Genomic DNA, 57671 nt, shown 5'->3' on the forward strand with positions numbered 1-57671 from the left:
CCACGGGCGGCCCACGCTGACGGCGTGAGCCTGCCGATGGAGGGCGTCATCCTGCGGGCGTGGCGGTGGCGTCGAGGCCCAGCAGGCGTCCGGCGGTCGCGCTGAGCAGGTCCTCCGACAGGCCCGCCCGTGCGATGCGGTCGTAGAGCTCCGGGTCGCCCATCGCGTACGGGTCGTCGCTGCCGATGACCAGATGGTCGGCGCCCAACACGGCGACGGCCAGCTCCAGCGCCCGGTCGTCGTGCACGATGGTGTCGGCGTAGATCTGGTCGAGGTAGGCGTCGGGCGACCGGGTGATCCGGCCGACGCCCAGCGCCTCGGCCCCGTGCACCCAGCGTCCGATCAGGAACGGCAGGGCCCCGCCCCCGTGGACCAGGCAGACGCGCAGCTCCGGCAGGCGTTCCAGTACACCGCCGAAGATGAGCTGCGCCACGGCGACCGTCGTGTCGACCGGGTTGCCTACCAGGTTCGCCAGCCGGTGACGGGCCAACCGCTCGTCGCCGAGGCGCTCGTTGGGGTGCAGGACGAGCGGCAGGCCGAGTTCGCTCACCCTGGTGAAGAAGGGAAACAGCTCGTCGGAGTCGAACTGGAACCGGGCCAGGTTCGTCCCGAGCAGCACCGCGCGGGCGTCGAGACGCCGCGCCGCGTACGTGACCTCCTCGACCGCCGCGTCCGGATCCTGCAGTGGCACGGTGCAACTGGGCAGGAAGCGGCCCGCGGAATGGCGGGCGAGGTCGGAGACCGTCTCGTTGAACAGCCGGGCCGAGGCCCGGCCCGCCGGAGCCGGCAGGGCGTAGTCGGCCAGCGGGGTGGGCGGCAGCAGGAGCTGGCTGTCCACCCCGCCGGCCCGCAGGGCGTCCGTGCGTGACCCGGCGTCGCGCAGGTCGGGCGGGACCGGCCAGCGCGCGACGTCCGACGACTCGACCCAGACCGAGCCGTCGGGGTCGTCCACCACCCGCGGCCACGTTCCCGGCCCGGCCCGGCGGTAGGTGTCGAGCCACTCCTCCGGGACGAGGTGCCCGTGGACGTCGATGCGCATGTGCGGTTCCCAGATGATCGGGGCAGCGTCGGGAGCTGCCGGTCTGTGGGTCATGGCCTGGTCGGACGGTCCCGCTGCCAGAAGAGGACCCGTCGCCGGACGAGCACGACCAGCCCGTGGAAGAGGACGCTGACGATGCACAGTTGGAGGATGATGGCGAACGCCTGGGAGAGGTTCAGCGACTCCTGTGCGACGACGATGAGGTAGCCCAGCCCGTCGCTGCCGCCGGTGAACTCGCCGACGACCACGCCCGTGACCGTCAGGACGATCCCCGTCTCCAGGCCCGCGAAGATGTACGGGAGCGCCATGGACATCCGTACCTTGCGGAACGCCTGGACCCTTGTCGCCCGGTAGGCGCTCATCAACCGTTCGAGCTGGTGGCCGGTCGCGCCCATCCCGGCCACGGTGCCGATCAGGATGGGGAACGTGCCGCTCGCGATTCCCATGGCCACCTTCGAGCCCATGTCGAAGCCGAACCACACCAGGAAGATCGGCGCGAAGGCGACCCCCGGCGCGGCGTTGAACGCCACGACGTACGGCATCGCGTACCGTCTGACCCACCTGAACTCGCTGATGAGGGCTCCGACACCGACTCCCAGAGCCGTGGACGCGGCGAAGGCGACCACGACCTCCTGGATCGTGGTGACGAAGTGGCCGAGCACGTACCCGCCGGTCGCGATGCTGTGCAGGGCGGCGCCGAACTCGGCGGCGATCTGCACCGGGGTGGGCATGATGCTCTCCGGGAGCAGGCCCACCTCGACCAGGAGCTGCCAGACCACCAGCACTCCGGCCAGGACCGCGAGGTGGCCGAGCCCGCCCGGCAGGCCGGACAGGAGCCGGGCCGCAGGCCCGCTTCTTCCGCGGGCTCCGCCCGCCGTGCCGGACGCGGCCCCGGTCCGCGGATTCTGGATGCCGGTCATCGCTGCTCCTCCTCCCACACCGTGGTCAGCGCGTCGCGAACGCGACGAACCTCCGCCGCGAACGCCTCAGAACCGATGAGATCCCGTGACCGGGCCCGGGGGAGCCGCATCGTCAGGTCGGCCACCACCTTTCCCGGCCGAGGGGTCATGACGAGGATCCGGTCGGCCAGGAAGACGGCCTCGAAGATGTTGTGGGTGACGAACAGCACCGTCAGCGCGCGTTCGTCCTTGATCCGCAGCAGTTCGAGGTGCATCTGCTCGCGGGTGAACTCATCGAGCGCGCTGAACGGCTCGTCCATCAGCAGCACCGGGCTGTGCAGGAGGAGAGCGCGGGCGATGGCGACGCGCTGCTGCATTCCGCCGGAGAGCTCGTCGGGCAGGCGGTCGGTGAAGTCTCCGAGTCCCACCAGCCGCAGCAGTTCGCGGGCGTCCGCCTCGATCGCCCGGTCGGGCCGCCGGGGCGCCTTGGGGCCGAGTTCAGCGGGGAGGAGGACGTTCTCCAGCGCGGTCCGCCATGGCAACAGAACCGGATTCTGGAACACCATGCCGGGCGCGGTCGGCGCGTCCGCCACCGGCACCCCGCCCACCAGGACCGAGCCCTGTGTGGGGGAGGTGAGACCGGCGATGACGTCGAGCAGGGTGGTCTTGCCGCAGCCGCTCGGCCCGAGCAGGGTGACGAACTCCCCGGAGGCGATCGACGTGGTGACCTCGTCCAGCGCCAGGACCGGCGCACTGGAGTGGGCGACGTAGGTCTTGGCGACGCGATCGATCAGCACCGTCCCGCCCTGCTCCCGGCCCTGGTCCCGGCTCTGGCCCTGGTCGGTGGTCGCGTTCACGAGCGGTCGTTCCCGCGCGCGGCGGCCGTCACGGCCGCCACGTCGAAGTTCCAGATGTCGTCCAGGAGGTCGTTGGTCACGATCGAGTCGGGGGAGAGCGCCTGGTCGATGACCCCCGCCTCGGTGAGGCCGGTGATCATCGTCTGCCAGACCGCTGGATCGGTGCGCAGCCGGGCGTCGAAGAGCGGTCTGTTGATGGCGTTGGACGCCTTGAGCAGGGCGAGGGTGCCCGCACGGTCCTGCACCTGCTCGGGTACGGCTTCCGCCAGGATGTCGATGGTCGCCTCGGGGTTCTCGTGCTCCCAGATCATCGCCTTGGCGATGGCGCGGCCGTACCGGACGGCCAGGTCCCTGCGCGTCTCGAGGGTTTCCGTGCTGGCGGCGATGCCGCTGTTGTAGAACTCCTTGGTGTCGCCGATCTCGATCTCCCGGACCTGCACACCGGAGCGCACGATCGCGTCCTGGTCGACGTAACTTCCCATGTAGGCGTCGACCCGGTCGCTCTGCAGCGCCACGCCGGCGGTGGCCCGGCCCCCCACGGCGAGCGTCTTGTACTGGTCGCGCTTGATGCCTTCGCTGTTCAGCATGACGGCCAGGTTGTCCTCGTCGCCCCCGGCCTCGTTGATCCCGATGGTCTTGCCGACGAGGTCGCGCGCCGTCTGGACGGGCGAGTCCGCCGCCACCATGACGCGGAAGACGAACTTCGACTCCGGAGCGAAGATCTTGATGACGTCCTCGCCCTTGTCCGCGCGGAACGGGATCAGACGGGACTGGTTCACTCCGCCGAAGTCCAGATCGCCGAGCATGAGCGCGTTCTCGACAGCTCCGCCGGACAGGTTCGACACGATCTCGACATCGAGGTTCTCCTCCTTGTAGTACCCGAGCTCCTCGGCGAGCCAGACGTGCGCCCAGAGCGCCGACGGAGAGACCGGAGCCACTCGGATCCTGTCGCCCGACGATTCCGCCGCGCCGCCGGAGCCACAGGCGGCAACCAGCGCGAGGACTGCTCCACAGATCAACAGCCTGGCCCCGGCCACGCGCCGACGGCGGGTTCGCGAGCGGGAGCGGGGGTGGGAAAGACGCATCGGTCGGCCTCCTAAGGCATGGTCGGCACCGGACGGTGCCGCAGTGCGACCCGATGACACGGGCGCCGGCGTCGGGGGCGCAGGTCGTGGTTCCGCACGGAACGGAGCGCCCACCTGTTGAGTTCGACCGCCGCGGTTGTCACCGACGATGCCGGCCGGCTTGATGAGTAGTTGGTTAACCGTTGACCGTCACCAAAGTAGTAGGGAGTATGGTCGACGTCACAGAAGCCGTCAAGGGTCTCGATCTCGGACGTGCCCGAATCCGTCCCCGCCCCAGGTCAACTCGATGAACGCGGCACACCGCTCCCGCTCGGAGCCGGAGATCGGGCTCGGGCGCGCGTGTGCGACGCCGGGCCATGGGTGGCGAGGTCGGGGGAGCGGCCGACCCTTGACAGCGCCGCGATTGTGCTGTCTGATGACGGTCAACGGTTAACCAAGAGACTACAAGGTTGAAACCGGGATGCAACGTCCGCAGGGGTGACAGTCGGCCCCCCTCGATCCTCGCCGGAGATTCAGCAGGTTGACGAACTATCGAGACTTCGCTCTCTTCTCGGGACCCGACTGAAGCAGGCGCGCCGATACGTACTGAAGCACGCGCGAACCGATACGTAGGAGATAGCAATGAGGCGCTCTGCGGTAGTGACCGGCCTCGCCGCGTCCATGGCACTGCTCCTGACGGCGTGCGGGATGGGAACGGGCACGACCTCCACCCCCAACTCCACGTCGAACAACGCGGGTACCACCCAACTGAGCGTGGGAACCTCGCCCGCCATCCTGAACGCCTCGCTGTACCACGGAGAGCAGAGCGGGATCTTCGCCAAGCACAACCTGAAGGTGACCCCGAAGGTCGTCGCGTCCGGCGCGGAGGCGATCCCGCTGCTGCTGAACGGCCAGATCCAGTTCGCCGCGTCCGACCCGGTCGCGGTGATCACCTCGCTCTCGAAGAACATCCCCCTGACCTTCGTCGCACCCGCCGGCGGCCCACAGGCCGACACGACGCAGGACTTCTCCGCCGTGCTGGCGGACCCGTCCATAAACAGCGCCGCCGACCTCAACGGCAAGACGGTCGCGGTCAACGCCATCGGCGGCATCCTCCAGGTCGCCGCGAAGGCGTCGATCGACCTCGCGGGCGGCGACTCCGGCTCGGTCAAGTTCGTGACGATGTCGATCTCGCAGATGGCGGCCGCGGTGAAGGGCGGCCAGGTGGACGCCGCCGTGGTCTCTGAGCCGTTCCTGGCGCTGGGCGTGGGTGACGGCCTCAAGAACCTGTTGCCGGTGGTGTCGAAGGCCGCTCCCAACGTGCCGACGGTCGTCTACGTGACGAGCAAGTCGTACGCCGACAGCAACCCCGAGGTCGTCAAGAACTTCGCCGCGGCGCTGCTCGCCTCGAACGCCGACCTCGACAAGGATCCGGCCAAGATTCGTTCCGTCGCGGTGGGGTCCACGCAGAGCACCCCCGAGGTCATGGCGAAGGTCAACCTGCCCGAGTTCATGACCGAGCCGTTGTCGCTGGACGCGCTCAACGAACTGCAGGATCTGATGATCAAGTACCAGGTCGTGTCCCAGGAGGTCGACCTGTCCACGCACCTCTACACACCTGGAAGCTGACGGCCCGCGGAGCCCTGACAACGGTTCATCCCGTCAGCGGCGAGCAGTACGAAGGGAAATAGGTCAACATGTCTTCCGGATTGCCCCTGGCCGGCATTCGGGTCCTGGAGTTCGGCACTTTCATCACCGGGCCGTACGCGGCCGGGATGCTCGGCGACATGGGCGCGGATGTCATCAAGGTGGAACGGCCGCCCGGCGGGGACCCGATGCGGTCCTGGGACGGCGCCGACTACAGCCCGTACTTCCAGGCGTACAACAAGAGCAAGCGGTCGTTGACCCTCGACCTGCGCAGCGCCCAGGGCCTGGAAGCCTGCCACCGGCTGGTGGAGAACGCCGACGTTCTCCTGCACAACTTCCGGCCAGGGGTCGCGGAGCGCGTCGGCATCGGCGCGGACGACATGCGCAGGCTGAACCCCGCCCTCGTCTACTGCCAGATCTCCGGATTCGGCGCGGAGGGGCCCTATTCGGGGCGGCCCAGCTACAACCAGGTGGTCCAGTCCATCAGCGGCCTGGACAGCCTCCTCATCGACAAGGCCAATCCCAGCCCGGTCGGGCCGAACTTCGCCGACACACTGACCGCGCTCTTCGCCTGTTACGGGATACTGAGCGCCCTGGTACGACGCGAACGCACCGGTGAGGGCTCGCTGGTCGACGCCACGATGCTCGGCTCCACGCTGGCGTTCCTGTCGGCCGATGTCCAGGACCATCTCGTGAACGGCACGATTCCCGGGCCGAAGTCACGGCCGCAGTTCTCGCAGTCCTACACCGTGGCCACCCGCGACGACCGCTTCCTGACCATCCACCTGTCCTCACCCCCCAAGTTCTGGAAGGGCCTGCTCCGCGTCATCCAGCGGGAGGACCTCGCCGAGGACCCCAGATTCGCCGAGTGGTCCGACCGGGTCGGGAACTACGACCTCCTCCAGGCCGAACTGGCCGCCGCGTTCGCGTCGAGGACCCGTGAAGAGTGGCTCGAACTGCTGGAGGCCGAGGACGTGCCGGCCGCGCCGGTGCTGGACATGTCAGAAGCGTTGAACGACCCGCAGACGAAGGTCATGGGGCTGGTGGCAGAGGTGGCGGCCGGTCGGCTGGGAGTCGCCTGCCCGATCTCCCTCGATCGGGAGCGGATCGTGGGGTCGGCGGCGCCGCGGATCGGCGAGCACACCGGCGAGATCCTGGCCGGACTGGGCTACAGCTCCGCGGACATCGAGCAGATGTCCGCATCGACCCGACCGACTCCGGCCCAACCGACCCCGGACCAACCGGCTTCGGCCGAGCCGACGTCGGAAGTGACTGCGAACCGGGCGACCGAGTGAGCCGTGCGGCCAATGTGCGAAGGAGCACCGTGAGATGAGATCGGGGCACTGGCGTAGCCTCCTGTTCTGCCCGGGGGACCGGCCCGATCGCATCGCGAAGGCCATCGCGGCGAAGCCCGGGGCCGTGATCGTGGACCTGGAGGACTCGGTCCATCCGTCCCACCGCGCGGAAGCGCGGCGGCAGGCGGTGGCGGCCTTGACGGCCGCGGACGATCCGGAGGTCACCAGGATCGTCCGCGTGAACGCGGCAGGCAGCGGCGAGATCTTCGACGATCTCGCCGCGGTGGTCGGGCCCTGGCTCGACGCCGTCATGTTGCCCAAGGCCGGCGGCCCGGACGAGGTCGGCGACCTCGACGGCCCCATGCGGGAGCTGGAACGGGCCGGCGGGATCGCCCCTGGATCGATCGGCATCGTGCCGGTGATCGAGGACTGCGCGGCCCTGCGCACGGTGTACGAGACGGCGGCCTCCTCCAGCCGGGTGATCGCGATGGCCTTCGCCGGCGCCGAGGAGGGCGACTTCATGGCGGACCTCGGCGGACGGTGGACACCCGAAGGAACGGCACTCCACTACGCCAAGAGCCGCTTCCTCTGCGAGGTGCGCGCGGCGGGCGACCTCCCCGCCCTCGACGGACCGAGCATGCATCTCGACGATCCGGCCATCTGGGAGAGCGAGTGCGCGCTGTCCAGGACGCTGGGCTTCGACGGGAAGGTGGCGATCCACCCACGCCAGCTCGACACGATTCATCGGGCGTTCACACCGTCCCCCGAGGAGGTCGACGAGGCCCGTCAACTGGTGGCGGCGCTCGACGCCGCCGCGGCGGACGGCGCCGGCGTGGCCAGGCACCGCGGGAAGATGATCGATTCGGCCAACGGGCGAGCGGCCCGACGGATCCTCAGCCGTGCGGGTGTGACGAGCGGCCCCGCGCGGACGTGGCAGTCCGAGGGCACAGACATAGGGAAATCGCAGCGTAATGGCACACGAAGCGGTGACGGACCGCGTGAGCTCGGCAACTGACCTGGCGAGGGCGCCCGCGCGGCGTGATCGGCGACGGGCGGCCCGCGCACCGGCCCGGCGGCGCCCCGCCGTGCTGGCGCTCAGGGCCGCCTTCGTGCTGGCCGCCCTCGCTGCGTGGCAGCTCGTCGTCGTGACCGGGGCGATCTCCGACGATGCCGTGGCCGCGCCGACGTCGGTCGCCCGCGAGCTTCCCGCCATCCTCTCGGACCTGGCCTTCTGGTCGGCGGCCTGGGACACGGTGCGCACCTGGGGCATCGGCCTGCTCGTGTCGATGGCGCTGGCGATCCCGATCGGACTCGTGCTCGGCAGCAGCGACCTGGCCTACCGGATGAGCCGTTTCACGATCGACTTCCTGCGGACCATCCCTCCCGTGGCGCTCATCCCGCTGGCGTTGCTGCTCTACGGGGCGACGTTGCAGATGGCCCTGCTGCTCGTCGTCTTCGGGTCGACCGGGCCGCTGCTCCTCCAGAGCATGTACGGCGCACAACAGGTCGATCCGCAGCTCCGTGACGTCGTACGCGGGTATCTGCTGCGCCGCCGGGACGTGGCGCTGCGACTGGTGCTGCCCACCGCGGCACCGTTCATCGCGACCGGCGTGCGGATCTCCGCGACGATGAGCCTGCTGCTCGCCGTCGGAGCCGAGTACATCGGCAGCGCCCCTGGCCTGGGAGCGACCATCAGGGTGTACGAGCAGACGAGCAACATCCCCCAGATGTACGCCTACATCGTGGTGTGCGCGGGACTCGGCGCTCTGCTGAACCTGACCATGATGAGACTGGAAAGAAGGATCATGGCATGGGCACCCAGCCACCGCTCATGAGGACCCGGCTGACCAGGCACGCTCGAAACCTCGCCCTGGAGCTGGTGCTTCCCCTGGTCCTGCTCGTGCTGTGGTGGTTCCTCAGCGCCCGCAGCACCTCGCCGTACTTTCCGCCGCTGGCCACGATCCTGTCGCAGTTCCAGCAGACCTGGCTGTTCGCCCATTTCCTGTCGGACGCGGTCCCCACCCTCCAGCACCTGGCGGTCGGATTCTGCGTGGCGGTCGTCGTCGGGGTGGCCGCCGGCATCGTCCTGGGCTCGCTGCCGCTGCTCGCCGAGGCCGCCGCGCCCGTGCTGGAGTTCGTGCGGTCCGTGCCCATCGCCGCCCTGCTGCCCGCCGGGCTGCTCCTCCTCGGCATCGGCCCGGCGTTCCAGATCGCGGTCATCGCCTTCAGCGCGACCTGGCCCATTCTGCTGAACACGCTGGACGGGGTGCGCGGGATCGACTCGACCGTGCTGGATTTCGCCCGGAGTTACCGCGTCCCGATGCTCGTACGGTTGTTCCGGATCACAATACCGGCGGCCGGTCCGAATATTATCGCGGGAATGCGGGTCGCCGTTTCGCTCGCCGTCAGCGTGGTCATCTTCAGCGAGCTGATCGGCGCCACCGACGGCATCGGCTATCAGATTCTGCAGGCTCAATTTTCCTTCGCGGTGGCCGATGTGTGGGCCGGAATAATCCTGCTCGGCATTCTCGGATATCTGATCAACATTGTCTTCCGTGGTTTCGAACTTCTCGCGCTACGACAGCACCGCAGCATGCGGAAGCCGTCGTGATAGGTGGTCAACAGATGCCGTCAACCCCCGCTGCGCCAGGCGTCCCGCCGGAGCAGCCCCCGCTCATCTCCGTACGCGGCCTCGTCAAGCGGTACGGGACGAAGGACACCGACCGGCTGGTCCTGGACGGCGTCGACCTGGACGTGCACAAGGGGCAACTCGTCTGCATCGTCGGCCCCTCCGGCGCGGGAAAGACGACGCTGCTGCGCTGCATGTCGGGGCTGCTGGCGCCGACCGCCGGCGAGACCGTGCTGGAGGGCGTCACCGTCACCGCACCGCCACCGGCGCTGGCACTCGTCTTCCAGGACTACAGCCGTTCCCTCATGCCGTGGATGTCGGTCAGGAAGAACGTCGAACTGCCGCTGCTCGGCAAGCAGATCTCGAAGAACGAACGGCGCCGGCGCGCGGACGAGGCGCTGGCCGCGGTCGGGCTCACGGGAAGCCGCGGCCAGTACCCGTGGCAGCTCTCTGGCGGCATGCAGCAGCGGGTCGCCATCGCGCGCGCACTGGCCTACCGCCCGCACGCGCTGATCATGGACGAGCCGTTCGCGTCGGTCGACGCGCAGACCCGGGCGGACCTGGAGGACCTGACGCTCCAGGTGCGCGAGATGTACGAGATGACGGTGATCCTCGTCACCCACGACATCGACGAAGCCGTGTACCTCGGGGACGAGGTGGTGGTGCTGTCGGGGTCGCCCACGCGTGTGCGCGAACGGATCACCATCGACCTGGGCCGGTCGCGTGACCAGCTCACCACGAAGTCCACGCCCGAGTTCGTCGCCCTGCGCGGTCAGGTGCTCCAACTGATCCGGCGTGACCGTTACGCCACGCGAACCGCGGACTAGCCACGAGCCGCGACTGCGTGTCGCCGTTTCACCGATCGAAATCGCGAGATGGAAAGGATGATGCCGCATGCCCGGGATCAATAGATACGTCATCGGCCTGAACAGTGAGGGCCGATCGGCGGTGCTCGGCTCCGAGATCACGAATTCCCAGGCCAAGGAGGGCTACTACTGGCGATCCACGTTGTGGGCGACCACCGCGTTCCCCCCGGACAACCTGACCGACGACGACGTCTCGGCCGACGTGATCACGCGCGAGCCCGGTCCTGGCGGGGTCATCTTCAGGGCCCTGGAGATCGCTCCCGACGACAAGGATCCGGACCGGCACCGGCAGGTCATGGCCGAGCTGCACCAGGCCGTGGAGCAGCAGGTGACGCCGTCGGAGGCGGATCTCGCCAGGCATCCCAACATGCACCGCACCGGCACGCTGGACTTCGCCACCTGTGTCAGGGGCGAGATCTACCTCATGACGGACGTCGACGAGGTCCTGCTGACCCCCGGTGACACCGTCGTCATCCGCGGCGCCAACCATGCCTGGAGCAACCGCTCCGACGAGCCGTGCCTGGTGGTCCTGACCATGGTGGACGCCCAGCCGAAGTAGGCCCTGCCTCCGTCGGCCCTGCTTCGCCGGGTCCCGGACCAGGCCCTGCTCGGCCCCGGCCCGGGACGCCCCGGCACCTGCTCGGTTCGCTCTACTCGACGAACTCGGTGTCGTCGTAACCCCTCACCGGCAAGGTGTAGAGACGCAGCCTCGTCCCGTCGGGCGAGGTGAAGTCGACGGCCTCGCCGATGCGGGCCTTCTTTATCCCTGAATGCCGGACCCCGCACTCGTCCAGGTGCGTGGCCCATCGTTCGAGCGCGGCGCGGTCGGTCACGCCGAATGTGACGGGCTCATATCCCGCGATCACCGGGGCCATTGTGGTCGATTCCCGGAGCTGTACCGGAAAAGCGAGACCGGGCATTCGCATGATGACCGCATATCGCCGGTTGTCCGCGTCGTGGTGGTCGAACTCCGGCTGGTACCTGGCGCCGAACACCGTGCTGAACCACGCCAGGCTCTCCGCCAGATCAGTGACCAGAAACTGGATGTGGTGTATTCCCGAGACTTCTGGTCCGTTCACGTGTCCCCTAGCCCTTCCGAGTCCCAGAGAATCAAGTCGACGGCGACGGTGACGGTGACATTCGCGTCACGCGGTGGTGTGGTGCGGGCGGCCGTGAGCGGCGCCGCGGTCTCTGAGTATACTGTTAACCGATACCGGTCATCAGATAACAGTGCTCGGCTCACTGTCAAGTGCTACTGTCACGACGGCGTACATCGAAACCGGAGGTGCGGCGCATGGAAGAACTTGGTCGTTCGGCATCCGACGAACTGGCCGATCGGCTCGCCGCCTCCATCATCAACGGCGAGTTGAAGCCCGGAGAGCGGCTGGTCGAGGCCGACCTCGCGGCACAGTTCGACGTCAGTCGCGGGCCCGTTCGCTCGGCACTGTCCACCCTGAGGCGGCTCGGCCTCGTCGAGCTTCCCTCGAAGCGGGGCATGGTCGTCGTCACCCTCACCCCGTCGGCCGTGCGTGATCTCTACGAGGTACGCATCGCGCTCGAACGGGCCGCGGTCGAGCGGCTGACCCGTACCCCGCACGTCGAGTGGTCCTCGTTGCGCGAGCGCCTCAAGGAGCTGGAAGACGCCGACCGCAGCGGCAGCAGCGTCAACGCCGCCCACTCGAGCCTCGGCTTCCACCGCAACCTGTGCGCGCTGGCCGGCAACGACCGGCTCCTGCGCGCGTGGGAGGCGCACTCCGCGCTGATCAAGCTGGCGATCCGGATGCGGCAGGCCGCGGAGGAGTCGACCGCGGTCGACCCGCGGCTGCACGATCACCGGGCCCTGCTGGACACGTTGATGTCCAAGGACCCGACGCCGGCGGTCGGGATGATGGTGTCGCATCTGGAAGAGATCAGAGACGATCTCGTGCGGATCCTCGAAGCCAGCGCCGAACGGTGAGGCGGGAAACCCGGTCGTCCCGGCCGTCGGATGTGCGGGAGTTTCGGAGGTGCGGGAGATGAGGCGCGACATGCTTCGGCTGGCAGAGGCGAGGATCATCGTCGACCATGCTCTTCGGCACGCGCGCGATCACGGCTTCCCGCCGATGACGGTCGCGGTGCTGGACGGAGGGGGGCAACTGATCGCCTTCGCCCGCGAAGACGAGTCGAGCCTGCTCCGCGAGAAGATCGCCCGCGCAAAGGCCATGAGCGCACTGAACATGGGCACCGGCACGCGCACGCTGGCCCAGCGCGCCGAGCACCATCCGCACTTCATCAACGCCATCACGACGCTCGCCGAGGGCGAGATCATCCCGGTTCCGGGCGGCGTCCTGGTCCGAGACCCGGAGTCCGGCAAGGTGATCGGCGCGGTCGGCGTGAGCGGTCACCGGCCGGACGAGGACGAAGCCTGCGCGGTGCACGGGATCCGCGCCGCCGAGCTGGCCGCCGACACCGGCTGACGGACCCGCCCCGGCATCGCCGGGCGCCTCACGGCGCACGGAAAGTTCCGCGATAAATGATCTTTCGCTCGCCTTCACAGGCAACTTGGTTTGGTGATCGCGAACGCGTACGTGATCGTTGAGTGAGGAGCGAAGTGGCAGCCGAGCGAATGAACCCCGAGGTGTCGCGGCGACATGTGATGCGGGCCTCGCTGACCGCGGCCTCGGCCCTGGCGATGAGCCAGGCGGGCGCGACACCGGCCCGAGCGGGCACGGATCCCGGGGCCGGTGCGGTGGTCGCCGGCCCGGGGGGCCAGTTCGCCCGCAACGTGGAGCTGGTCGGCTACACCGACATGGACCACCGGCCCGCCTTCAAGATGGCCGTCCGCAACGTCAGGGATCGCTGGTACCTGTACACGGGCCACTTCTGGGACTCCGGCTGGAGCGTCGTGGACGTCACTGATCCTCGGCGGCCGGAGGTGGTGGCGTTCGTGCCGGGTCCGAAGGACACCTGGACGCTGCAGGTCGATCTGCACGGCGACATCATGGTGACCGCGCTGGAGCAGATCTTCCCCAACTTCGGCGGAGATCCGCAGGCCCCGTTCGAGGAAGGGATCTACCTCTGGGACATCAAGAATCCGGTGAAGCCCCGTCGAATCGGTCACTACACGACCGGCGGCACCGGCACGCACCGCAACCTCTATCCGGGCGGGCGGTACGTGCACGTGGCGGCCGGCGCGAAGGGGTTCAGGGGCAACATCTACACGATCGTGGACATCGCCGATCCGGCCCGGCCCACGGAGGTGGGGCGCTGGTGGGTGCCGGGGCAGCGCGACGGTGAGGACGGTGTGCCGGAGCCCGAGCCGCTCCACACGCATGGCTTCTGCTGCGCGAACGGCGCCGATGTGTCGTTGCACGGGCCTCCGTACGTGGTCGGCGACCTGGCGTATCTGCCCTACGGCGCGGCCGGGCTGATCGTGCTGGACATCTCCGACGTCACCGCGCCCGCGCCGGTCGGCGGCCTGAACTTCAGCCCGCCCTTCCACTCCCGCTTCGGCGTGCACGGTGTGCTGCCGATCCCGGACAGGAAGATCGCCTTCGCCAACTCCGAGGACGTCTCCTACGGCAAGGGCGCCGCACCCCACGCCTCGATCGTGGACATCTCCGACCCGGCCAATCCCTGGCTGCTGTCGCTGCTGCCGACGCCGGAGCCGCCGCCGGGCGCGCCGTACGCGGACTTCTCCAGCAGGGGCGGCTGGAGCGGCCCGCACAACATCAACCACCATCAGCACCACCCGGACGTGCAGAAACAGGGCGACCTGCTGTACGTCGCGCACTTCAACGCCGGCCTGCGCATCTATGACGTCTCGAACGTCCGGCTGCCGCGTGAGGTCGGCTACTTCGTGCCGTCCGACCCCTCCCGCAGGTACGGCCCGATGCCGGAAGACCGGCTCGTGGCCCAGACGGAGGACGTGGTCGTGGACCGGCGCGGCTACATCTACGTCTCCGACAAGAACCAGGGCGTGCACATCCTGCGGTACACCGGCCGGGTTTGACGGGATCATCGGCTGGAATGAAGATGGATTCATCTTCATTTCTTGTGGGTGCGGGGGCATGGTGGCAGAGACGGCGAGGGCGCGGCACACGGCGGCGGAGCTGAAGGCGGCCGCCCGCCGGCTCCTGGTGCGCAAAGGGTATGCCGACACCAAGGTCACCGACATCACCGCCGAGGCCGGCAAGGCGGTCGGCGTGTTCTACCGCTACTTCTCCGACAAGGACGCGCTGCTTCGTTCGCTGGCCGAGGACTTCGAGGAGGCCCTGCACGCGGAGGTGGTCGAGCACCTGGGTGACGACCACGGCCTGGAGACGGCGCAGGACGTGCGGCGGCACGTCGAGGCGTTCTGGGCGACCTACGAGCGGCACCTGCCCGAGCGGGTCGGCGTGATGCAGGCTTCGATGCTCAGCTCCGAGTTCCGGAGGATCCATCACGATCTGCGGGAGCGCCAGGTCGAGATCTGGGCCGGGCACATCCTCACCCTGGACGGCGGCACCGACGAGCAGGCCAGGGTGACCGCGCTCGCGGTCGTGTGCATGCTGGAGTACTTCTGCTACTGCCAGTTCACGGATGGCGCTCCGGTCGACCCGGGTCTCGCGATCGGAGCCTTGACCTCGTTGATCGCGTCAGGGCTCCACGGGGACGGTTAGACGGTCGCGGGGCCTCCTCCGCGAAGATGAATTCAGATTCATGTGCCCTCACGGGTTGTCAACGCACTGTGTGACACCTCAAGATGAATCTGAATTCAGATTCGCTGTGAGGGAGGTCACATGCACCTCGTGGAGTGGTGTCGCATTCCCACCTCGGGTGCCCGGGCGGTGGAGCCCTTCGAGCAGGACGGGCTGTCCTTGCTGGCGATCCCGCAACTGGCCGTCGACGTGCCGGGACAACCGGCCCAGATGAACGGCGGCGACAGTGACACCGAGCTGGTGGTGCTCCGCCGTACCGCCGAGGGGTTCGAGCCCTTCCAGAGCCTGCCGGTGCCGGGCGGCGAGGACGCGGAGTTCTTCCGGATCGGCGAGCGGGCGTTCCTGGCGACCGCGAGCATCCGCCGCGGTCGCGGGCCCTACGACTTCGGCGTGGACTCGCAGGTGTACGAGTGGGACGGCGCCCGCTTCGTACCCTTCCAGAGCGTGCCAGGGTTCGCGGCCAAGCAGTGGCGGCACTTCGCGCTGGACGATCAGCACTTCCTGGCCCTGGCACAGGGCGTCCCGCAGCCCGGCAACCAGCCGTCGCGGATCTACCGGTGGGACGGCCGCGCCTTCGAGCCATTCCAGGAGATCCACTCCGAGCAGGGCTACAACTGGCACGCCTTCCGCGTGGCGGGACACGACTTCCTCGCCCACGCCGACCACCTCGCGCCGTCGATCCTGTACCGCTGGGACGGGACCCGCTTCGCGATCCACCAGAAGCTGGCAGACCAGCACGGTCGGGCCTTCGCCGCCTTCAGCGCGGACGGCGAGCACTACCTGCTGGTCGGCTGCATCCTCAGCCCGTCGCGACTGCTGCGCTGGGACGGCGAGACCTTCGTCGAGCACGCCACGCTCGACGGGCTCGGCACCCGCGAGTTCGCGGTCCTGCACACCGAGAGCGGCCTGTACGTGCTGCGCGTCAACTTCATCCACGGCACTCCCGCCGCGCCGACGACCGCGCTGACCTCCCAGCTCTACCGCTGGCAGGACGGCGGGCTGCAGGTCGTCGAGGAGTTCCCCACCACCGGGGGCACGGACGTCGCCGTCTTCACCGACGACCGGGGGCCGCTGGTGGCGGTCTCCAACGGGCTCGCCGCCGACGTGCGGTTCGCCGCCGAGAGCGTCGTCTACCGGTTCGTCGAGGGGGAGGACCGGTGACCGAGGAGTTCGCCGGGCTGTTCACCGCCTACACCGCCGATCCGGACAGCATCGGCAGGAAGCTGAGCCGCGCCGTCGCCGAGCGCTCACGCCGCGACCCGCTGATCGCCGCCACGGCCACCGACATCGCGCTCTACCCGGGAGACGGCAGGCCGCCCACCGTCGAGGGGTTCCGGATCTCGACCAGGGGATTCAAGGAGCTGACGGCGATCTCCCACCTGGGCCCCGCGGTGGCCTCGCTGGTCAGGCTCCGCGCCCTGGGCGACGAGTCCTGGCGGGAGTCCGCCGAGCGCCTGCTCGTCGAGACCAAGGTCGCCCGCGCCGCCAACAGCCCCGAGCTGTGGCGCGAACGGATCGCGGTCGAGGCCCACCGGGGCAGGGAGCACGAGATCGCCGACCTGGTCGACCGCGCGTGCGCGGCGACCGCCCGCTACCTCACCGCCGCGCTCGACGACGAGGAACGCCTCACCCCGGAGACGCTTCGCCGCGAGTACCTCGACGACGGCATCAACTCGATGATGGTGGCCACGTTCTTCCTGGTCAGCCTCGATATCAGCTACCGCGTCACGCGCTGGTTCACCGAGCAGGACCTGGACTGGGAGCGGGCCATGGTGGTGATCGCGGGCAGGCAGGGCCGCCCGACCGCGGGCGTCACCTGGAACACGAGCAGTGTGGCCACGATGATCCTCGCCGCCTCCGGTGGCCGCCTCCCACTGGATCGCGTGTACGTGGCCCCGCACGCGCCCACCTTCCCCTCCCCGGCCGACGGCGACCTCACCGAGGTGATCGCGCTGGAAGAGGAGCTGCGCACCCTCTGGTGCGGCACCAGGGCCACGGTCGAGCTGGGCGAGGTGATGTTCGACGGCTACCCGAGATACGTGCCCGGCGGCCTCACGCTCCCCGACGTCGGCGACCCCCGCGTCACCGAGGTCAGCGAGATGCCCGCCATCCGCTCGGCCGGCGACATGCGGGCGCTGGTCACCAGGCTCCGCATCGTGCTGGAGGACCCGAGGCAGCTCCTGTCGAGCTGCGTCACCGACTTCGCCGCCGCCTCCCTGGCGGCGGCGGGCAACGATCCCACCCAGGTCGTGGTGCCTGGGCTGACCGACCTCTGAGAGCGAACCATGACCATCGACCGGCGCTCGTTCCTCATCGGCGCATCACTGCTGTCGCTGACCACCGCATGCGGTTCGTCAGGCTCCTCCTCGAGCTCACTCAAGATCGGCGCATCGCTGCCGCTCACCGGCCCGGCCGCGGACGTCGCCGACCCCGGCTACAAGGGCTACCAGGTCTGGCAGAGCCAGATCAACGCGCGCGGCGGGCTGCTGGGCCGCAAGGTGGAGTTCGTCATCCACGACGACGGCTTCGACCAGAACACCGTGGTCTCCAACTACAACCGGCTGATCACCCAGGATCGGGTGGACCTGCTGATCGGGACGTTCTCCTCGTTCCTCAACCTGGCGGCCTCGACCGTCGCCGACCGCAACCGCATGCTCTACATCGAGCCGTCGGGCGGCGCGGCGGAGATCTTCACGCGCGGCCACACCAGGCTGTTCTTCAGCCAGCCGGGCACGACCGACAGCGCGCACCGCCCGTTCGCCGGCTACGTCGAGGGACTGGCGGACAAGCCCGCCTCCGCGGCCTACCTCTACCAGGACGACCCCAGCACCGACATGCCCATACAGAACCTCCAGAAGGTCCTGGAAGGGCTCGGCGTCAAGACCGTCTACCAGCAGAAGTATCCGCCGGACACCAAGAACTTCGACGCGATCGCCAACGCGATCCGGCAGGCAGGACCCGCCCTCCTGGCCCACGGCGCCCTGGAGGTCGACGGCGTGGCGGTGGTCCAGGCCCTGCAACGGGTCGGCTTCACCCCGCAGCACCTCTACCAGACCAGGGCGCCCTCCAGCGTCAACACCTACCCGAAGGGCATCGGCGAGACCAACACCGAGGCCATCTTCACCGTCGGTAGCTGGCACCCGGCCGCGAAGTACCCGGGCAACGCCGAGTTCGTCGCGGACTACCGCAAGCAGTTCAACCAGGAACCGAGCGAGGACGCCGCCAACTCCTACACGGCGGTGCAGGTGCTCCAGGCCGGGGTCCAGGCCGTCGGCAAGCTCGACCAGGACGCGATCGCCGCCTGGCTGCACGCCAACACGGTGAACACCATCGTCGGCCCGCTGAAGTGGGACGCGCGCGGGGTGCCCGACGGCAGCCTGCTGCTGATGCAGTGGCAGCGCGGCAAGCTGGAGGTCGTCGCCCCGGCCTCGGCCGCGACCGTCACCTCCGCGATCGCCGCCAAGCCGAGCTGGGCCGCCTGATGCAGGCGGTGCTCTTCGGCCTGCTCGTCGGCGGCGTGTACGCCCTGGCCAGCAGCGGCCTGACGCTGATCTTCGGTGTGATGCGCATCGTCAACCTGACCCACGGCGCGGTCCTCGTCGCCGGGGCCTTCCTCACCTACACCATCTGCACGGCGACGGGCCTCGACCCCTTCGTGACGATCCCGGTCGTCGGGGCGGTGCTGTTCTGCCTGGGCTGGCTCATCCACCGGCTCGTCGTCCAACGGGCCGAGCACGGCGGCGAGGGCACGGTCATCCTCTCCACGCTCGCGCTCGCCATGGTCCTGGAGGGAGTCACCATCCTCATCTGGGGCCAGGAGCCGCACACGGTCGCCACCTCCTACTCCCGCACCTCCTTCCGGCTCGGCGACCTGGTCTTCCCCACGACCCAGGTGTACGGCTCCGCGTGCGCGCTGGTCCTGCTGGCCGCGCTGTACGTGCTGCTCAACCGCACGTGGCTGGGCAGAGCCGTACGCGCGGCCACGGCCAACCCGCAGGGCGCCGAACTCGTCGGCATCCGGGTGGAGCGGGTCAACGTCGCCGCCTTCTCCCTCGGGGTCGCGCTGACCGGCGCGGCGGGCGCCATCCTCGCGGTCCTGTCGCCCTTCACCCCGGACTCCGGGGAGCAGTGGATCGGCCTGGGGCTGGCCATCGTGGTGCTCGGCGGCATGGGCAGCCTCGGTGGCGCGCTGATCGGCGCCCTGGTCCTCGGCGTGGCCGAGACCCTGACGGCCACCTACGGATCGCCCGGCTGGGCCACCGCCATGCCCTTCGCCGTCATCGTGCTGACCCTTCTGCTGCGCCCGCAGGGGATCTTCGGCATTCGAGTCCGAGAGGACGTGGTCAGCGCATGAAGATCCTGATCGCCATGGCCGGAGCGGCCCTCGTCGCGCTTCCCGCGCTGTGGGGCGACGCCTACTACCTCAACATGCTCATCCTGATCTTCCTGCTGGCGATCATGGCCGGCTCCTGGAACGTCATGGGCGGGTACACCGGCTACATCTCACTCGGGCAGAGCGCCTTCCTCGGCGTCGGCGCGTACGCGACCGCCATCGCGGCGGACGCCTGGTCGATCTCCCCGTTCCTGGCCGCTCCCCTGGGCGGCCTCGCCGCGGCGGCGCTGGCCGCCGTCCTCGGCCTGGTGACCTTCCGGGCGCGGGGCAACGCGTTCATCATGATCACATTCGCGATGCTGTACCTGCTCGGGGTCGTGGCGCTGAACTGGACGTCGGTCACGAACGGCAATGACGGCATGATCCTGCCCGCGCCCACGTGGAGCAGGGACTACGCCCTCTGGCCCTTCTACTACGCCCTGCTCGGGCTGCTGGTACTGACGCTGCTGATGTCGAAGGCGATCGCCTCCTCCCGCTTCGGCCTCGGGCTGATGGCCATCCGCGAGGACGAGGGGAAGGCCGCGGGCATCGGCGTCAACACCTCGGCGGCCAAGCTCGCCGCCTTCGTGGCCAGCAGCGTGCCGATCGGCGTGGCGGGCGGTGTCTACGGCTACTACCTGGGGTTCCTCGACTCCAGGGCCATGTTCAGCATCGTCACCAGCATCATGATCGTGCTCGCCGCCCTGCTCGGCGGATCGGGCACGCTGTGGGGTCCGGTGCTGGGGGCCTTCCTGCTGGAGCCGTTCTCCCAGCTCACCAACCAGCTCTTCACCGGCCCGACCGCGGGCGCCTGGCGGTTGATCGTCTTCGGCGGGTTGCTCCTGGCCGTCCTGCTCTTCCTGCCCAAGGGCATCATTCCCGGCGTACGGCAGGCGCTGGACAGACGGCGACCGGCCGCCGTGGGCAGACGCCTGGCCCTCGCCGACGTGCCCGCCTGGCTCGCGGTCGGCGACGGCGCGCGACTGGAAGTGCGCGACGTACGCAAACGCTTCGGCGGGCACACCGTGCTCGACGGCCTGGACCTCACCGTCGAGCCCGGCTCGATCACCGGGCTGATCGGGCCCAACGGATCCGGCAAGACCACCCTGTTCAACCTGATCGACGGGGGGATGCGGCCGGACCACGGCACGATCCTGCTCGACGGCCGGCCGATCGAGACCGCCGCCCGGTGGGCGCGCAGCCGCGCGGGGCTCGGGCGTACCCACCAGATCACCAGGTTGTTCCCCCGCCTGTCGGTGCTGCGGAACGTGGTCGCCGGCTCCGACGGGTCGTGGACGGCTCCGGCGATCACCGGGGCCCAGGCGGCCAGGGGCGCCGAACTGCTCGAACTCGTCGGGCTCGCCGACTACCGCGACCTGCCCGCCGCCGAGCTGTCCTACGGCCAGCAGAAGCTCATCGAACTGGTCCAGATCCTCATGCTCCAGCCACGCCTGGTGCTGCTCGACGAACCCGCGGGCGGCATCAACCCGACGCAGATCGAGCAGATGGGCGCCCTGATCCGGGAGCTCAACAGGACCGGGACCACCTTCCTGGTCGTGGAGCACAACATGCCCTTCGTGCTCGGGCTCTGCGACACCGTTCACGTCCTGGCGGGGGGTCGCCGCCTCGCCTCCGGCACACCCCAGGAAGTGCGCGAGGACCCGCTGGTGCTGGACGCCTACCTGACGGGAGCGAGCCGATGATCTCGATGACCGGCGTCCACGCCGGATACGGCGGCGGCGACGTGCTGCGAGGGCTCGACCTGGAGGTCGCCCCCGGCGCGGTGACCTGCATCGTCGGCCCCAACGGCGCGGGCAAGTCCACCGTGCTGCGGACCATCAGCGGCCAGCTCGCGCCGCGGCTGGGCGAGATCCGCTTCGGCGATCGGGACGTTGCCGGGCGGCACCCTGCCGAGCTGATCAAGGCGGGGATCGTCCAGGTGCCGCAGTCGAACGGCCTGTTCCCGGCGATGACCGTCGCCGAGAACGTGCTGCTCGGCGGCTACCTGCGCCGCCGCGAGAAGGATTACCTGCGGCGGCGGTTCGCCCAGCTCGCCGAGCGGTTCCCGATCATCGGCGAGCGGGGCGGCGAGCCGGCGGGGAACCTGTCCGGCGGGCAGCGGCGCACCGTCGAGTTCGCCAGGGCGCTCATGCTGGAACCGCGGATGGTGCTGCTCGACGAGCCGTCCCTGGGGCTCGACCCGCGCTCGCTCGGCCTGGTCGAGCAGGCCGTGGACGGCATGCGGGAGAGCGGCGTCACCGTGCTGCTCGTCGAGCAGAACGTCCGCTTCGGACTCGGGATCGCCGACCACGGCGTCGTCATGGAGAGCGGCGGCGTGCTCAAGGCCGACTCCGCCCAGGCGATACTCGACGACCCGGAGATGGGCGTGCTCTTCCTGGGCGGCGCCCCGTGAGCGCCTTCCTGGACCGGCTGCGGCAGGGGTCGCCGACGCTCATGCTCGGCATCCGCGGCAGCCGTACGATCGAGGTCGTCCGGATGGCCCACGCGACCGGCCACCACGCGATCCTGGTCGACCTGGAGCACTCGACCATGTCCACCGACGTGGCCGCGCAGCTCTGCTCGGCCGCCGACGGCCTCGGCCTGACGCCGCTGGTCCGGGTGCCGGAACGCGAGTACGGCATGATCGGCCGATTGCTGGACGGCGGCGCGCACGGCATCGTCGCCCCGCGGGTCGAGACGGCGGAGGAGGCGTGGCAGGTCGCCCGCGCCTGCCGCTTCCCGCCGCGCGGACAGCGCTCGCAGATCGCCCAAGTGCCGCAGTACGGCATGCGGCCGTTGCCCGCCAGGGAGCTGAACCCGGCGCTCGACGAGGCGGCGGTCGTGCAAATCCTCGTCGAGACCCCGGCCGGCGTGGCCAACGCCCACGACATCGCCCAGGTGGACGGCGTGGACATGCTCGCGATCGGGGTCAACGACCTCACCGCGGAACTCGGCGTGCCCGGCTCCTACGACGATCCGCGCGTGCTCGACGCCATCGCCACCGCCGCCGCGGCCTGTCGTACGCACGGGAAGCTGCTGGCGGTCGGCGGCATGCCGCCCACCGGCCTCTCCGGGGTCTGCCCGCTCCGCATCACCGGAATGGACTCCGCCCTGCTCTACCAAGCCATCGGTTCCGCCGCGAAGGACGCGTCATGACACCCCTTCCGACCACGCCCATGCGGGCCACGACGAGCAACACCAGGCCGCGCTTCACCATGCCGCCCTTAAGCTGCGACAGCCATTTCCACGTGTTCGAGCCCGGTTACCCCCATGTCCCTGATCCGCTCTACACCTTTCCCGACGGGACGCTCGAACAGTACCTGCGGCTGGCCGACTGGCTCGGGATCGAGCGGATGGTGCTGGTGCAGCCGACCTTCTACGGCACCGACAACAGCCTGCTGCTCGACGTGCTGCGCAAGGCGGGACCGCGCTGCCGCGGCGTGGCCAGGATCGACGACTCCGCGAGCGAGGCGGAGCTCGACCGCCTCCACGACGCGGGAGTGCGGGCGATCCGGCTCGACCTGTTCGCCCGCGCCCGGTGGCCCATGGCGGAGCTCGTCGCCTACATCCGCGCGATGGCCGGACGCGCCCGGCCGCGCGGCTGGCACCTGCAGTTCTACACGCCGGGCGCGGTGGTGCGGACCCTCCTGCCCTTCCTCGCCGAGCTCGACCACCCCTTCGTCATCGATCACATGGGGTACGGGATGGACCTCGACGGTCTGCTGCTCCTGCTCGCGGGCGGGCACTGCCACCTCAAGCTGTCGGGGCCGTACCGGCTGGTCAAGGACGGGCCGGTGGCGGGCGTCGAGCCCCTGGTCCGCGCCCTGGTCGAGGCCCGCCCCGACCGGCTGCTGTGGGGCTCTGACTGGCCGCACCTGCCCGACGGCCAGCGCGACACCGGTGAGTTGCTGAACCTGCTGGCCGACTGGGTGCCGGCAGCGGAAGATCGCCGCCGGATCCTCGTCGAGGCACCCGGTAGGCTGTTCTACGGGCAATGACCTCGGCGGCGGGCGACCCCCGGGCGCACCGGCTTGTCCTGTCCTCGACGGCCTGACCAAGCAGCCGGAGAACGTCTCGGCGATTTGCTCTGGAGGGGGTTATCCGCGGGCAGACAGTGGATGAGGTGACGTTTCGGCTCCTCGGGCCCGTCGGCGTCTGGCAAGGCGGCAGGTCGGCAGGGCCCACCACCGCGCAGCAGCGTTCCATCCTGGCCATGCTGCTGATCGAGGCCAACAGGGTCGTCTCGGTGGAGCGGCTGGAGCTGGCGGTGTGGGGGCAGGGGCCGCCGCCGGTCACGTCGCGCAACACCATCCAGGGGGGCGTGTCCCAGCTCCGGCGGATACTCTCCGGCGTCTCCGACATCGGGCTGGTCACGACGCCGCCCGGTTATCGCCTGGACGTCGATCCGACGAGGGTGGATCTGTTCCGGTTCCGCGATCTTGTCCGGCAGGCGGGGCACGTTGCGCCTGCGCGGGCCGTCGACCTGCTCGGCCGGGCGCTGGAGCTGTGGTCGGGGCCCGCGCTGGCCGGTGTGGCGGGGCCGTGGTTGCACGACGCGATCGGTGGGGCGCTGGAGGAGGAGCGGCTGGCGGCGGTCGAGGAACGCCTCGCGGTGAGCCTGCGGGCCGGCCGGAACCGCGAGGTGCTCGCCGAGGTCGTGATGCTGATGAGTGAGCATCCGCTCCGGGAGCGACCGGCGTACCTCATGATGACCGCGCTCCACCAGGACGGCAGGCGGGCCGAGGCGTTGGAGGTGTTCAGGGGCGTGCGCGCGCTCCTCGTGGAGGAGCTGGGGATCGAGCCTGGCGACGCCCTTCAGGCGCTGCACCAACGGATCCTCCAGGCCGAGGTCACGGTGGCGGAGCCCGCGGCGCCGGCCGGCGAGGCTGTGACCCCGCGCAGACCGGTGCCCGTGCCCGCGGAACTGCCGGCCCGGCTGGGGACGTTCGCCGGGCGGGCCCACGAGATCGGCCTCATCCGCGACCTGCTCGGCGGCGACGAGACCGGCGGGCCGAAGATATGCCAGATCAGCGGCATCGGCGGGATCGGCAAGTCGTCGCTGGCGATCCACGTCGCGCACACCGTCGCCCGGCACTTCCCCGACGGCCAGCTCTACATCGACCTGCACGGTTCCACTTCCCAGATGGACCCGGTCGAGCCGGTCGAGGCACTCGGCCGGTTCCTGCGCTCGCTCGGGGTCGCCGACTCGGTCGTGCCCACGGACGCCGAGGAGGCCGCGGGCCGGTTCCGGTCGATGGTGCACGGCAAGCGCATCCTCATCGTGCTCGACAACGTCCGGGACACCTCGCAGGCGAGGCTGCTGCTGCCAGGGAGCCCGACCTGCGCGGTGCTGATCACCAGCCGCAGGCGGCTCACCTCCTTGGAGGGCGCCTTGCGCGTCCCGTTGGACGTGCTGGCCGTAGACGAGGGCCGCGCCCTGCTGAGCGATCTCCTCGGCGCCGACCGGATCGCCGCCGATCCGGCCGCCGCGGCCGAGGTGGTACGGCTCTGCGGCGGCCTGCCGCTCGCGCTGTGCCTCGCGGCGGCTCGGCTGACCACCCGGCCCAACTGGTCGGTGGCCGGGCTGGCCGGGCGGCTGGCGGCGGACCGGGGAAGGCTCGACGTTCTCGAGGCGGGCGACCGCGCGGTGCGCGCCAGCATCGAGGGCAGCTATCGGGACCTGCTGGACGACGGGCACGGCTCCGCGGCGATGCGAATGTTCCGCCTGCTGGGGCTGATCGACGTCGCCGACGTCAGCCTGCCGGTGGCGTCCGCGCTGGCTGATCTGCCCGTCGAGCAGGCACGCGAGCTGCTCGAGCAGTTGGTGGACGCGCAGTTGGTGCAGAACCACGCCCGAGACCGCTACCGCCTGCACGATCTGCTGCACCTGTACGCCAGGGAGCGCGCGGTGGCGGAGGAGTGCGAGCAGTCCAGGCGGCTGGCACTCCAGCGGGTCATGCACTGTTATCTGGAGACCGCACGCGGCGCGGCCCGGTTGAGGAAGGGCGAGGGCCGCGGTCTGCGCGGTTCGTGGCGCCTCGGTCTCGGCCCGCAGTCGTTGCCCCGTCCCGCGGCGGTGCCCGCGACGGCGGAGGAGATGCGCGAGTGGGTCGCCACCGAGGAGGACAACGTCCTGGCCCTGATCGCGCAAGCCGCGCGGACGCCCTCCGCCGGGCCGGCGGTCGCCCTGGCCGCCACCTTCGCGCCGCTGCTGATCGATCAGGGCCGCTGGCTGAGGTTGCTCTCACTCGGCGAGTCGGCGTCGCGGGCGGCCGAACACACCGGGGACCCCCTCCACCGGGCGGTCATCCACAGTGACCTCGGCTGGGCGCGGTTCCTGCTCGGTGACCCGTGTGGCGCGGTCGCCCATCTACGTCAGGCGCTGGAAGATTACCGGCGGATCGGGGGGCACCATCGGGAGGCGGCGGTGCTCGACCACATCGGCAGCGCCTACCGGAGCGTCGGCCGTTTCGACGAGGCCGTCGAGCACCACCTGAGCGCGCTGCGACTGGCCCACAGAGCCGCCGATCGCTGGCAGGAAGGCGTGAACCTCAGCAATCTCGGGTTGACCTACCAGCGCGTCGGCCGTTTCGACGAGGCCGTCGACGCGCACACCCGTTCGATCGCGCTGCTGGAGGAGACGGGAGCCGTCGCGGACGGCGTGAGCGCGCGGGGCAACCTGGCCGAGGCCTACCGGCTGGCGGGCAAGCTCGATCAGGCGATCGCCTCTCACCGGCAGGCGATGCGCACCCTCCGCGACACCGGCCTGCTCGACGACTACCGCACCGCGGAGATCTGCTGGGGCCTCGGCCTGGCCTGGCACGAGATCGGCGACCCCGGCGAAGCGCGCCGCCACTGGCGCGAATCGGCCGCGATCCTGCACGCTCTCGGCCTCATCACCTCCGAGGAACGCCGCACCATCGACACCAGCCCGATCCCGATCACCCCTGACGTGCTCCAGCGCCGCACCTGACCAGGCCACCCGCACGCCTCCCGGGCCGAGCCCATTGCGGTCTCCTGTCATTTCAACGCCATTTAAGCGGCCTTTCAAGCGACCGGACTACGCTGCCGCTGCGGTAATGCGGAATGTCGTTGTCATTGAAACGAGCCGGCTGACTTTCACGACTTTCGAAGGAGAACGTTTCATGCCCGCAGTTCCCGTGTCACGCAGAAGAATGCTCGGTTACGCCGGGGCAGGAGCGACCGGCGCCCTCCTGCCCACCGCCACCGCCACCCGCGCCGCCGCGGCAGACGGCGCCGTCCTCCAGGTCCCCTCTGCCGCCCAGGTGGCCGGGCAGGACATCGCCGCCCAGTACGTCGCGCTGCGCACGGACGGGTACGCTACGCCCGGCGACGGCGGCGGCGCGACCTATCGCCGCCTGTCCGCCGCCCCGGCGACGCCGGACCGCTGGCACTTACGCTCCAACGACGGCGCCTGGTGGGAGATCGCCGACGACGTCGTCTCGGTCAGGGCCCTGGGCGCCAAGGGCGACTACGACGAGAGCACGAGCACCGGCGCCGACGACACCGAGGCGCTGCACGCCGCCGCCCGCCTCGATCGGGTCATCTACGTGCCCGGCACGTCCCGCACCTACCGCTGCACCCGGCAGATCTCCCTCACCAGGGACGGCACCACCTGGTACGGCGACGGCTACCGATCGAAGATCACGCTCTTCTCGGGAGAGGGCGGAGCCGGAGCCCTGATCGGCATCCACGGAGAGCCTCCCACCGACCCCGGCCAGACCAGCGGTCCAGAAGCGGCGCCCTCCCGTGTGGTCCGCGGCGTTCACGTGTCGGGCCTGCATCTGGACACCCGCGAGAAGGCGAACGACAACGGCCTCGGCGGCTCCTTCGTCAGGGACGTGTGGGTGGAGAACATGTACTTCTCCCGCATCGGACGCAAGGCGCTGACCTTCCAGTACCACTGCCACAACGTGCACTGCCGCGACGTCACCATCTACGCGAGTGCGACCGAGCCGGGTTCGACGCACGCCGCCATCAGCGTCGAAGGCCAGACGGAGGGCCTGCGCTACCGCAACGGGGCGCCGCCCGCGGTGGACCTCGAAGGCGCCGACATGTCCAACCTGACCTTCACGAACATCGACTGCGTCATGAGCGGATACAACTACATCGTCGTCTCCAACGCCCACCGCGTCCGCTTCGACAACATCAACTGCGGTGACGCCAAGGGCGCGGGCGCGTTCGTCAACTTCATCCGCCGGGTGCGCGACAGCCACGTCCGCGGCATCCGCGGCGGCACCACCGCGCGCCGCCTGATCTTCTTCGACGCCGGCGTGAGCGACTGCGCCGTGGAGGACTTCCACTTCGGTCACACGACCGGCCCGGCCGCCGACGGCCGCGCCATCCAGTGCGCAGGATGGCGCAATCGCCTGTCCGGCGGCTCCTTCGGCCACCGCAACGCCCACTCGCCAGAGGCGATCCTCATCACCGGGACCGACATCACGCTGACCGGCGTCGCCGTCCGCGAATGCGCCGCCGCCCTGGTGCTCAACGCCGCGCCGGACGCCACGCGCCTGTCACTGACCGACTGCCGCTTCATCGCGGCCACCGCCCCCGCCTTCCGCATCAGGGGCCCAGGGGCGATCGTGCAGGGCAACCACTTCGACATGCCGAACGCCCCCTACGTCGGCCGCTTCGAAGGCCCCAGCGGCCAGTGCGTCGGCAACCACCTCACCGGCGGCACCGGTCAGCGCCTGGTCGTCGCCGACGGCGCCACCGCACTCATCTCCCTCAACACCACCGGCGCCGGATGACCGGGCAGCACCCGGAGGGCCTCAGCGGACTCCGAGGCGGGCGGCGATCGCCTCGGCCGTCGGGCCCTCCAGCACCTCGCCCACCTGCCCGTCGCTGAGGAAGAGCACCCGGTCGGCGTGGGAGGCGACGGCCGGGTCGTGGGTGACCATGATGACCGTCTGCCCCAGCTCGACGACCACCAGCCGCAGCAGTCCGAGGATCTCCCGCCCGGACCTGGCGTCCAGGTTGCCTGTGGGCTCGTCGGCGAACACCACCTCCGGCCCTGCCACCAACGCCCGGCAGATGGCCACCCGCTGCTGCTGCCCGCCGGACAACTCGTGCGGGCGGCGGTGCACGTGCTCGGCGATCCCGGCCCGGCCGGCCAGCTCCTCCACCCGGCCGGGCGCCGGCCGGCGACGCGCGAGCCGCAGCGGCAGCTCGATGTTCTCCTTCCCGGTCAGCGCGGGGAGCAGGTTGAACGACTGGAACACGAACCCGATCCGCCGGCTGCGCAGGCCGGACAGCTCGGCCTCGCCCAGCCGCGTGATGTCGGCGCCGCCCACGCTGACGGTGCCCGACGTGGGCCGGGTCAGTCCGGCCGCGCACTGCAACATCGTGGTCTTGCCCGAGCCTGACGGCCCCATCACCGCGGTGAACGAGCCCCGCGCGAAGGTGTGGCTGACGTCGCGCAGGGCGGTGACCGCCGAGCCGCCCGTGCCGTAGACCTTGCCGACGCCGTCGAGGCGCACCGCGGGCTCCATGCCGCCGTTCATCTCGTTCATGCCGTGCCGTGCCTTTCGTTTCGCAGTGCCGCGCGTACGACCAGCAGCGATCCCGCCATCGCGGCGGCGAGCGCGCCCGCGCCGAGCGGGACCAGCCAGTCGAAGGGGATGAGGGACAAGGTGGCCGCCGCCCCGCCGGGCTCGCTCACGGCGTGCACGAACGTCACCCAGGCGGTCACGGCCAGGGCCAGCACCACGACGGGCGCCACGGTGAACAGGCCCTCCCAGCAGGCCATCCTCATCACCTGGCGGCGGCGCGTGCCGAGGTGCCGCAGGCCGGTGAACTCCCGCCGCCGGTCGAGCAGCCCCATGCACAGGCTGTTGATGGCGGCCACCAGGCAGAGCAGCGCGACCAGCAGGGAGACGTACGGCAACGTGCGGTTCCGCTGGGCGCTCTCCTCGCTCATCTGCCAGAAGTACTCCTGTTTGGTGAAGGACTCCACGGGCACGCGCGGATCCGCGAGCGGGCCGGGGTCCGCGCCGCGCACGTAGATCCGTTCGTGCTGCCGCGACGGCAGATTGGTGCCGGCGACCGCCTGGGCGGGCAGCGACACCGACCCCAGCTCCGCGGTGTCGGCGTAGACCGCGACCACCGTGTAGCGGGCGTCCTGGGCCTCGCCGGGGATGCGGACCCGCAACAGCGACCCGAGCTCGGCCCCGAGCGATTCGCTGACGGCGACCTCGCCTTCGCCCAGGTCACCGGGAGACCGGCCACGCAGGGAGAGGTCGAGGACCCGCGTGATGTCTCCAGTGACCAGGGTCGCGGTGGCGGGCGGCGGGTCCTGGCCGGGCGGCCGTCCTTCCACGGACACGGCGACCGGCATCGAAGCGATCCCGACCGCGGCGGACGTGCCGTCGCGATCCAGGACGCGGCGCCGCAACTCCTCCGAGAGCGCGCCCTGTCCCGCCGACGGCCGCAGCACGTGGTCGGCGCGGACGTCCTCGACGGCGTGCGCGGCCGTCCGCCAGTCGTAGAAGAGCTGCGTGCCCACGACCGTGCCGACCAGCGTCACGCCGAGTGCCAGCGACCCCACCGCTCCGGCGAACCTGCGATGGTTGAAGACCACGTTGGCGACGGCGAGGAACCCCGCCACCGGCGACAACCGGGCGACCACGCCCCGCACCAGCTTGCCCGACACCAGCACGACCCACGGGGCCACCAGCCCGACCCCGGCCACGGCCAGGCACAGCGTGCCGAACTGCAGGCCCATCAGGGCGACGCCGCCGACCGCGACCAGCTTCCACACCTGCACGGCGGACAGGACGCCGGCCCCCGCCAGCAGCGTCGAACCGGCCGCCAGCCGTCCTCTGCCGAGCCGCCTGCCCTCCGCCGGGGCCTCGCCGAGCGCGTCCCCCGGCCGGATCCGCAGCGCGCGGCGTACCGAGGCCAGGCTCGCCACCAGGGCGATGGCCAGGGTCAGCGCGAACGTCCACCACATCGCAAGCGGGTGGTAGCCGACCTCGAACGCCACGCTCACCGTGCCGAAGTCGCGGAAACGAGCCACGACGGCGGGCGCGAGCAGCATCCCGAGCGGGATCGCCACCAACGTGGCGACCACGGCGAGCAGCACCGCCTCCGCCACCAGCATGCGCCGGATCTGCCCGGGACGGGCTCCCACGGCCCGCAGGACGGCGATCTCCATCCCGCGGCGGCGGACCGACAGCCCCATGGCCGCCGCCACCATGCCCGCCGAGACCAGCGCGGTGACCCACACCAGGAACCAGAGGGTGTTGAAGCCCTCGGCGACGACGATGTTGTTCTCCTGCCCGCCGCGATCCGCGCCGACGGCGACGCGCGCGATCCGCAGTCCGGGTGCGTTGTACGGCTCCACCGCCCGCGTCACGGCCGCCCGCAGCGCCTCCACGCCGACCCCCGGCCGGGGGTGGACGCCGAGCGCGTCGGCCCGCAGGCCACGTCCCGACAGGTCGGCGGCGTGGTCGTCGGAGAAGAACAGCGCCGACTGGTGCCGCCAGGCCGCCCGCGCCGCCGCCACGCCGACCACCTCGTGCGCCTGCACGGTGCCCGACACGGCGACCTCGACCCGGTCCCCGACGCCGGTCCTGGCCACGGCGGCCAGTCGCGCGTCGATGACCACCTCGCCCGGGGCCCACGGCGGCCGGCCCTCCGTCAGCTCGAACGGCGTCAACCGCGCGCTCGACCAGCCGTGCCCCCACGGCCAGGGACGCTGGTCCCCGGGCATCCGCGGCCGAGTCCCGCGGACGAACAGCACGGCGGGGAAGCTGAGATCACGAACCGCCGCCGCCACCTCGGGGAGCGCGTCCACGGTCGCCGCCAGCCCTGGTGAGATGCCGCCCCCGCTGGTGCCGACGACCAGCGGAGTCCCGGCGTACCGCTCCACCGGGACCTCCTGCCGATCCGTGGAGTCCACGACGAACCACAGGGCGCCGATCGCGGTCGCCGCGACGACCAAGGTGACGAGCGTGCCCATCAGGCTGCCCGGATGCCACCGCAGTGTCCGCCACGCCAGCCACGCCACCCCACCACCTCCGATCCGGGCCCAGAAGGTCCGGGCCCGCGCTCCGAGTTCCAGCCTGCTGGCCGTCGTGGTCCGGTTCCTCGGCCGCCGGACGGATTCCGCCGCGGTACCTCGGTCCTCCCGGGCGGTGCAGGGCAGGACTCCGGTAACGGGACGCCCGTGCGCGAATCCCTGTGGTTACGCTGGGCCGGTGGTCCTGTTTCGCCGGGTACTGGGGTTCGCCGACGGTGACCTGCTGCTGGCCGGAGCGGTGGCGGTCGCGTCGCTCCTCGACCCCGCCCGGCGCGACGCCGTCCCCTTGGCCTTCGCCCTGCTCGGAGCGGTGGCGCTGCCCGGGCGCGAGCGGTGGCCGGTGGCCACGGTCCTGCTCACGTGCGGGGCGTTCGGCGGGGCGCTCGCGTACGGCGGGCTGCCGCTGGCGGCCTGCGTTCCCGCGCTGGTCGGCGTGTACACGGCGGCCGTTCGCCGGCGTCGGCTGTCCGCTGCCGCCGGTGCGCTGCTGGTGGTGGCGGGGGCCGCGCTCTGGCCCGCTCCTGCGACATCGGCCCGGCTCATCTTCACCGTTACGTGGCTGGCCCTGTTCTGCGTCGCGCTGCTGATCGGCGAGACCGTGGCCGCGCGTCGCGAGGAGGCCGCCGCCAGGGAGCGGGAGCGGCTGGCCACGGAGCGGGAGCGGCTGGCCCGTGAGGTGCACGACGTGGTGGGGCACAGCGTGACCGGTATCGCCGTGCAGTCCGCCGCCGCGCTGCACCTGCTCGGGGACGGCGCGGGCAGGTCGCCCGAGCTGCGTGAGACGCTCACCGCCATCCGCGACGCCGGCCGTACGGCGATGCGCGAACTGCAGGCCACCCTGGGATGGCTGCACGGCGAGTCACCGGGCCTGGACCGGCTCGATGCGCTGGAGGCGGCCATGCGGGACGCCGGGCTGCCTGTCACGATCACCCGCGAAGGACCTGACGGCCCGGTGCCCGCCGCCGTGGGTCACGCCGCCTACCGGATCGTCCAGGAGGCGCTCACCAACACCCTGCGCCACGCGGGCGCCGGCGCGACGGCCGAGGTCAGCGTGCGGTACGGCACCGAGCTGACGGTGGAGGTGACCGACGAGGGCGGAGTCAGGCCCCGCGAGGAGGGCGCGGGCGGCGGGTGCGGGATCGAGGGCATGCGGGCCCGCGCCGCGGACCTCGGCGGTTCGGTGACGGCGGGACCTGCGGCGGGCGGCGGGTTCAGGGTGCTGGCCCGGCTGCCGGTGGACCCGGCGTGATCAGGGTCGGGCTGGCCGACGATCAGGCGCTGGTCAGGAAGGGGTTCCGGCTGATCATCGACGGCTCACCCGGGTTCCGGGTCGTGGGCGAGGCGGCCGACGGCGGGGCGGCGGTGGCGCTGGCCAGGAACGAGCGCCCCGACGTGCTTATCATGGACATCCGGATGCCGGAGATCGACGGCCTCACCGCCACCCGGCTCATCGTGGCCGACCCCGAGCTGGCCGCCGTACGCGTGGTGGTCCTGACGACGTACGCCGACGACGCCAACGTCTACGCGGCGCTCCAGGCGGGCGCGAGCGGCTTCCTCGTCAAGGACGTCGAGCCGGCGGACCTGCTCAAGGCGCTCGAGGTGGTCGCGGCCGGCGACGCGCTGCTGTCGCCCTCGGTCACCAGGCGGGTGATCGCCGCGTTCGCCGCGGGCCCGCACCCCGGCCCGCGGCCACCGGATCTCGACGCGCTCACCGACCGCGAGCGCGAGGTGATGACGCTGGTGGCGACCGGCCTGTCCAACCAGGAGATCGCGGTACGCCTGCGCATGAGCCCGCTCACGGCCAAGACGCACGCGAACCGGGCGATGGCCAAGCTGGGCGCCCGCGACCGGGCCCAACTGGTCGTCCTCGCCTACGAAACCGGCCTGGTACGCCCGCGTCACCCCTGACCGCGTACTGCGCTCGCAGCAGCCGTGAGACCGTCCCCCGGTAGGAGGGCCGGCGCGGGCGGGCCCGCGAGCATGAGGGCATGGGGTTGATGAGCACATGGCCGCGCTGGGTGCCGGGCGCGGCGACCGGGTGGGGGCTGGGCCTGGTGGTCCTGACGTTGTCGTGGGCACTGGGCAGCGAGCACGGCAGGCCGCTGCCGAGCTTCGATCTCCCCGGCCCCTTCTGGTGGACGCTGGTGGTGCTGGCCGTCGCGACCACGGTGGCCGCCAGGGGTGGGCCGTCCGTTCTGTGGCCGGCCGTCGCCGTACCGGTCCTGGGCACGTTCGGGCTGGTCATGCAGGCGGTGGCCGCGCTGGCCACGGGTCGCGTGGAAGACTGGCCCGCGCTGCTGGTCAGCCTGTACTGCGTGGCGGGCGCGACGCTGTTCACCGGCGCCGCTCTGGTGCGGACGCGGACGGCTCGCGGCGCGTGCGCACGATGCGGGTACGCGCATCCCGGCGGTCCCGTCACCGGCCGGACCTACCCGGAGCCCGGCAGGGCGAGCTTCGCCGTGCGGTGGACGGCCTATCTGGGTGCCGTCGCCTTCGTGCCGTACATCGTGATGAAGACGGTCTGGGCGCTCGGACTGCCGATCGCCGGGGTCGCCGGGCCCGACCTGACCGTGGGGTCCGGGGCCGGCTCGGTGCTCGGGCGGCTGGGCATCGACCTCACCTCCGTCCTGGCGCTGGCCGGGGCCGTGCTGAGCGTCGCGCTGGTGCACCGGTGGGGGCAGGTGTTCCCGCGCTGGGTGCCGGTGCTGGGCGGGCGGCGGGTGCCCAGGTGGATACCGCTCGTACCGGCCTGGCTGGGGGCCACCAGCCTGGGGCTCTACCCGTTCGTCGCGCTCGCGTTGCTGGTGTCGGGGGCCGAGCCGGCCGCTTCCGGCGGGATCGGCGCGTGGGTGGTGGTGGTCGGGCTGGCCGGGTTCGGGGGATGGGGGGTGAGCGTGGGGGTGGCGGCGGTGTCGTACCAGCGGCGGACGCGTCCACAGTGCGGACCGCCGCCCGTCTCCGACGTATTGCACCGACCGATGCAAAACAGCTAGTGTGCCCCTATGGCTCGACCACGGACATTCGACGAGGATCAGGTGCTGGCCACCGCGATGGACCTCTTCTGGGCGTACGGCTACGAGGCCACCTCGACCCGGGATCTGTGCCACGCCGTCGGGCTGGACCGCAGCAGCCTGTACAACGCGTTCACCAGCAAGCACGAGCTGTTCAGGCGTGCGTTGACCCGCTACGTCGACGCCACCGCCGCCAACCAGGCGCGCATCCTGGAGGACCCGCGGCGGCCGCCCGCCGAGCGCGTCCGCGAGTTGCTCGCCGCGATCGTCGAGCTGGAGTCCGACTCCTACCGCGACGGCCACGGCCGCGGCTGCCTGACCGTCAACACCACGGTGGAGCTCGCCGGCCGTGACCCGGAGATCGCCCTGCTGCTCGATCGCGACCTGGCCCGGCGGCTCGACTCGCTGCGGGCCGTCATCGCGGCCGGGCTGGCGGCCGGTGACATCACCTCGGCCCGTACGCCGGAGGCGCTCGCCCGGTTCGTCAACGCCGTGATCGCGGGCATCCGGGTCGCCGCTCAGGGCGGCGCCGACCGTCCCGTGCTGGAGTCCATCGCCGCGACGGCCATGGACGCACTCACCTGACACCCTCCCCGGAGCCCGGGCGGGCTTCGCGTGCCCTGGTTCTACACCGTTCGATGCAAAATCCTCGCTAAGGAGCGACCACCTTGCCCCGTGCCGTCTATCTGCTGGCCCTCGGCATCTTCGCCATGGTGACCAGCGAATTCGCCGTCGCAGGACTGATGCCGCAGATGGCCGCCGGACTCGGCGCCACCATTCCGCAGATCGGCTACCTGATCACCGCCTTCGCCGTCGCCATGACCGTGGGCGGACCCTTCCTCACCGTCGCGGTGGCGCGGCTGCGGCCCAAACCGGCGCTCACCGCCCTCTTCGTGATCTTCCTGGTGGGCAACGTGCTGGCGGCGGTCTCGGCGTCGTACCCGGTCATGATGGTCGCCCGAGTGATCACCGGAGTCGCCTCACAGGCGTTCTTCGGGGTGGCCATCTCCCTGGCTGTCCAGCTCACGGACGAGCGCGTCCGCGGCCGGGCCATCGCGATGGTCCTGAACGGGCTGATGGTCGGCACGCTGCTCGGGCTCCCCCTGTCGACCCTGATCGGCGAACACCTGGGCTGGCGGGCCGCCTTCTGGGCCATCAGCGCACTCACCGTGCTGACCGCCGTCGCCACGCTCATCGGCGTACCGCGCCTGGAACGCGCCGGGGCCGACGGGCCCGAACTCCGCGAGGAGCTGAAGGTCTTCAGGAACGCCAAGCTGTGGCTCGTACTGACGACCAGCACCCTCATCATCGGCGCGACCTTCTCCGCCTTCAGCTACCTCAGCCCCATCCTCACCCAGGTCACCGGAGTCGGCCAGGACACGGTGCCGCTGCTGCTCATCGCGTACGGCGCCGCCACCGTGATCGGCAACACCGTCGTCGGCCGGCTGGCCGACCGGCACACCATCAGCGTCCAAGTCTGGGGACTGGCGCTGAACCTGCTCTTCCTGACCGGCTTCGCCCTGCTGGCCCACCTCACCCTCCCCGCGGTGGCCTTCATGCTCGGCGTCGGCCTGGTGGGCGTCACCATGAACCCCGCCATGGCCACCCGCGTCCAGCGCACCGCCAACGCCCGGCCACTGGTCAACACGGTCCACTCGTCCTTCATCACGCTCGGGGTCATCATCGGCTCCTCGGTCGGCGGCCTGGCGATCGACGCCTTCGACCTGCGGGCCCCCCTCTGGCTCGGCGCGGCACTGGCCGCCCTGGGCCTGCTGAGCCTCCTGCCGGAGGCCCTCGTATGCAGCGGAAAGCCGCAGCCCCCGGCAGCACCGGCCGTCGCGCCTGACGACTTGCCCGTGAACGTGTGCGGTTTTCGGCGGGCAACGCCACGGCGCTGAACCACCCCGCCGGCCGCGCACCTCACCCGGTCGGCCTGCCGCCGCTCGTCGGAGGGCCGGGTGGCGTCGGACGGTCGGGTGGCGTCCATGCGAAGGCGCTTCCGGCGAGCCGGAGGAAGACGCCGGTCGGCAGGAGCCGGGTGAGGGCGTTGCGGAGGGTCGCCGCGACGGGGTTACCGGTCTGGAGGACGTGGCCGAGCTGACCGGACAGTTTCGCCATCGGCTGGGTCCGTGGTCGTCGCTGAGCGTCGTACGCGATCAGCGCCTCGGGCACGGCGCTGCGGTCGAGTGCGCCGGCGAGGACGACGGCGTCCTCGATGGCCAGCCAAGCGCCCTGCTCAGTGGGGCCGTCCCGCGCCACGGCCACTGCCCGGCAGCCGTGCTCCGGGTCGGGTCATTTGCGGCGATCGTTGCGTAGGCGGGCGGCCAGTGCGGCGGCCTGGGTGCGGCGCTGCATGTTGAGCTTGGCCAGCAGGTTGGACACGTAGTTCTTGACGGTCTTCTCCGCCAGGAACATCCGTTCGCCGATCTGCCGGTTGGTCAGTCCCTCGCCGATCAGGTCGAGGATGTGCCGTTCCTGCTCGGACAGTGCCGCGAGTGGGTCCTTCCTGACCGCCTGCTCGCGCAGGCGCTGCAGCATGGCGGCGGTGGTCTGCGGGTCGAGCAGAGACTGCCCCGAGGCCACCGTACGGACCGCGCCCACGAGGTCGGAGCCGTGAATCTGCTTGAGCACGTAGCCCGCCGCGCCGGCCATCACCGCGTCGAACAGCGCGTCGTCGTCGGCGTACGAGGTCAGCATCAGGCACGCCAGCCCCGGTAGCCGGGAGCGCACCTCACGGCACACGTCCACGCCGCTGCCGTCAGGGAGTCGCACGTCCAGCACCGCCACGTCGGGCTTGAGCGCGGGGATGCGGGCGACGGCGGACTCGGCCGTGCCGGCTTCCCCGATGACCTGGATGTCGTCCTCGGACTCCAGCAGCGCCGCGACACCCCTCCGCACGACCTCGTGATCGTCGACGAGGAACACACGAATCATGTATACGACGCTATCCGACCACCCGGCACGCCCCAAGATGACGGAGGCAGCGGCCAGGGACGGAACAGGGGGTTCGTGTGGGAGCCCGGCGTGATCGTGACCAGGAGTTGGCCGGATCATCGCGTAAGCGTGCCCACCCCGTGGGCGTGACGCGGTCTGCGACGATGTTCACCGCCGCGGGGACCTGCCGTGAGGGTCTGCGGATAGGTCCAGCCGCGGGTCCGGTGTCACACTGGTGAGTGTGGAGGGCGAGCGTCATCCGGTGATGCCGCAGATGCGGCTCGATGAGCTGCTGGCCGAGCTGCAGGTGCGGCTGAACGCCGTGCTGGCCACTCGGGACCGCGTGCATGCGCTGGTCGAGGCCGTGGTGTCGGTGGGCAGTGATCTCGATCTGGAGACCGTGCTGCGCCGGATCGTGGAGACGGCGACCAAGCTGGTCGACGCCAGCTACGGCGCGCTGGGCGTGGTCGGCCACGAGAACACGCTGATTCAGTTCATCCCGGTGGGGCTGACCGAGGAGGAGATCGCCAGGATCGCGCACTGGCCGCACGGCCTGGGGCTGCTCGGTCTGTTGATCAAGGACGCGCGTCCCCTCCGGCTGAGCCGCATCTCCGACCATCCCGAGTCGTACGGCTTCCCGCCCGGCCACCCGCCGATGGGCACCTTCCTCGGGGTCCCCGTACGGGTGCGCGACGAGGTTTTCGGAAACCTTTACCTGACGGAGAAGCGCGGCGGCGGCGAGTTCGACGAGGAGGACGAGGCCATCGTGATAGCCCTCGCCACCGCCGCCGGCGTCGCCGTGGAGAACGCCCGCCTGTACGCGGAGACGCGACGGCGTGAGACCTGGCTCCAGGCGTCCTCAGAGGTGAGCACGAGCCTGCTGTCCGGAGCCGATCCCCGCCGGGTGCTGAGCCTGGTGGCGACCCAGGCCCGCGAGATGAGCGACGCGGACCTGGTCCAGGTGCTGCTGCCGGACCCGTCCGGGCAGGCGCTGATCGTCGAGGTCGCGGAGGGCGAGGGCGCGGAGGAGCTGCTGGGCACCGCGTTCGAGAGGTCGGCCACGATGGTGGGCGACGTGTTCACCCAGGGGGAGCCGGTGTCCGACGCGGACATGCAGAAGACTTCCTACCCGGAGTCGCCGCTGCGCCGCTGCGGTTACGGACCGGGGCTGATGGTGCCGCTGGGAGCGGTGCCCCGGGTGCGCGGGGTGCTGGTCCTGGCCAAGCGGAGCGGGCGGCTGCCGTTCAGCGGGGAGGACGAGCAAATGCTGCAGGCGTTCGCCGGGCAGGCGGCGATCGCGCTCGAACTGGCCGAGGCGCGCCGGGACGCCGAGCGGCTGGGCCTGCTGGAGGATCGTGACCGGATCGCCAAGGATCTGCACGACGTGGTGATCCAGCGGCTGTTCGCGACCGCGATGACGTTGATGAGCACGATCCGGCTGGTGGAACGGCCGGAGGCGGCCAAGCGGATCCAGCACACGATCGACGAGCTGGACGAGACCATCCGGCAGATCCGCTCGTCCATCTTCGCGTTGCAGGGCTCAGGGGATGCCGAGCCCAGCCTGCGGGGGCAGATCGTGGAGCTGGTGGAGGGCGCCGCCGGGCACTTGGGGTTCATGCCGGGCCTGCGGATGGAGGGGCAGATCGACACGGTGGTGCCCGCGCCGGTCGCCGAGCACCTGCTGGCGGTGTTGCGCGAGGCCCTGTCGAACGTGGTCCGCCACTCCAGGGCGACCCGCGCCGATGTTCTCGTCGAGGCGGCGGGCACCGAGCTCTCCCTCGTGGTGACGGACGACGGGGTCGGCGTGGGGGAGACGGAGCGCCGGAGCGGGCTGCGCAACATCGAGGAACGCGCCATCCGGCTGGGCGGCGCCGCCCAGGTGGAGACGCCCGAAGCAGGCGGGACGCGGCTGCGCTGGCTGATCCCGTTGTGAGAGCCCTCTGGGAAGAGGCAGGCCGGTCAGCCGTTCCTCTGTGGCCTTGACGGGACGAAGGTCCTGACATCGCGGGACGTACGCCACTGCCTCGAAGAAGGGCGACGCGGTGTGCTTGGCGTGCGCAAAGGAATGCCAATCCCCGCCGAAAGGAACCGTCATGGCCGCCACCGTCAACCCGTCTTTCATGGAGACCCGCACCACCGCCCAGCGCCGTCCGGTCGACTATGCCTGGGCCGTCGCCCGCATCGCGATCGGCTGGATCTTCCTGTGGGCGTTCCTGGACAAGACCTTCGGCTGGGGGTTAGCGACCCCGGCGGACCGTTCCTGGCTCTCCGGCGGCAGCCCGACGACCGGGTTCCTCAAGGGCGCCGGTGAGAACGCGCTCGGCGGCTTCTTCGCCGGCCTGGCGGGGCAGGCGTGGGTCGACTGGCTGTTCATGGCCGGTCTGCTGGGCGTGGGGCTGGCGCTGGTGCTGGGCGTCGGCACCCGGATCGCCGCGGTCGCCGGCGGTCTGATGCTGGCCCTCATGTGGGCGGCAGGGCTGCCCCTGGACACCAATCCGTTCATGGACGAGCACCTCGTCTACGCCGCCGTCCTGGCCGGTCTGGCCCTGGCCGACGCCGGTGCCACCCTTGGGCTCGGCGGCTTGCCGATCGTCCGGCGCAACAGCTACCTCAGATAGCGTCAGCTCGATCGCCCACTCCTCCACGGGGTGGGCGTCGTACTGTGCCCGCGTGGTGAAGCAGTGGCCGCATGGTGGGCCATTCGGCACCGTCAGTGGGACCTTCGCCTCTTTGGCTCGCTCGTCCGGATTGCCAGGCTTGTCGCTGAGAACGGGGGCAATCATGGGAACACAGCAAGACGAACCGGCCCACGAGCAGGCCGAGGGGATCCGCCTTCTGTGCCACGCGTGCAGGCCACTTCGTGTGACCACGCGGGCGTCTGACGGCAAGACCGTGCTGGGCCTCGCAGGTGAACTGGACCTCGCGACTGCTGAGCCGCTCAACGTACTGGTGGACAATGTGATCGCGAACGCCAAACGGCGAGTCGTACTCGACCTGTCCGGTTTGACCTTTTGTGATATGTCGGGACTGAGGGCGCTGCGATTGTGCGACCGTACCGCCCGAGCGTCGGGGGTGACGTTCGAGCTGACCGGTTTGTCCGATCGGGTGCTGTGGCTCCTTGAGGTCAGCGGGCTCATGCCGGTGTTCGCGGGCGTCATGCCGACGAAGAAGCGACCGGGCGGCCGCGGATGATCGGCCCGGGTACGGCCGCAGGGCCAGGTTGCCCGCGCGCCTTGTTTACGTATTTGGTGAATCCCGGGAACCGGCGCGAGATTTCGGCACGGCCGAAGCGGCGATACTACAGTTCGTAATGAATCATCACAGTATGTAGTTGAGGTGGGGTCATGCGCAAGGCGATCATCGTGGTTGCGGTTGTTACCGCCGGTACGGCGCTCGCGGCTCTGATGGCTCTTCGAGGCGGCGCACGTCCGTCCAAGGCCCGGTCCTGACCGCAACCCGGGTGCCGGTCAAGGTGTTCGCCCCTCATCAGGGCCGGGCGAGGCAGGCGCGGTGGACGCCATTGGCCTTGGCCCTTCGCCCGCTCGTCTACGGCTTGCGCGTCTCGGTCCACATGCTGTGCACTCTGATCGACTTCATCGCGGGTCGCAGGCGCCCCAACGTCCCTGACGCCATTCTGGCCGATGCGACCATCACCAAGCGGCAGCGACGGATGCTGATCGACGTCTACGAGTCGTTTCGCAGGCAGACGGCGTCCGGCGCCGCACCGGACGGGCACACCGCTCGGAGGCCGGACAACTGCGGCAGTTCACCGTCCCCCGCCTCGTAGCGTTCAGCCGGTGATGCGACGGCCGGACACCTGCTCGGCCTCGACCACGATGTAGTGACCCAGGCCGTTGGGCGCCCAGGCCGTCAACGGCAGGCCCGCCAGCCGGTCTATCTCGGCAGGATCGGTCGCGGCCCGTGAGTGCCCCACCGCGGTCACCGACCAGCCGGTACGCCGCTCGGGATCGTACTCGTCGGCCTCGAAGGCCACGACGGAACGCCGGGTGGCCGCCGCCAGCCGTGACCCGATCGAGGTACGGATCACGATGGACTGGCCGTCGAGGCGGAAAGTGACCGGCTGGACGGCCGGCAGGGCCTGATCGGTGAACACGATCCGCCCGATCGGTGTCGTGCACAGCAGTCGCAGGCACTCCTCGCGTGAGAGCACCTGAAGTCCGGACGAATCACGCCGCATACCCTCAACCTCCTAGCTCGACCCGCCCCGCGTTAGGGGCGAAAGTCCCTCCTTTGTGCCCCTGGCCAACTTTCCGTGCCGCAGTAGGTCGGCGGATCACGACAAAGGGCTGACGGCCCTGGCGGCGCGGGACGTTCGGCCCTGACGGGGGCCGCCCCAGCGTGATGCGCTGAAGACAGGCTCCTGGGAGGGGGGATCATGGCTGTTCTCTCGGCGAAGCACGCGCTGGACACCGCGGTGGAGGCCGCGCGCTGGGCGCCGTCCATCCACAACACGCAGCCGTGGGCCTTCTCGATCTCCCGAGAGGAGATCAGCCTGCGCGCCGACACGGACAGAAAGCTCCGCGTCGGCGACGCCTCCGGCCGCGAGCTGCTGATCGGTTGCGGCGCCGCCCTGTTCACCATGCGTACGGCGATGCGTTGCGAGGGCTTCGAACCGGAGGTGCGCATCCTGCCCGACCCGGACCGCCCGTCGTTGCTCGCCACGCTCCGGCCAGGGGTCGAAGTGCCGCCCGACGAGTCCATCAAGGTGCTGGGCCGTCAGATCGAACGCCGCCGCACCCATCGGGCCGGCTTCGCCGACGTGCAGGTACCGGACGCACTGATCGAACGCCTGGCTCGCGCGGCCATGGAGGAGGGGGCCAGGCTGACTCCTGTCCGTTCCCCGCGGGCGGTCAAGGTCATCGCCGCGCTCACCCAGGCGGCGCAGGGTGTGCAGGCCCAGGACCAGCGTTTCAGCCTGGAGCTGATCCGCTGGGCCCAGCCGCCCGGCAGCAGCCGTACGGACGGAGTGCCTGCCGAGGGCTACCCGCGCCAGGCGATGCGCACCGACCCCGACTTCCCACAGCGGGACTATTCCTGGCAACACGACTGGGGCAGCCAGGCCGACCAGCGAGCCGCGACGTCCGTCGGGGTCGTGGCGCTGCTCACCACGCCAGGAGACGGCCGCCAGGAGTGGATCGACGCCGGGCAGGCGCTGCAGCACGTCCTGCTGTACGCCGCCGCGTACGGGGTGAGCGCCGCCTTCCACACGCAGGCGCTGGAGATGGGCCTGCTGCGCGAGTTTCTACGGTGCGAACTCTGCTCGGGCCAGTATCCCCAGATGATCATGCGGCTGGGTGTCACCTTCGACGACAAGGACTCGGTCCGCCGCCCCCTGTCCGAGGTCATGGCCTGAGGATTCGGCCCCACTCCCTCAGACGTACGAGTTCTGCCCTTCTCGGTGGCTCGGATGAGATCCGTTCACGAAGCGCACGGTGATGGACAGGCCGCCTTCGGGGCGTGCGGTGGTGGTGAGGGTGGCGTGGTGAGCTTGGGCGACGGCGTTGACGATGGCGAGGCCGAGGCCGTAGCCGTCGCGGCGGCCGTGACGATCGGGCGCCAGTTTCTGGAAGGGCTGGAACAGGCGGTGGATCTGGTTCTCGGGGATGACCGGCCCGCTGTTGGTGACCGTCAGGGCCACCTGGGAGCCGGAGGTCTGCGTGGTGACCTCCACCTGCCCGTCTGCGTGGTTGTGGCGGATGGCGTTGTCGATGAGGTTGGCGACGAGGCTTTCGATCAGTTTCGGGTCCCCGGCTGTCACCGCGGGCGTGAGGTGTTCGGCGAGGCCGAGGTCTTTCCGCATGGCCTGTTCGCGGCGGGAGCCGAGCACTTCTTCGACGACGTGGGCGAGGTCGAGGGTGTCCCAGCGGGTGACGCCGCGCTCGCTGGTGGCCAGGGTGAGCAGTGCCTCGACGATCCGTTCCTGGTGTTCGCCCAGGGCGAGGGCGTCCTGGCAGGCCGCGCGCAGGGTGTCGGTGTCGGCATCAGGGTCGGCGAGGGCGACTTCGAGGAGGGTACGCAGGCCGGCGAGGGGGGTGCGCAGCTCGTGGGAGGCGTTGGCGACGAAGTGGCGCTGGGCGTCGAAGGAAGCTTGCAGGCGGGCGAACAGGTCGTCGAGGGTGTGGCCGAGCTCGGTCAGCTCGTCCGTGGGCTCGCCGAGGTCGAGGCGCCGGTGCAGGTTTCCGGCGGAGATGACTTGGGCGGTGGCGGTGATGGCGCGCAGCGGGTGCAGGAACCGGCCGGCGACGTACCAGCCGAGCGCCAGGGCGACGGGGATCAGGATGACCAGGGCGACGGCGGATCCCGCGAGGAGCTGGGGCAGGCTGATCCCGGGCCCGGCCTCGGCGATCGCGCTCGGTGAGGGGTCGTCCTTGGGGATGGCCGCGTGGATGCTGACGAGCGGGACGTCGACCATGACGAGCACGAAGACCCCGGCGGCGTAGATGCCCGCCGCGTAGGCGAGCGCGAGCCGCTTCTGCAAGGGCCTGCTGGCGAGTCGCCGGGAGGTCATGACGGTCCGATGCGGTAGCCGCCTTCGCGGATGGTCTCGATCACGGGCGGGTCGCCGAGCTTGGCCCGCAACCGGTGCATGGTGTGCTTGACGGCGCTGCTGAAGGGGTCGGCGGCCTCGTCCCAGACGCGTTCGAGCAGTTCTTCGGCGGAGATGACCAGACCGGGCACGGCGAGCAGGCATTCGAGCAGGGCGAACTCCCTGGGGCTCAGCTCAAGACGCCGGCCGGCCCGGAACGCGGTGCGGCGGGCCGGGTCGAGGGTGATGTCCCCGCAGGCCAGGGTGGGCGGCAGCGGCGGTGTGGCGCGGCGGGCCAGGGCACGGACGCGGGCGACCAGTTCGGCGAACGCGAACGGCTTGGGCAGGTAGTCGTCAGCGCCGAGGCTGAGCCCGTGGACGCGGTCCTCGATCGTGCCGGAGGCGGTGAGCATCAGCACGCGGGTCTCACAGCGGTCGTGGGCGAGCCGCCGGCAGATCTCGTCCCCGTGGACGCCGGGCAGATCGCGGTCGAGGATCACCACGTCGTAGCGGGTGGCGGCCACCCGGTCGAGGGCGGCGGTTCCGTCCAGGACGACGTCGACCGCCATGCCCTCGCGGCGCAGCCCGGTTCCGATGGAGCGGGCGAGGACCTCGAAGTCCTCGACGACGAGGACCCTCACCGCCACCCACCGCCGGTCGTCGTGCGGTCGGGGCGATCGAACCGGCCGCCAGGTCGAGGTGCCATGCCGTCAACGATGCCAGATCCCGGGTTCCAGCCCGGTCGCAGCCGCTGCGACCGGGCTGGAACCGGGTGCGGCCTACAACCGTCGGCATGAGTTCATCAACGCCGTACCGATCCGGCCAGCGGGCCGGGCAGAACGGATTCCCCCGGTTGCTGCGCGCGGAGTGGGCCAGGTTCCGCGCCGTGTGCGGCTGGGGGCTCGCCATGGCGGCCTCCGTGCTGGTCACCGTGTCGCTCGGACTGCTGATCGCCGGGGGCGCCCGCAGCACCTGCGTGACGGGGAAAGGCGAGGGCCCCTGCCCCGCGCCCTTGGTAGGACCCGATGGTACGGCGGTCAGGGACAAGTACTTCTTCGTCCACCAGCCGCTCACCGGGAACGGCGGCATCACCGCCCGCGTGTCGGACATGACCGGGCAGATGCGGGTGCCGGACGCCGTACCCGGGGCGCGCAACGTCAAGGAGGGGGTGGTGCCGTGGGCCAAGGCCGGGCTCCTCGTCAGGCAGAGCCTCAAGCAGGGCACACCGTACGCCGCCGTCATGCTCACCGGAGATCACGGCGTGCGGATGCAGCACAACTTCACCCACGACGTGCCCGGCGGTCCGCACAACGGCCCGCAGTGGCTGCGGCTGACCAGGTCGGGCGACACCATCACCGGCTACGAGTCGGACGACGGCAAGACGTGGACCGAGGTCAGCACGGTCGAGCTGACCGGGCTGCCGGAGACGGTGGAGATCGGGCTGTTCGCCACCTCGCCAGGCGCCTTGTGGGCCACGGCCTCAGCCTTCGCCCAGGTCACCGCCACCTTCGACCAGATCGTGCTACGGGGCGCGAACGGTTCGTGGCGCCACGACGACGTCGGCGTCACCCTGGAGTCCGACGGCAGGACCCCGCATCACCCGGGCCGGGCCGTCGAGTCCGGCGACCGGCTCATCGTGACCGGGGGCGGCGACATCGGGCCCGCCACGGCGGAGGGCGGTCTGCGTGCCGACCTCACCCTCATCGGCGGGGCCCTGGGGCTGATCCCGGTGCTCGCGGTGGCGGTCACGTTCCTCACGGCGGAACATCGGCGCGGGCCGATCGGGGCCGGCTTCCCGGTCGCGCCGCATCCGGCGCGGCTGCTGGCCGTCAAGGCCGCGGTGATCGGCGCGGTCGCGTTCGTTACGGGGCTGGTGGCCTCAGGGGCCGTGGTCCCTGTCGGCATGGCGGTCTTGCGTGCCAATCAGAACCCGATTCAGCCGATCACCCTGGCCACCGAACTCCGGGTGATCGTCGGCTACGCGGCGCTGACCGCGGCCGCCGCCGTGCTGGCCGTGGGCTTCGCCGTGCTGGTCAAGCGGGGCATGGTCGCCATCGGCCTGGCCGTCGCGCTGGTGGTCGTACCCTCCCTGCTGGCGACCGCAGGACTGGTGCCGTGGCTGCTGATGATCACTCCTGCCGCCGGGTTCGCGATCACGCAGAGCGTCCCCACGTTCGCGCATGTGGACGTCAACCAGTCGCTGCTCGGTGGCTATCACCCGCTCCCGCCATGGGCAGGCTTGGCCGTGACCTGCGGATACGCCGCCCTTGCCCTCGGGGCGGCGATTGCCGTACACGGCAGGGGAGCCTCACGTCAGGTGCCGCTCGCCTGAAGGCGCAGAGACGCCGTCTCCTGGAATGAGCGGGGCATGAAAGTGATCCGGCGTATCGGGTGATAAGAGATGACCACTGAAACGTCGGAAGGCTGCGCATGACGGGGGAGACGATCGCGATGCCGGTGCCCTGGGTGGCCCGCGCGCCGGGCGCCCTGGACGAGGAGGTGTTCGCCGAGGTGTTCGACGCCCACTTCGGCGAGATCCACGCCTATGTGGCCCAGCGGCTCGGCCTGGACAACGCGGAGGACGTCGTGGCCGAGACGTTCCTGACGGCGTTCCGCAAACGCGACCGCTACGACCCGTCGCGTGCGAGTGTGCGTGCCTGGCTGTACGGCATCGCCACGAACCTCATCGGCAAGCACCGCCGCCTCGAGGCCCGCACCCTGCGCGCGCTCGGGCGTTGCGGCCCCGAGCCCGAATCCCCCGGTCACGAGGACTCGGTCGCGGTCCGCGTCAGCGCCCAGAGCCTACGTCCGGAGCTGGCCGCCGCCCTGGCGGAGCTGGACCGCCGCGACCGCGACGTCCTGCTGCTCGTCGCGCTCGCCGGGCTGAGCCACGACGAGATCGCCACCGCGCTCGGCATCCCGTACGGCACCGTCGGGTCCCGCCTGAGCCGGGCGAGGAAGAAGCTGCGCGCCCTGCTCGGGGAGGTGCTGGTCCATGGATGACCTGGAGCGCATCAGAGAGCTGTACGGCACGCGGCGGCCTGACCCGCAAGCCCAGGGCAGGGTGTGGCGGCGCGTGACGGGCAGGCGCAGGCGCAGCCGGCTGTCGTGGCTGATGATCCCGGCGGTGGCGGCGGCCGTCGCGCTGGCGTTCGTGGTGCTGCACGAGCCTCCCGTCTCCGGACGTTCCGTGCTGCTGGCGGCGGCCACCAGCGCGGCCTCCGTCCCCGGCGCCGAGGGTACGTACTGGCACATCAAGAAGGTGCGGAACGGGTCCGAGGTGACCGAGCTCTGGGTGGCCAGGGACGGCCGGGCGTGGACGTCGGACGGGGAGCGCGTCTCGCCGGTCACCGGCCGGTCGCCGTTCAGCATGGCTGGGCGTGATCTGACGTTCGAGCAGATCCAGGGCCTTCCCGCGGATCCGGCGGCGCTCAAGGAACGGGTGGCCGCGATGCTGCCCTCGAACACCCCCGGCCTGCTCGCCGACGCGCTCAGCGGTCTGCTGTGGACCAAACCGTCCCCTCCTGCGGTCCGCGCCGCCGCCTACCGCGTGCTGGCCGAGCTGCCCGAGGTGCGCTATCTGGGTGAGAGCCCTCCCGGCGAGGCGTTCTCGTACGTGCTGGCGAACGGTAACCGGCGCACGCTCGTCATCGATGCGGAGACCTCGCAGGTGCTCTCCTCCACCGACAGCGGCCCGTCGCCGCGCACCGAGCGCGTGATCGAGGCGGGCTGGACGGACCGGGGTCCCCGCTAGCACCCACCTTTCGAAACGACGACGGCGACGACGACAGCGGCGGCTGGGTTTCGCCTGCCCGAAAACAGGAGCCACGACGTGTTCTGGCGTGCCCGCACGACCTCAGGCAGGGCCATCTGCCTGAGCGACCAGTTTCCCGCGATCAAGGTGGAGGAGGTGATGCGCAGGCGGGTCACGTTCGCCGGGATGCCGCCGGTCGAGCTGGGCGCGGACGTCGACTGGACCGCGAACCCGCACGGCAACCGCTCCTGGGCCCTGAACCTGCACGCGCTGCGTTGGATGGGCCGCCTGGTCGCCGAGTTCGAACGCTCGGGCGAGCACCCGTACCTCCACCGCGCCTCCGACCTGGCCGAGCAGTGGATCCGCGAGAACCCGCGCGGCGGCGCCGGCATCAGCCCGTGGGCGTGGGCCGAGCACGCGGTCGCGTTACGCGCCCCGGCGCTCGTGTGCCTGAGCGAGCACGTCCGGACCCGTCTGCTGTGGGACAGCCTGGCCGAACACGGCGAGGTTCTGGCCGATCGCGCCCTCTACCGCGCCGGCCACAACCACGGCCTGGACCAGGACATCGCGCTGCTGGTGGTCGGCTGCCGGCTCGGCCGGGCACGCTGGCGCGACCTGGCCATCCGCAGGATGACCGCCTCCGCCGAACTGGCCATCGACGAGCAGGGGGCGCTGCGGGAGCAGGCCCCCCGCTACGGCCTGTACGTGCACCGCCGCCTCGGCGTGGCACTGCGGGCGATCGACGAGAGCGGCGCGGCGCCGCCTCAGACGTTGATCGCCCGGCGGGCGGCGCTGGAGGCGTACGTGGCGCACGCCACCCAGCCCGACGGCTTCCTCGCCCCCATCGGCGACAGCCCCGCCAGCACCCGCGCGGACGGCTTCCCGCACGAAGGGCCGGTGGTGCGGGTGTTCGACGGCGGGTACGTCTTCGGCAGGACTGCCTGGGACGACCCGCGCTCGGCCTACTACTCGATCAGGTTCGGCCCTGGCCGGCGGATGCACGGGCACGAGGACCACCTGGGCGTCACCTACAGCGCCCAGGGCCGCCGCGTCCTGGTCGAGGCCGGGTTCCACTCCTACGAGCGGACGGGGTACGTGGAGTGGACCCGTTCGCCAGAGGCACACAACGTGCCCGTTGCGGAAGGCGCCTTCCGCCCCGGCACCCCCACGCTGCTCGTCGGCTCGTCCACGGGGCCGTCACGCGAGAGCTTCGAACTGGCCGACGACGCGTACGGGCCGACCAGAACCCGGCACGTCCTGGTCAACCACGGGCCCGATCTGATGGCCGTACAGGACTCCGTCGACCGTGGGACCCTGCGCAGCCTCTGGCACTTCGCCCCCTCGCTGAAACCGGTCTCCCAGAGTGAGGGCGCGGTGGTGCTCGGGGACGGGGAGTGGCGGGTGACGCTGCTGCAGTTCCCCGGAGCGGGGCTGGCGGTGCGCCCTGGGTTGATCTCGACCGGCTACCTGCGTACCGCCGAGGTGGTGACCGTGGTGTCCCCGCCTGCGGCAGGCGTCCTCACCCTGATCGTGCCCGGCGCCGCCGACCCCCGCGTGTCGTTCTCGGGCGACGCCCTGACCGTCCACACCCCGGACGGCCCCGTCACGCTACACGCCCCATACAGCCGGAGGACGTAGGTGTCGCTGGACATCTGGACATGTCGTGCGGCACCCAGCTCATGCCGTACACGTGCCAGATCGCGCGACTCACGAGACTTGGCGCTTGATCACGAAATCCCTGCCTGGCGGGTGGGCCGCGTCGAGTCCGCGCAAATCAACTTCGTTTGGTAGTCGTGCGGATGCGGATCGTAGTCGCAATCTTGGGGCGCACACACTTGACCCCGAAACCACCCCACGGAGAGTGCATGCGCACCTCTACCCCCCGGCCAGGCCACCTCATCCGCCCCGCCACAGGAGCCGCAGTGGGAGCCGCGGCGGCCGCCGGTCTGCTGCTCGCCGCGGCCGGCCCTGCCCACGCCGCCACCACGCAGTCGTACGCCACCCCCGGCACCTACACCTTCACCGTGCCCGCGGGCGTCTCCCAGGTCAGAGCGGTCCTGACCGGGGGCGGAGGAGCCGGCTCCCTCGCCTGGTTTCACCAGGTCCCCGGCAGCGGCGGCGGGGGCGGTGCCACCGCGGCCTGCACCCTGCTCGTCCGCCCCGGCGACACACTGACCGTCACGGTCGGCACCGGAGGCACGTCCCGGCATTTGCCCCGGGACATCCGCCATGGCACCCACTCGACCATCGGCCATTCCGGCGGCGGCGCGAGCGCCGAGGGCGGCCGCGGTGGCCTCAGCAACAAAAGCACCGCCGCATCCTGGGGCGGTCCCGGAGGCGGGAAGGACGCCACCTGGTGCTCCGGAACCGACGCCCGCCTGAACTTCGGCCATCCTGGCACCAACGGCCGAAGCTCCGACGCAGCGCCGGGAGGTGCTCCCGGAGCCGGCGTACACGGCGCCTGCCCCGCCGGGGCCGGGGCCGGTGGAGCTGGGATGCCCACCCACTGGACGCCGTACAGCCAGGTCGGGGTTGGCCACGAAGGCTCTGCCGTAGGAGACCAGATCGGCTTGCCCGGCGGCCAGGACGGCCTCACCCGCGGCCTTGCTGGTTCGCCGACGTTCGCGATGAGGGGGCCGTGCCGGCGGGGCCGCAGGGTCTCCTGACAACCCCACGGGCCTGCCGCCGGCTGTGGCGTAGCGGCACGTTTCAGCGCATGCGAAGCGAACTACGCGCCGCCCGGTGGGGCGTCCGTCAGCGGCGGCCGCGGAAGGTGCGGCGCAGGTCCTCGACCCACTCTCCGGGGATCTCCCACGGGATGAAGTGGCCGCCGCGGTCGTGTGCGGTGAGGTTGACGTGGTTGTACCAGGCGGCCCGGTCGCTGTCGACGAAGTGGCGGACCCGCTGCTCGGTGGTCACGCCCGGCGGGTTCTCGTACCCGACGAAGGTGATGCCGGTAGGTGCCTCCACGACCGGCCACCGGTCGTGCGATGGGGTCCACGGGTAGCGGTTGTTGTTGGCGTAGGTGCGGATCGAGGTGCCGATCGCGTTGTTCGCCCAGAAGATCATGGCGTGGGTGAGCAGGTCGTCCTTGCCGAACACGGTCTCGATGTCGCCGCCGTCGTCGCTCCAGCTCATCCAGCGCTGCAGGATCCAGGCGAGCATCCCGGCGGGGGAGTCCGACAGCCCGTACGAAAGGGTGCTCGGGTCGAGCATGTGCGCGGCGAGGTGGACGGCGAACCGTTTGTCCCGGGCCACGACCTGCGCGTGGACGTCTGCGGGCAGCCCTTCGGGGATGGGCTGGCCGCCGCTCAGGTCCCAGGCCCGGTCGCCGTTGAACAGGTCGAGCTTCAGGCCGGAGCCGATGTGGATGGCGTAAAGCTCGTCGGCGTGCTTGTGCCCGAGCTGCCCGGTGACGAGCGCGCCGACATCGCAGCCGGCGGCGGCGTACCGCTCGTGGCCGAGCGTCTCGGTCATCAGGGTGTGCCAGAGGTCGGCGACCTTCCAGAAGTTCATGTCCGGGTGGTCCGGCAACGGGGTGGAGAATCCGAACCCGGGGAACGAGGGCACGATCACGTCGAACGCCTCGTCGGGATCGCCCCCGTACGCCCCGGGGTCGGCTAGCGGGTCGACGACCTTGGACCAGTGCCAGAACGTCCAGGGCCAGCCGTGCGTGAGGATCAGCGGTGTCGGGTTGGGCCCTGCGCCGGGCCGGCGCATGAAGTGCACGGGTACGCCGTCCACCTCGACGCGGTAATGCTCGTACGCGTTGATTGACGCCTCTGCTTTGCGCCAGTCGTACTCGTCGCGCCAGTACTCGACCAGCTCCCGCAGGTAGGTGCGGTTGACGCCGTAGTAGGAATCGTCGTTGCCCGCGTCGATCGGCCAGCGGGTGAGGGCGAGCCGCTGTCGCAGATCGGCGAGCACGTCATCGGGCACTTGAATGGGCGTTGGCGTCAGGGGGAAGTCGGTCATGCTCGTCCTCGCTGCTCGTTCTGGGACTCGCCGAGTTCGGCGATGCGGCGGAGGGCGGGCAGCGCGGCGGCGATCGCGGAGCGCTCTTCGGCCGAGAGCCGCTGGAGAATCGGTGCGAGCCGGGCGACCCGGTCGGCGTAGCGAGCCGCGACGACCTCGGCACCCGCGGGCGTGATGTGCACGAGCACGGCCCGGCCGTCACGGGGGTCGGGTCGCCGCTCAACCAGACCGTCGTTCTCGAGCCGGGTCACCACCTGCGTGATGGCCGATTGGGTGACCTGCTCGGTCGCGGTGAGCTCGCCGAGCCGCATCGGACTCCGCCGGGCCAGCGTGTGCAGCACCGACAACGTGGTGAAGCTGTGTCGCTGGATCGACGGCAGCCGGATATAGAAGCCGTTGAACTCCTCGACCACCGCCGCCATCTCGCCCGGATCCAAGTCGGGCGTCCGCTTCTCCGTCACGCCGGAACTGTATCAGCAACTTATTAAAGTATCTAATATATATGGGAGTCACCCAGGCTGAGGGAGGGGATCCGCTAGGGGGAGGGCGCCGTCGTAGCAGGCGATCTCGCGTCCGACGTCGGCCATCAGGCGCATGCGCAGCGCGGGGCCGACCTCACGGAGATAGCCCGACGCTGACGTGGCGCGGTGAGCGTTGCGCCACGGTCGGATCAGACAGGAACAGTCCAGTTCGTGGTGAGCCAGGCGAGGTCTGCTTCGTGACGTTCACACGTTAGACGTTCTCGTTCAACGAGCGCCTCGGTCTTGGTCAACACCAGGGTGTACGGGCGGCCCTGCCGCCTGGTCTCGTGGCGGACGGGCAGCTCGACGAAGAACTGCCCGGTCTCGTACAGGACCTGTGAGCGGAGTTCCCGCCATGCCTTTCAAGCTTTGGCGTTGGCGGCGCGCACGATCCATCCAGTCGGTCGGCGGATCTCTTCGCCTCGGCCGCTCACTCGGCGCCGTCGACGGACTGTCCGCCGCTACCGTCGAACGGATTGGCCAGGTCACGGGCGATCTCGGGATCGCTCCAGGCCAGAGCGGTGGAGGTCCACGACCGGCGGGCCCGGGCATAAGGCAGCAGTTCCCCGGTGTCGGCTCCGGCCAGCAGATGAGCGAGGAGTTCGCGGACACACTGCGGCCGCTCGTGCTCCGGAAGCCAGGTCAGCCAGGGGAGGTCCTCGGCTAGGGCTTCTTCCGCCAGGAGCCGATTGGAGCGAGCCACGATGGTCATGGATCGGGCCAGCGTGAGGAGAGCGGCACGGGCCGCCTGGTAACGCTCGTCGCGTACCAGCCAGACGTTTTCGGCGTCTCGCCGCTCCAGGAGCACATCGGCAACGTCGAGCTCGGGGAAGACCTCGTTGCGGTCACGGGCCAGCGCGCTGAAAGGGAACGTCTTCATGAATCCAGACTACCCATCGAGTGCATCACTAATGCAACACTAATGGTGAAGAGCGCGAAGGGTAGATGTTGATGTTCGCGTTCGCAGGTCGGGTATCGACCGAGGATCTGCAGGATCCCACCACGTCCAGGCAGTGGCAGCGGGTCCCGGGCTGAGCAACTGATCGAAGGCGGCGGGGCCGATCGTGGCCGAGTTCTTCGATCTCGGTCAGTCCCGTTCGGTCGCGTCGACGGCGCGGGTGCGGACGCGTCTCTGCGGGCCGGAGGAACACCCCCGCGTGCGCGGGGACGACCGGATCCGGGACTCGTAGTAGCCGGTCGGGTGCGGAACACCCTGTCGTCACGGGGTCAGAATTCGGGATCAGGCACACAGTTCGTGATCGGACCCTGGTCCGGCGAGCAGGATGCGTTTGCGCAGGAGATCAGGGTTGGCGCGGCCGTACATCTTCGAGGTTGGCGGGGTGTTGCGCAGAAACCAGTCGGTGGCCTGCCGGGCCGTACGTGGCCGCGGACGTCAGCGCGGGCCATCGCTGCGGAACAGGCGCGCCAACACGAACCGCTGGGTGCCCGTATTCTTGACGTTGCGACTGGCGTAGCCGGATGTGACCGGCGTGGAGCGTATGAGCGACATCGACCGCCTGGGTGTCCCTCGGTTATCGAACCGGAGGAACATCATGCATTTACGGGATGAACCCGCATCAAGCGGCGCAGGTGGTCGGAGGCGATCCGCAGCGTGGGGTCGTCGCGTGACGGCGGCGTCGGCACCGAGCGGTGTGTTCTCGCCGATCTCCGCTGGTGTGGTTTCGGCACTGGTCGGGTTCACGAGCGCCTTCGTGGTTGTCCTGGCCGGCCTCGCCGCCGTGGGCGCGGATCCGGACCAGGCATCGAGCGGGTTGCTCGCGGTGAGCGTCACCATGGGCCTGTCTTGCGTCCTGCTCGCATGGTGGACCCGGATGCCGATCACCGTTGCCTGGTCGACGCCTGGTGCGGCGCTGCTCGCCACGACCGGGGCAGTAGAGGGAGGGTGGCCCGCCGCGGTCGGCGCGTTCCTCATCACCGGCGCGCTGATCGTGCTCACCGGCCTCGTGCCGCTGCTCGGCGCGCTCATTGCCCGCATCCCCGCCTCGGTAGCCCAGGCGATGCTCGCCGGTGTGCTGCTCCAACTCTGTCTCGGACCGATCACCGGGCTGGCGACGAACCCGCTCCAGGTCGCGCCGGTCGTAGCCGTCTGGCTCCTCGCCACGCGGTTCCTGCCACGCTGGGCAGCCCCCTTCGCTTTCCTGACCGCCGCGATCGTCATCGGCGTCCACGTCGCAACCTCGGGGACCGCGATCGACCTCGCGACGCTCACGCCGCGGGTGGAGATCACGACGCCCGTCTTCACGCTCGCCGGAGTGATCGGCATCGCTCTGCCGCTCTATCTCGTGACGATGGCCTCGCAGAACGTCCCCGGGGTCGCCGTCATGAAGGGTCTCGGTTACGAGGTGCCATGGCGGAGATCGATGCTCGTGACCGGCGTCGGCACCGTCCTCGGCGCGCCGGCCGGCGGGCATGCGATCAACCTGGCCGCCATCAGCGCGGCCCTCGCGGCCGGACCGGAGGCAGGCGAAGATCGCTCACGGCGTTGGATCGCGAGCGTGACCGCGGGCATCGTCCTTGTCGGGCTCGGCATCGCCTCTTCGGCATTCGGCGCCCTCGTGTCCCTGGCCCCGGCCGGGGTCATCGCCGCTGTGGCGGGACTCGCCCTACTCGCCACATTCACCGCCTCCCTGAAGGCGGCGATCTCAGAGCCGGACGAGCAGATACCCGCCGTCGTCACCTTCGTGACCGCCGCGTCCGGCATCGCGATCGCCGGGGTGAGCGCCGCCTTCTGGGCACTCATCGCCGGACTCGTTGTCCGGTTCGTCCTCCGACGCGGAAGGCGGCCGGCCTGACGATCCGCGCGGCGGCGCCTCTGCCACAGCTCACGAGTCTGCCGCAGCTCACGAGCTCGGTGAATCTGATCACCTGTTCCCTGACCTGCTCCTCCCCAGCGGCGGACCAGACGTTCTGGCGAATCCGTGCGGAGGCGCGCGTGCGCCTGCCCAGGCGGCCTCGACGCTGCCACACGGGCGAATAGGGCTGCGCTTGTTGAGCCTGCCCGGGGCGCGCCCGGTAGGTGTGACGGGAGACCGTCACCTTCTCGATTCGGAAGAACGGCTCAACCCGTCGGCTGCGAGAGTGGCGGACGCTCAAGCGGCAAGGTTGGCGACTATGCGCCGGGTAGCCGCCTGCTCCGACGTTTCCGTCAATTTGGGCAAGTGCGACTGAATGCCTCAATATGTGCCAATCTGGTAGAGGATGGATCATCGCGGTGTCCGCCGTACCACGGCGGAACTCGCTACTCCGGAAGGAACCCGATGCGCGTCCTCACCCTCCTGGCCGTGGGCACCTCTCTCTTATTCGCCGCCCCATCGACTGCGCAGGCCACCACTGGCTCGTCCGCCGACCTGGCCTCGGTTGCGAGCGCTCAGGGCGTGGCCGCCGCCTGGCCCTCCTGCGTAAAAGCCAGCCGTACCAAGCTGAACAACAGCGGATGGTCTGACCCCAAGTGGCAGGTCTCGGTCTCCAACAGGTGCGCCAGGGGAATCAAGTACGCGATCGTACGCGACCGGCAGTCCGACTTCGGCTACGTGGCGGTCGCCTCCGGTAAGAGCCACGGCCGCAACATCGGCAAGTACTCCTTCGGGCACAGCGCCTCCGAGCCCGACGGCGTGAAGATCTATTACCGGGGCACCCGCTACACGAAGCGCTTCTGACGTCGGAGCCCGGTGCCGATGCCGTCGCAGTCACCGCCGCCCAGTTCCGTGAGGTGATCGAACGCCTGGTCGTGAGTTTCCCGCCCCGGCTGAACATAGCTGCTACCAGGGGTAATGCCCCGAATGACAGGCCAGCCGCAAGTACTGGCGATTGACGCGATCCAATGACCACGAGTCTGGACATTCGGCAGATTCGCTCGGGCGCGCACGGGTAGGCTGCCACAACTTGGCTGCAGACGAGGGAGCATGGTGGCCGCGCAGACACAACCGGGACGTCTGATCAGCGGGCGGTACCTGCTGGAGTCCATTCTGGGAGGCGGGGGCTTCGGACGGGTCTGGAAGGCTCACGACGAATCTCTCGACGTGGATGTGGCGGTGAAGGAAGTCTGGCTCCCGTCGGCCACCTCTGACGAGGAGCATACGCAGCGGCTGCGACGCGCCGAGCGCGAGGCGCGCAGCGCTGCCCGGCTGCGGTCGCATCCGCACATCGTCACCGTTCACGACGTGGTGGTCGAGGATCAGGCGCCGTGGATCGTCATGGAACTCGTCGACGGCGGTACCCTCGCCGAGCAGATCCTCCAGGATGGTCCCATGACGGCCGACGCCGTCGCACTGGCCGCCAAGGGGCTGCTCGACGCCCTCAGCACGGCGCACGCGTCCGGCATCGTACACAGGGACGTGAAACCGGCGAACGTGATGATCGCCCGGGGTGGCCGCGTGCTCCTCACCGACTTCGGGATCGCTGTGCAACAGGGCGACACCGCCCTCACGATGAGCGGTGGGCTGATGGGCTCGCTCGAGTACATCGCGCCGGAACGGTTCAACGGCGTGGACAGCGGCGGTGCGGGCGATCTGTACTCGCTCGGAGTGACGCTGTATCAAGCGTTGGAGGGAGTGTCCCCGTTCCGCCGGGACACCCCGACAGAGACGCTCACTGCTGTGCTGTTGGGGGAAGCGCCCGTTCCCCGCGAGGCCGGCGGGCTCGAGACGCTGATCACCCGGCTGCTGGACAAGGACCCGGCCAACCGTCCCACCGCCGCCGAGGCCCTGGCCATGATTGATGCCCTTGAGCCGCCCCAGGTGCCGAACAGCCCTGTGGCATCGGCCGTGCCGCCGCAGCAGTCCTTCCCGGAGCCCGGCCCCGGCACCGGCCCGGCGTCATCATCACCGCTTGCCCCAGCCGGTTCCGCAGCCCGCACCGAGAACGTCCCTCCTCCGCCACCGCCCACGTTGCAGGAGCAGGTGCCCGCCTTCGACGACCGGTCACGGTCCGGTTCTGGCGTGCTGCGGAATCGTAAGCTGCTCATCACAGGTGGCGCAGTGTTGGCTGTGGCGGTTGCCACGATCGCCATCGTCGTGGCCACATCAGGAGATGGAACTCAGGCCCCGCAGGCCGGCTCATCCGGCACGGCCGCAGACCACACGGCACCCGCTGCGGAGCAGCCCGGCGCGAAAGGGCAGGGGATGCCGCCGGGGTGCGAGAACCAGACCGACGTCATGGACAGGTGGACCCAGGTCCCGGTCAGCGGTACGGTGCCGCTTCCGCCGACCGAGAACGTCCTGACCGAGATCGTGGACCTGCAGAAGGCCAATCTGGCCAAGGCGGTTCGTCCGGCGCTCAAGACCGCGCTTCAGAACGACATCGACACTGCCGAGAAGGCCCTCAAGGCGCTTCGTGCCGATGACTCCGAGACGTATCGGCAGGCCGTGACGAAGGACAAGCTTGAGCACCTGACCGAGATCTCCGACGCCTGCTTCTTCAACAATCTCGGTCCGTCGCAGTCGCCGAGTTGACCGTGAGTTCGAGACATCAGCAGCACAGGCAGCGCGTGATCGTCGCGGGACCTCCGCCTCAGCCC

54 protein-coding genes are annotated in these 57671 nt (G+C 70.4%); 39 read left to right on the forward strand and 15 right to left on the reverse strand.

Annotation, left to right across the window (positions count from 1 at the left end; translation table 11 throughout):
• Positions 1–46: 46 nt before the first annotated feature.
• From ABD844_RS47530 to ABD844_RS47545, 4 genes are read right to left on the reverse strand one after another with little or no spacing between them, the layout of a single operon-like run.
• A complete protein-coding gene (locus ABD844_RS47530; RefSeq protein WP_344894807.1) occupies positions 47–1039 on the reverse strand; it encodes an amidohydrolase family protein in 993 nt (330 codons plus the stop codon).
• Positions 1040–1089: 50 nt separating this feature from the next.
• Positions 1090–1959, reverse strand: coding sequence for an ABC transporter permease (locus ABD844_RS47535; RefSeq protein ID WP_344894810.1), 870 nt, complete (start codon positions 1957–1959; stop codon positions 1090–1092).
• Positions 1956–2795 carry an ABC transporter ATP-binding protein gene (locus ABD844_RS47540; RefSeq protein WP_344894812.1) on the reverse strand — a complete coding sequence of 280 codons (840 nt, stop codon included), beginning with the start codon at positions 2793–2795 and terminating at the stop codon, positions 1956–1958. Before ABD844_RS47540 ends, ABD844_RS47535 begins: the two co-directional genes overlap by 4 nt.
• On the reverse strand, positions 2792–3733 hold the full coding sequence (locus ABD844_RS47545; RefSeq protein WP_344894815.1) for an ABC transporter substrate-binding protein: 942 nt from the start codon (positions 3731–3733) through the stop codon (positions 2792–2794). The genes ABD844_RS47540 and ABD844_RS47545 overlap by 4 nt, the downstream gene beginning before the upstream one ends.
• Positions 3734–4501: 768 nt before the next feature.
• Here ABD844_RS47545 and ABD844_RS47550 point away from each other — a divergent pair.
• The 7 genes from ABD844_RS47550 (at position 4502) to ABD844_RS47580 (ending at position 10855) form a co-directional block, all read left to right on the forward strand.
• Positions 4502–5488 carry an ABC transporter substrate-binding protein gene (locus ABD844_RS47550; protein WP_344894818.1) on the forward strand — a complete coding sequence of 329 codons (987 nt, stop codon included), beginning with the start codon at positions 4502–4504 and terminating at the stop codon, positions 5486–5488.
• 68 nt (positions 5489–5556) lie between these two features.
• Positions 5557–6801, forward strand: coding sequence for a CaiB/BaiF CoA transferase family protein (locus ABD844_RS47555; RefSeq protein WP_344894820.1), 1245 nt, complete (start codon positions 5557–5559; stop codon positions 6799–6801).
• Between the two features lie 34 nt (positions 6802–6835).
• Positions 6836–7816, forward strand: a complete 981-nt coding sequence (locus tag ABD844_RS47560; protein WP_344894823.1) for an HpcH/HpaI aldolase/citrate lyase family protein — start codon at positions 6836–6838, stop codon at positions 7814–7816.
• The gene (locus tag ABD844_RS47565; protein WP_344894826.1) at positions 7800–8636 is read left to right on the forward strand and encodes an ABC transporter permease; all 837 of its coding nucleotides are present in this window, start codon (positions 7800–7802) and stop codon (positions 8634–8636) included. Before ABD844_RS47560 ends, ABD844_RS47565 begins: the two co-directional genes overlap by 17 nt.
• Positions 8612–9412: an ABC transporter permease gene (locus ABD844_RS47570; RefSeq protein WP_344894828.1), complete on the forward strand. Its 801-nt coding sequence runs from the start codon at positions 8612–8614 to the stop codon at positions 9410–9412. Before ABD844_RS47565 ends, ABD844_RS47570 begins: the two co-directional genes overlap by 25 nt.
• Positions 9413–9426: 14 nt before the next feature.
• Positions 9427–10257 carry an ABC transporter ATP-binding protein gene (locus ABD844_RS47575; protein WP_344894831.1) on the forward strand — a complete coding sequence of 277 codons (831 nt, stop codon included), beginning with the start codon at positions 9427–9429 and terminating at the stop codon, positions 10255–10257.
• 67 nt (positions 10258–10324) lie between these two features.
• Positions 10325–10855, forward strand: coding sequence for a cupin domain-containing protein (locus ABD844_RS47580; RefSeq protein WP_344894834.1), 531 nt, complete (start codon positions 10325–10327; stop codon positions 10853–10855).
• Between the two features lie 91 nt (positions 10856–10946).
• On the opposite strand, the gene ABD844_RS47585 is transcribed toward ABD844_RS47580, so the two are convergent.
• Complete coding sequence (locus tag ABD844_RS47585) at positions 10947–11375, reverse strand: VOC family protein (RefSeq protein WP_344894837.1); 429 nt, start codon at positions 11373–11375, stop codon at positions 10947–10949.
• Positions 11376–11590: 215 nt separating this feature from the next.
• Between ABD844_RS47585 and ABD844_RS47590 the strand changes: the two genes are divergently transcribed.
• From ABD844_RS47590 to ABD844_RS47655, 14 genes are all read left to right on the forward strand, one after another.
• The gene (locus tag ABD844_RS47590; protein WP_344894843.1) at positions 11591–12253 is read left to right on the forward strand and encodes a GntR family transcriptional regulator; all 663 of its coding nucleotides are present in this window, start codon (positions 11591–11593) and stop codon (positions 12251–12253) included.
• Positions 12254–12323: 70 nt separating this feature from the next.
• Entirely contained in the window at positions 12324–12752 is a 429-nt protein-coding gene (locus ABD844_RS47595; protein WP_344894846.1) for a GlcG/HbpS family heme-binding protein, read from the forward strand.
• Positions 12753–12886: 134 nt separating this feature from the next.
• On the forward strand, positions 12887–14287 hold the full coding sequence (locus ABD844_RS47600) for an LVIVD repeat-containing protein (RefSeq protein ID WP_344894849.1): 1401 nt from the start codon (positions 12887–12889) through the stop codon (positions 14285–14287).
• A gap of 58 nt (positions 14288–14345) precedes the next feature.
• Positions 14346–14936, forward strand: a complete 591-nt coding sequence (locus tag ABD844_RS47605) for a TetR/AcrR family transcriptional regulator (RefSeq protein WP_344894852.1) — start codon at positions 14346–14348, stop codon at positions 14934–14936.
• Positions 14937–15056: 120 nt separating this feature from the next.
• A complete protein-coding gene (locus ABD844_RS47610) occupies positions 15057–16136 on the forward strand; it encodes a hypothetical protein (RefSeq protein ID WP_344894855.1) in 1080 nt (359 codons plus the stop codon).
• Complete coding sequence (locus ABD844_RS47615) at positions 16133–17251, forward strand: DUF5624 domain-containing protein (protein ID WP_344894858.1); 1119 nt, start codon at positions 16133–16135, stop codon at positions 17249–17251. Before ABD844_RS47610 ends, ABD844_RS47615 begins: the two co-directional genes overlap by 4 nt.
• Positions 17252–17260: 9 nt before the next feature.
• Complete coding sequence (locus ABD844_RS47620) at positions 17261–18457, forward strand: amino acid ABC transporter substrate-binding protein (protein ID WP_344894861.1); 1197 nt, start codon at positions 17261–17263, stop codon at positions 18455–18457.
• Entirely contained in the window at positions 18457–19329 is an 873-nt protein-coding gene (locus ABD844_RS47625) for a branched-chain amino acid ABC transporter permease (RefSeq protein WP_344894864.1), read from the forward strand. The genes ABD844_RS47620 and ABD844_RS47625 overlap by 1 nt, the downstream gene beginning before the upstream one ends.
• Positions 19326–21050: a branched-chain amino acid ABC transporter ATP-binding protein/permease gene (locus ABD844_RS47630; RefSeq protein WP_344894867.1), complete on the forward strand. Its 1725-nt coding sequence runs from the start codon at positions 19326–19328 to the stop codon at positions 21048–21050. The genes ABD844_RS47625 and ABD844_RS47630 overlap by 4 nt, the downstream gene beginning before the upstream one ends.
• Positions 21047–21760, forward strand: coding sequence for an ABC transporter ATP-binding protein (locus ABD844_RS47635; RefSeq protein WP_344894870.1), 714 nt, complete (start codon positions 21047–21049; stop codon positions 21758–21760). The genes ABD844_RS47630 and ABD844_RS47635 overlap by 4 nt, the downstream gene beginning before the upstream one ends.
• Positions 21757–22503: an HpcH/HpaI aldolase family protein gene (locus ABD844_RS47640; protein WP_344894873.1), complete on the forward strand. Its 747-nt coding sequence runs from the start codon at positions 21757–21759 to the stop codon at positions 22501–22503. The genes ABD844_RS47635 and ABD844_RS47640 overlap by 4 nt, the downstream gene beginning before the upstream one ends.
• Positions 22500–23345 carry an amidohydrolase family protein gene (locus tag ABD844_RS47645; RefSeq protein ID WP_344894876.1) on the forward strand — a complete coding sequence of 282 codons (846 nt, stop codon included), beginning with the start codon at positions 22500–22502 and terminating at the stop codon, positions 23343–23345. Before ABD844_RS47640 ends, ABD844_RS47645 begins: the two co-directional genes overlap by 4 nt.
• A 125-nt stretch (positions 23346–23470) precedes the next feature.
• On the forward strand, positions 23471–26320 hold the full coding sequence (locus tag ABD844_RS47650) for an AfsR/SARP family transcriptional regulator (protein ID WP_344894879.1): 2850 nt from the start codon (positions 23471–23473) through the stop codon (positions 26318–26320).
• 172 nt (positions 26321–26492) lie between these two features.
• Complete coding sequence (locus ABD844_RS47655) at positions 26493–28121, forward strand: hypothetical protein (protein ID WP_344894882.1); 1629 nt, start codon at positions 26493–26495, stop codon at positions 28119–28121.
• Positions 28122–28142: 21 nt separating this feature from the next.
• Here ABD844_RS47655 and ABD844_RS47660 read toward each other — a convergent pair whose 3' ends face one another.
• Together ABD844_RS47660 and ABD844_RS47665 are read right to left on the reverse strand one after the other, a co-directional pair.
• Complete coding sequence (locus ABD844_RS47660; RefSeq protein WP_344894885.1) at positions 28143–28883, reverse strand: ABC transporter ATP-binding protein; 741 nt, start codon at positions 28881–28883, stop codon at positions 28143–28145.
• Positions 28880–31381, reverse strand: coding sequence for an FtsX-like permease family protein (locus tag ABD844_RS47665; RefSeq protein WP_344894888.1), 2502 nt, complete (start codon positions 31379–31381; stop codon positions 28880–28882). The genes ABD844_RS47660 and ABD844_RS47665 overlap by 4 nt, the downstream gene beginning before the upstream one ends.
• Before the next feature lie 190 nt (positions 31382–31571).
• Here ABD844_RS47665 and ABD844_RS47670 point away from each other — a divergent pair, with 190 nt between their 5' ends.
• From ABD844_RS47670 to ABD844_RS47690, 5 genes are all read left to right on the forward strand, one after another.
• On the forward strand, positions 31572–32642 hold the full coding sequence (locus ABD844_RS47670) for a sensor histidine kinase (protein ID WP_344894891.1): 1071 nt from the start codon (positions 31572–31574) through the stop codon (positions 32640–32642).
• On the forward strand, positions 32639–33301 hold the full coding sequence (locus ABD844_RS47675) for a response regulator (RefSeq protein WP_344894894.1): 663 nt from the start codon (positions 32639–32641) through the stop codon (positions 33299–33301). Before ABD844_RS47670 ends, ABD844_RS47675 begins: the two co-directional genes overlap by 4 nt.
• An 89-nt stretch (positions 33302–33390) precedes the next feature.
• Entirely contained in the window at positions 33391–34386 is a 996-nt protein-coding gene (locus ABD844_RS47680; RefSeq protein WP_344894897.1) for a hypothetical protein, read from the forward strand.
• A 9-nt stretch (positions 34387–34395) separates the two neighbouring features.
• Positions 34396–34989, forward strand: a complete 594-nt coding sequence (locus tag ABD844_RS47685) for a TetR/AcrR family transcriptional regulator (RefSeq protein WP_344894900.1) — start codon at positions 34396–34398, stop codon at positions 34987–34989.
• Positions 34990–35072: 83 nt separating this feature from the next.
• Entirely contained in the window at positions 35073–36302 is a 1230-nt protein-coding gene (locus tag ABD844_RS47690) for an MFS transporter (RefSeq protein WP_344894903.1), read from the forward strand.
• 22 nt (positions 36303–36324) lie between these two features.
• Here ABD844_RS47690 and ABD844_RS47695 read toward each other — a convergent pair whose 3' ends face one another.
• Both ABD844_RS47695 and ABD844_RS47700 read right to left on the reverse strand, forming a co-directional pair.
• Positions 36325–36663, reverse strand: coding sequence for a hypothetical protein (locus tag ABD844_RS47695; protein WP_344894906.1), 339 nt, complete (start codon positions 36661–36663; stop codon positions 36325–36327).
• A 33-nt stretch (positions 36664–36696) separates the two neighbouring features.
• Complete coding sequence (locus tag ABD844_RS47700) at positions 36697–37338, reverse strand: response regulator transcription factor (RefSeq protein ID WP_344894909.1); 642 nt, start codon at positions 37336–37338, stop codon at positions 36697–36699.
• Between the two features lie 265 nt (positions 37339–37603).
• Between ABD844_RS47700 and ABD844_RS47705 the strand changes: the two genes are divergently transcribed.
• The 4 genes from ABD844_RS47705 (at position 37604) to ABD844_RS47720 (ending at position 41125) form a co-directional block, all read left to right on the forward strand.
• Positions 37604–39271 (forward strand): sensor histidine kinase, encoded by a 1668-nt coding sequence (locus ABD844_RS47705; RefSeq protein ID WP_344895129.1) that lies wholly within the window; start codon positions 37604–37606, stop codon positions 39269–39271.
• 160 nt (positions 39272–39431) lie between these two features.
• Positions 39432–39956, forward strand: coding sequence for a hypothetical protein (locus ABD844_RS47710; protein WP_344894912.1), 525 nt, complete (start codon positions 39432–39434; stop codon positions 39954–39956).
• A gap of 52 nt (positions 39957–40008) precedes the next feature.
• Entirely contained in the window at positions 40009–40530 is a 522-nt protein-coding gene (locus tag ABD844_RS47715) for an STAS domain-containing protein (RefSeq protein WP_344894915.1), read from the forward strand.
• A gap of 268 nt (positions 40531–40798) precedes the next feature.
• Positions 40799–41125 carry a hypothetical protein gene (locus ABD844_RS47720; protein WP_344894918.1) on the forward strand — a complete coding sequence of 109 codons (327 nt, stop codon included), beginning with the start codon at positions 40799–40801 and terminating at the stop codon, positions 41123–41125.
• A gap of 3 nt (positions 41126–41128) precedes the next feature.
• Here ABD844_RS47720 and ABD844_RS47725 read toward each other — a convergent pair whose 3' ends face one another.
• Positions 41129–41536: a pyridoxamine 5'-phosphate oxidase family protein gene (locus ABD844_RS47725; protein WP_344894921.1), complete on the reverse strand. Its 408-nt coding sequence runs from the start codon at positions 41534–41536 to the stop codon at positions 41129–41131.
• Between the two features lie 198 nt (positions 41537–41734).
• Between ABD844_RS47725 and ABD844_RS47730 the strand changes: the two genes are divergently transcribed.
• On the forward strand, positions 41735–42712 hold the full coding sequence (locus ABD844_RS47730) for an Acg family FMN-binding oxidoreductase (protein ID WP_344894924.1): 978 nt from the start codon (positions 41735–41737) through the stop codon (positions 42710–42712).
• 18 nt (positions 42713–42730) lie between these two features.
• On the opposite strand, the gene ABD844_RS47735 is transcribed toward ABD844_RS47730, so the two are convergent.
• Together ABD844_RS47735 and ABD844_RS47740 are read right to left on the reverse strand one after the other, a co-directional pair.
• Positions 42731–43867: a sensor histidine kinase gene (locus tag ABD844_RS47735; RefSeq protein WP_344894927.1), complete on the reverse strand. Its 1137-nt coding sequence runs from the start codon at positions 43865–43867 to the stop codon at positions 42731–42733.
• Positions 43864–44526 (reverse strand): response regulator transcription factor, encoded by a 663-nt coding sequence (locus tag ABD844_RS47740; protein WP_344894930.1) that lies wholly within the window; start codon positions 44524–44526, stop codon positions 43864–43866. The genes ABD844_RS47735 and ABD844_RS47740 overlap by 4 nt, the downstream gene beginning before the upstream one ends.
• A gap of 152 nt (positions 44527–44678) precedes the next feature.
• On the opposite strand from ABD844_RS47740, the gene ABD844_RS47745 reads away from it, so the two are divergent.
• From ABD844_RS47745 to ABD844_RS47765, 5 genes are all read left to right on the forward strand, one after another.
• Complete coding sequence (locus ABD844_RS47745; RefSeq protein WP_344894933.1) at positions 44679–46217, forward strand: DUF1349 domain-containing protein; 1539 nt, start codon at positions 44679–44681, stop codon at positions 46215–46217.
• A 98-nt stretch (positions 46218–46315) separates the two neighbouring features.
• Positions 46316–46888: an RNA polymerase sigma factor gene (locus ABD844_RS47750; RefSeq protein WP_344894936.1), complete on the forward strand. Its 573-nt coding sequence runs from the start codon at positions 46316–46318 to the stop codon at positions 46886–46888.
• Positions 46881–47639 (forward strand): hypothetical protein, encoded by a 759-nt coding sequence (locus tag ABD844_RS47755; RefSeq protein ID WP_344894939.1) that lies wholly within the window; start codon positions 46881–46883, stop codon positions 47637–47639. The genes ABD844_RS47750 and ABD844_RS47755 overlap by 8 nt, the downstream gene beginning before the upstream one ends.
• A 78-nt stretch (positions 47640–47717) precedes the next feature.
• Positions 47718–49277, forward strand: a complete 1560-nt coding sequence (locus ABD844_RS47760; RefSeq protein ID WP_344894942.1) for a heparinase II/III domain-containing protein — start codon at positions 47718–47720, stop codon at positions 49275–49277.
• 227 nt (positions 49278–49504) lie between these two features.
• Positions 49505–50305, forward strand: a complete 801-nt coding sequence (locus ABD844_RS47765; RefSeq protein ID WP_344894945.1) for a glycine-rich domain-containing protein — start codon at positions 49505–49507, stop codon at positions 50303–50305.
• Between the two features lie 88 nt (positions 50306–50393).
• Here the strand turns inward: ABD844_RS47765 and ABD844_RS47770 are convergent, their stop codons facing one another.
• The 3 genes from ABD844_RS47770 to ABD844_RS47780 all read right to left on the reverse strand — a co-directional run bounded on the left by ABD844_RS47770 (position 50394) and on the right by ABD844_RS47780 (position 53015).
• Positions 50394–51614: an epoxide hydrolase family protein gene (locus ABD844_RS47770; protein ID WP_344894948.1), complete on the reverse strand. Its 1221-nt coding sequence runs from the start codon at positions 51612–51614 to the stop codon at positions 50394–50396.
• Entirely contained in the window at positions 51611–52075 is a 465-nt protein-coding gene (locus ABD844_RS47775; protein WP_344894951.1) for a MarR family winged helix-turn-helix transcriptional regulator, read from the reverse strand. The genes ABD844_RS47770 and ABD844_RS47775 overlap by 4 nt, the downstream gene beginning before the upstream one ends.
• Positions 52076–52565: 490 nt before the next feature.
• Complete coding sequence (locus tag ABD844_RS47780) at positions 52566–53015, reverse strand: hypothetical protein (RefSeq protein ID WP_344894954.1); 450 nt, start codon at positions 53013–53015, stop codon at positions 52566–52568.
• A 745-nt stretch (positions 53016–53760) separates the two neighbouring features.
• Between ABD844_RS47780 and ABD844_RS47785 the strand changes: the two genes are divergently transcribed.
• From ABD844_RS47785 to ABD844_RS47795, 3 genes are all read left to right on the forward strand, one after another.
• Positions 53761–54948: a benzoate/H(+) symporter BenE family transporter gene (locus ABD844_RS47785; protein ID WP_344894957.1), complete on the forward strand. Its 1188-nt coding sequence runs from the start codon at positions 53761–53763 to the stop codon at positions 54946–54948.
• A 465-nt stretch (positions 54949–55413) separates the two neighbouring features.
• Positions 55414–55812: a hypothetical protein gene (locus ABD844_RS47790; RefSeq protein ID WP_344894960.1), complete on the forward strand. Its 399-nt coding sequence runs from the start codon at positions 55414–55416 to the stop codon at positions 55810–55812.
• A 246-nt stretch (positions 55813–56058) separates the two neighbouring features.
• Entirely contained in the window at positions 56059–57606 is a 1548-nt protein-coding gene (locus ABD844_RS47795; RefSeq protein ID WP_344894963.1) for a serine/threonine-protein kinase, read from the forward strand.
• Positions 57607–57671: the final 65 nt, after the last annotated feature.

It is taken from the genome of Nonomuraea antimicrobica, from assembly GCF_039536965.1.
Classification (GTDB): Bacteria; Actinomycetota; Actinomycetes; order Streptosporangiales; family Streptosporangiaceae; genus Nonomuraea; species Nonomuraea antimicrobica.

Coding starts and splice junctions, on each gene's coding strand:
- ABD844_RS47680 (WP_344894897.1), top strand. CDS start 33,391: ATGAGCACATGGCCGCGCTGGGTGCCGGGCGCGGCGACCGGGTGGGGG.
- ABD844_RS47620 (WP_344894861.1), top strand. CDS start 17,261: ATGACCATCGACCGGCGCTCGTTCCTCATCGGCGCATCACTGCTGTCG.
- ABD844_RS47580 (WP_344894834.1), top strand. CDS start 10,325: ATGCCCGGGATCAATAGATACGTCATCGGCCTGAACAGTGAGGGCCGA.
- ABD844_RS47655 (WP_344894882.1), top strand. CDS start 26,493: ATGCCCGCAGTTCCCGTGTCACGCAGAAGAATGCTCGGTTACGCCGGG.
- ABD844_RS47555 (WP_344894820.1), top strand. CDS start 5,557: ATGTCTTCCGGATTGCCCCTGGCCGGCATTCGGGTCCTGGAGTTCGGC.
- ABD844_RS47750 (WP_344894936.1), top strand. CDS start 46,316: ATGACGGGGGAGACGATCGCGATGCCGGTGCCCTGGGTGGCCCGCGCG.
- ABD844_RS47535 (WP_344894810.1), bottom strand. CDS start 1,959: ATGACCGGCATCCAGAATCCGCGGACCGGGGCCGCGTCCGGCACGGCG.
- ABD844_RS47700 (WP_344894909.1), bottom strand. CDS start 37,338: ATGATTCGTGTGTTCCTCGTCGACGATCACGAGGTCGTGCGGAGGGGT.
- ABD844_RS47560 (WP_344894823.1), top strand. CDS start 6,836: ATGAGATCGGGGCACTGGCGTAGCCTCCTGTTCTGCCCGGGGGACCGG.
- ABD844_RS47790 (WP_344894960.1), top strand. CDS start 55,414: ATGCGCGTCCTCACCCTCCTGGCCGTGGGCACCTCTCTCTTATTCGCC.
- ABD844_RS47710 (WP_344894912.1), top strand. CDS start 39,432: ATGGCCGCCACCGTCAACCCGTCTTTCATGGAGACCCGCACCACCGCC.
- ABD844_RS47605 (WP_344894852.1), top strand. CDS start 14,346: ATGGTGGCAGAGACGGCGAGGGCGCGGCACACGGCGGCGGAGCTGAAG.
- ABD844_RS47610 (WP_344894855.1), top strand. CDS start 15,057: ATGCACCTCGTGGAGTGGTGTCGCATTCCCACCTCGGGTGCCCGGGCG.
- ABD844_RS47630 (WP_344894867.1), top strand. CDS start 19,326: ATGAAGATCCTGATCGCCATGGCCGGAGCGGCCCTCGTCGCGCTTCCC.
- ABD844_RS47625 (WP_344894864.1), top strand. CDS start 18,457: ATGCAGGCGGTGCTCTTCGGCCTGCTCGTCGGCGGCGTGTACGCCCTG.
- ABD844_RS47770 (WP_344894948.1), bottom strand. CDS start 51,614: ATGACCGACTTCCCCCTGACGCCAACGCCCATTCAAGTGCCCGATGAC.
- ABD844_RS47685 (WP_344894900.1), top strand. CDS start 34,396: ATGGCTCGACCACGGACATTCGACGAGGATCAGGTGCTGGCCACCGCG.
- ABD844_RS47745 (WP_344894933.1), top strand. CDS start 44,679: ATGAGTTCATCAACGCCGTACCGATCCGGCCAGCGGGCCGGGCAGAAC.
- ABD844_RS47755 (WP_344894939.1), top strand. CDS start 46,881: ATGGATGACCTGGAGCGCATCAGAGAGCTGTACGGCACGCGGCGGCCT.
- ABD844_RS47765 (WP_344894945.1), top strand. CDS start 49,505: ATGCGCACCTCTACCCCCCGGCCAGGCCACCTCATCCGCCCCGCCACA.
- ABD844_RS47725 (WP_344894921.1), bottom strand. CDS start 41,536: ATGCGGCGTGATTCGTCCGGACTTCAGGTGCTCTCACGCGAGGAGTGC.
- ABD844_RS47550 (WP_344894818.1), top strand. CDS start 4,502: ATGAGGCGCTCTGCGGTAGTGACCGGCCTCGCCGCGTCCATGGCACTG.
- ABD844_RS47660 (WP_344894885.1), bottom strand. CDS start 28,883: ATGAACGAGATGAACGGCGGCATGGAGCCCGCGGTGCGCCTCGACGGC.
- ABD844_RS47570 (WP_344894828.1), top strand. CDS start 8,612: ATGGGCACCCAGCCACCGCTCATGAGGACCCGGCTGACCAGGCACGCT.
- ABD844_RS47595 (WP_344894846.1), top strand. CDS start 12,324: ATGCTTCGGCTGGCAGAGGCGAGGATCATCGTCGACCATGCTCTTCGG.
- ABD844_RS47735 (WP_344894927.1), bottom strand. CDS start 43,867: ATGACCTCCCGGCGACTCGCCAGCAGGCCCTTGCAGAAGCGGCTCGCG.
- ABD844_RS47590 (WP_344894843.1), top strand. CDS start 11,591: ATGGAAGAACTTGGTCGTTCGGCATCCGACGAACTGGCCGATCGGCTC.
- ABD844_RS47575 (WP_344894831.1), top strand. CDS start 9,427: ATGCCGTCAACCCCCGCTGCGCCAGGCGTCCCGCCGGAGCAGCCCCCG.
- ABD844_RS47780 (WP_344894954.1), bottom strand. CDS start 53,015: ATGAAGACGTTCCCTTTCAGCGCGCTGGCCCGTGACCGCAACGAGGTC.
- ABD844_RS47795 (WP_344894963.1), top strand. CDS start 56,059: ATGGTGGCCGCGCAGACACAACCGGGACGTCTGATCAGCGGGCGGTAC.
- ABD844_RS47730 (WP_344894924.1), top strand. CDS start 41,735: ATGGCTGTTCTCTCGGCGAAGCACGCGCTGGACACCGCGGTGGAGGCC.
- ABD844_RS47635 (WP_344894870.1), top strand. CDS start 21,047: ATGATCTCGATGACCGGCGTCCACGCCGGATACGGCGGCGGCGACGTG.
- ABD844_RS47530 (WP_344894807.1), bottom strand. CDS start 1,039: ATGCGCATCGACGTCCACGGGCACCTCGTCCCGGAGGAGTGGCTCGAC.
- ABD844_RS47705 (WP_344895129.1), top strand. CDS start 37,604: ATGCCGCAGATGCGGCTCGATGAGCTGCTGGCCGAGCTGCAGGTGCGG.
- ABD844_RS47645 (WP_344894876.1), top strand. CDS start 22,500: ATGACACCCCTTCCGACCACGCCCATGCGGGCCACGACGAGCAACACC.